The 57,671-nt window shown below is 70.1% G+C and carries 41 protein-coding genes (2 of these 41 only partly in view); 15 read left to right on the forward strand and 26 right to left on the reverse strand.

What is annotated here, in order from left to right; genetic code table 11:
• From AC6JA9_RS24310 to AC6JA9_RS24350, 9 genes are all read right to left on the reverse strand, one after another.
• Positions 1 to 1,267, reverse strand: the 5' portion of a protein-coding gene (locus AC6JA9_RS24310; protein ID WP_497957928.1) for a tetratricopeptide repeat protein. It extends 269 nt beyond the left edge of the window; 1,267 of the gene's 1,536 nt are visible here — the first part of the coding sequence; it begins with the start codon at positions 1,265 to 1,267; its stop codon lies off the left edge, out of view.
• A 25-nt stretch (positions 1,268 to 1,292) separates the two neighbouring features.
• Positions 1,293 to 2,555 carry an outer membrane beta-barrel domain-containing protein gene (locus AC6JA9_RS24315; RefSeq protein WP_497957929.1) on the reverse strand — a complete coding sequence of 421 codons (1,263 nt, stop codon included), beginning with the start codon at positions 2,553 to 2,555 and terminating at the stop codon, positions 1,293 to 1,295.
• Positions 2,556 to 2,569: 14 nt separating this feature from the next.
• Entirely contained in the window at positions 2,570 to 3,391 is an 822-nt protein-coding gene (locus AC6JA9_RS24320) for an outer membrane beta-barrel domain-containing protein (protein ID WP_497957930.1), read from the reverse strand.
• A 368-nt stretch (positions 3,392 to 3,759) separates the two neighbouring features.
• A complete protein-coding gene (gene rplC / locus AC6JA9_RS24325) occupies positions 3,760 to 4,434 on the reverse strand; it encodes a 50S ribosomal protein L3 (RefSeq protein ID WP_074951747.1) in 675 nt (224 codons plus the stop codon).
• A gap of 147 nt (positions 4,435 to 4,581) precedes the next feature.
• Positions 4,582 to 5,352, reverse strand: a complete 771-nt coding sequence (locus AC6JA9_RS24330) for a hypothetical protein (protein ID WP_223747295.1) — start codon at positions 5,350 to 5,352, stop codon at positions 4,582 to 4,584.
• Positions 5,353 to 5,417: 65 nt separating this feature from the next.
• Complete coding sequence (locus AC6JA9_RS24335) at positions 5,418 to 5,891, reverse strand: hypothetical protein (RefSeq protein WP_074951744.1); 474 nt, start codon at positions 5,889 to 5,891, stop codon at positions 5,418 to 5,420.
• A gap of 58 nt (positions 5,892 to 5,949) precedes the next feature.
• On the reverse strand, positions 5,950 to 7,035 hold the full coding sequence (locus tag AC6JA9_RS24340) for a HupE/UreJ family protein (RefSeq protein WP_497957931.1): 1,086 nt from the start codon (positions 7,033 to 7,035) through the stop codon (positions 5,950 to 5,952).
• Positions 7,036 to 7,079: 44 nt separating this feature from the next.
• Positions 7,080 to 7,649, reverse strand: coding sequence for a hypothetical protein (locus AC6JA9_RS24345; RefSeq protein WP_046714240.1), 570 nt, complete (start codon positions 7,647 to 7,649; stop codon positions 7,080 to 7,082).
• Positions 7,646 to 7,804 (reverse strand): lmo0937 family membrane protein, encoded by a 159-nt coding sequence (locus tag AC6JA9_RS24350; RefSeq protein WP_141323900.1) that lies wholly within the window; start codon positions 7,802 to 7,804, stop codon positions 7,646 to 7,648. Before AC6JA9_RS24350 ends, AC6JA9_RS24345 begins: the two co-directional genes overlap by 4 nt.
• A gap of 301 nt (positions 7,805 to 8,105) precedes the next feature.
• Here AC6JA9_RS24350 and AC6JA9_RS24355 point away from each other — a divergent pair, with 301 nt between their 5' ends.
• The 7 genes from AC6JA9_RS24355 (at position 8,106) to AC6JA9_RS24385 (ending at position 17,595) form a co-directional block, all read left to right on the forward strand.
• Complete coding sequence (locus AC6JA9_RS24355) at positions 8,106 to 8,843, forward strand: lytic transglycosylase domain-containing protein (RefSeq protein WP_223783732.1); 738 nt, start codon at positions 8,106 to 8,108, stop codon at positions 8,841 to 8,843.
• 224 nt (positions 8,844 to 9,067) lie between these two features.
• Positions 9,068 to 9,388, forward strand: coding sequence for an STAS domain-containing protein (locus tag AC6JA9_RS24360; RefSeq protein ID WP_223747292.1), 321 nt, complete (start codon positions 9,068 to 9,070; stop codon positions 9,386 to 9,388).
• A gap of 90 nt (positions 9,389 to 9,478) precedes the next feature.
• Entirely contained in the window at positions 9,479 to 10,462 is a 984-nt protein-coding gene (locus AC6JA9_RS24365; protein ID WP_223747291.1) for an AAA family ATPase, read from the forward strand.
• Complete coding sequence (locus tag AC6JA9_RS24370; protein WP_223783733.1) at positions 10,459 to 11,427, forward strand: DUF58 domain-containing protein; 969 nt, start codon at positions 10,459 to 10,461, stop codon at positions 11,425 to 11,427. The genes AC6JA9_RS24365 and AC6JA9_RS24370 overlap by 4 nt, the downstream gene beginning before the upstream one ends.
• The gene (locus tag AC6JA9_RS24375) at positions 11,424 to 13,481 is read left to right on the forward strand and encodes a transglutaminase TgpA family protein (RefSeq protein ID WP_223783734.1); all 2,058 of its coding nucleotides are present in this window, start codon (positions 11,424 to 11,426) and stop codon (positions 13,479 to 13,481) included. Before AC6JA9_RS24370 ends, AC6JA9_RS24375 begins: the two co-directional genes overlap by 4 nt.
• 601 nt (positions 13,482 to 14,082) lie before the next feature.
• Positions 14,083 to 14,970, forward strand: coding sequence for an RNA polymerase factor sigma-32 (locus tag AC6JA9_RS24380; protein ID WP_141329544.1), 888 nt, complete (start codon positions 14,083 to 14,085; stop codon positions 14,968 to 14,970).
• A gap of 162 nt (positions 14,971 to 15,132) precedes the next feature.
• A complete protein-coding gene (locus AC6JA9_RS24385) occupies positions 15,133 to 17,595 on the forward strand; it encodes an OPT family oligopeptide transporter (RefSeq protein WP_267700674.1) in 2,463 nt (820 codons plus the stop codon).
• A 52-nt stretch (positions 17,596 to 17,647) separates the two neighbouring features.
• On the opposite strand, the gene AC6JA9_RS24390 is transcribed toward AC6JA9_RS24385, so the two are convergent.
• From AC6JA9_RS24390 to AC6JA9_RS24400, 3 genes are read right to left on the reverse strand one after another with little or no spacing between them, the layout of a single operon-like run.
• A complete protein-coding gene (locus tag AC6JA9_RS24390) occupies positions 17,648 to 18,073 on the reverse strand; it encodes a hypothetical protein (protein WP_223747287.1) in 426 nt (141 codons plus the stop codon).
• Positions 18,074 to 18,131: 58 nt separating this feature from the next.
• Complete coding sequence (locus tag AC6JA9_RS24395) at positions 18,132 to 18,698, reverse strand: hypothetical protein (RefSeq protein ID WP_223747286.1); 567 nt, start codon at positions 18,696 to 18,698, stop codon at positions 18,132 to 18,134.
• A gap of 8 nt (positions 18,699 to 18,706) precedes the next feature.
• Entirely contained in the window at positions 18,707 to 19,105 is a 399-nt protein-coding gene (locus AC6JA9_RS24400; RefSeq protein ID WP_223747285.1) for a hypothetical protein, read from the reverse strand.
• A gap of 249 nt (positions 19,106 to 19,354) precedes the next feature.
• Between AC6JA9_RS24400 and AC6JA9_RS24405 the strand changes: the two genes are divergently transcribed.
• A complete protein-coding gene (locus tag AC6JA9_RS24405) occupies positions 19,355 to 21,118 on the forward strand; it encodes a HEAT repeat domain-containing protein (protein ID WP_223747284.1) in 1,764 nt (587 codons plus the stop codon).
• A gap of 3 nt (positions 21,119 to 21,121) precedes the next feature.
• The gene (locus AC6JA9_RS24410) at positions 21,122 to 22,432 is read left to right on the forward strand and encodes an HD-GYP domain-containing protein (protein ID WP_223747283.1); all 1,311 of its coding nucleotides are present in this window, start codon (positions 21,122 to 21,124) and stop codon (positions 22,430 to 22,432) included.
• On the opposite strand, the gene AC6JA9_RS24415 is transcribed toward AC6JA9_RS24410, so the two are convergent.
• The 7 genes from AC6JA9_RS24415 to AC6JA9_RS24445 all read right to left on the reverse strand — a co-directional run bounded on the left by AC6JA9_RS24415 (position 22,413) and on the right by AC6JA9_RS24445 (position 29,562).
• Entirely contained in the window at positions 22,413 to 23,447 is a 1,035-nt protein-coding gene (locus AC6JA9_RS24415) for an RluA family pseudouridine synthase (RefSeq protein ID WP_223747282.1), read from the reverse strand. The genes AC6JA9_RS24410 and AC6JA9_RS24415 overlap by 20 nt on opposite strands.
• Before the next feature lie 10 nt (positions 23,448 to 23,457).
• Positions 23,458 to 23,721, reverse strand: a complete 264-nt coding sequence (locus AC6JA9_RS24420; RefSeq protein ID WP_046714254.1) for a hypothetical protein — start codon at positions 23,719 to 23,721, stop codon at positions 23,458 to 23,460.
• 84 nt (positions 23,722 to 23,805) lie between these two features.
• Positions 23,806 to 25,794, reverse strand: a complete 1,989-nt coding sequence (locus AC6JA9_RS24425; RefSeq protein WP_497957932.1) for a helix-turn-helix domain-containing protein — start codon at positions 25,792 to 25,794, stop codon at positions 23,806 to 23,808.
• Entirely contained in the window at positions 25,791 to 26,741 is a 951-nt protein-coding gene (locus tag AC6JA9_RS24430; protein WP_370640343.1) for a P-loop NTPase, read from the reverse strand. The genes AC6JA9_RS24425 and AC6JA9_RS24430 overlap by 4 nt, the downstream gene beginning before the upstream one ends.
• A gap of 217 nt (positions 26,742 to 26,958) precedes the next feature.
• Entirely contained in the window at positions 26,959 to 27,552 is a 594-nt protein-coding gene (locus tag AC6JA9_RS24435) for an HNH endonuclease (RefSeq protein ID WP_015350138.1), read from the reverse strand.
• The gene (gene selA, locus AC6JA9_RS24440) at positions 27,549 to 28,946 is read right to left on the reverse strand and encodes an L-seryl-tRNA(Sec) selenium transferase (protein ID WP_223747279.1); all 1,398 of its coding nucleotides are present in this window, start codon (positions 28,944 to 28,946) and stop codon (positions 27,549 to 27,551) included. Before selA ends, AC6JA9_RS24435 begins: the two co-directional genes overlap by 4 nt.
• Positions 28,947 to 29,052: 106 nt before the next feature.
• A complete protein-coding gene (locus tag AC6JA9_RS24445; RefSeq protein ID WP_223747278.1) occupies positions 29,053 to 29,562 on the reverse strand; it encodes a GNAT family N-acetyltransferase in 510 nt (169 codons plus the stop codon).
• 90 nt (positions 29,563 to 29,652) lie between these two features.
• On the opposite strand from AC6JA9_RS24445, the gene AC6JA9_RS24450 reads away from it, so the two are divergent.
• Positions 29,653 to 29,991: a tellurite resistance TerB family protein gene (locus tag AC6JA9_RS24450; protein WP_223747277.1), complete on the forward strand. Its 339-nt coding sequence runs from the start codon at positions 29,653 to 29,655 to the stop codon at positions 29,989 to 29,991.
• 60 nt (positions 29,992 to 30,051) lie between these two features.
• Here AC6JA9_RS24450 and AC6JA9_RS24455 read toward each other — a convergent pair whose 3' ends face one another.
• The 5 genes from AC6JA9_RS24455 to mltG form a co-directional block, all read right to left on the reverse strand.
• Positions 30,052 to 30,591, reverse strand: a complete 540-nt coding sequence (locus AC6JA9_RS24455) for a hypothetical protein (RefSeq protein ID WP_223747276.1) — start codon at positions 30,589 to 30,591, stop codon at positions 30,052 to 30,054.
• A 173-nt stretch (positions 30,592 to 30,764) separates the two neighbouring features.
• Positions 30,765 to 33,638, reverse strand: coding sequence for a CBM96 family carbohydrate-binding protein (locus AC6JA9_RS24460; RefSeq protein ID WP_408890154.1), 2,874 nt, complete (start codon positions 33,636 to 33,638; stop codon positions 30,765 to 30,767).
• Between the two features lie 301 nt (positions 33,639 to 33,939).
• A complete protein-coding gene (locus AC6JA9_RS24465; protein ID WP_497957933.1) occupies positions 33,940 to 36,915 on the reverse strand; it encodes a CBM96 family carbohydrate-binding protein in 2,976 nt (991 codons plus the stop codon).
• Positions 36,916 to 37,080: 165 nt separating this feature from the next.
• Complete coding sequence (locus AC6JA9_RS24470) at positions 37,081 to 39,984, reverse strand: CBM96 family carbohydrate-binding protein (protein ID WP_497957934.1); 2,904 nt, start codon at positions 39,982 to 39,984, stop codon at positions 37,081 to 37,083.
• A 237-nt stretch (positions 39,985 to 40,221) separates the two neighbouring features.
• Positions 40,222 to 41,238 carry an endolytic transglycosylase MltG gene (mltG, locus tag AC6JA9_RS24475; RefSeq protein ID WP_141330544.1) on the reverse strand — a complete coding sequence of 339 codons (1,017 nt, stop codon included), beginning with the start codon at positions 41,236 to 41,238 and terminating at the stop codon, positions 40,222 to 40,224.
• 212 nt (positions 41,239 to 41,450) lie between these two features.
• Between mltG and AC6JA9_RS24480 the strand changes: the two genes are divergently transcribed.
• The 3 genes from AC6JA9_RS24480 (at position 41,451) to AC6JA9_RS24490 (ending at position 49,991) form a co-directional block, all read left to right on the forward strand.
• Positions 41,451 to 42,317: an alpha/beta fold hydrolase gene (locus AC6JA9_RS24480; RefSeq protein ID WP_223747271.1), complete on the forward strand. Its 867-nt coding sequence runs from the start codon at positions 41,451 to 41,453 to the stop codon at positions 42,315 to 42,317.
• Between the two features lie 263 nt (positions 42,318 to 42,580).
• On the forward strand, positions 42,581 to 46,060 hold the full coding sequence (locus AC6JA9_RS24485; RefSeq protein ID WP_497957935.1) for an Ig-like domain-containing protein: 3,480 nt from the start codon (positions 42,581 to 42,583) through the stop codon (positions 46,058 to 46,060).
• A 415-nt stretch (positions 46,061 to 46,475) separates the two neighbouring features.
• Positions 46,476 to 49,991 (forward strand): Ig-like domain-containing protein, encoded by a 3,516-nt coding sequence (locus AC6JA9_RS24490; protein WP_497957936.1) that lies wholly within the window; start codon positions 46,476 to 46,478, stop codon positions 49,989 to 49,991.
• A 411-nt stretch (positions 49,992 to 50,402) separates the two neighbouring features.
• Here AC6JA9_RS24490 and AC6JA9_RS24495 read toward each other — a convergent pair whose 3' ends face one another.
• Positions 50,403 to 52,799, reverse strand: coding sequence for a transglycosylase SLT domain-containing protein (locus tag AC6JA9_RS24495; protein WP_223783744.1), 2,397 nt, complete (start codon positions 52,797 to 52,799; stop codon positions 50,403 to 50,405).
• A 107-nt stretch (positions 52,800 to 52,906) separates the two neighbouring features.
• Between AC6JA9_RS24495 and AC6JA9_RS24500 the strand changes: the two genes are divergently transcribed.
• On the forward strand, positions 52,907 to 55,150 hold the full coding sequence (locus tag AC6JA9_RS24500) for an ATP-binding protein (protein ID WP_223747267.1): 2,244 nt from the start codon (positions 52,907 to 52,909) through the stop codon (positions 55,148 to 55,150).
• Positions 55,151 to 55,205: 55 nt separating this feature from the next.
• Here the strand turns inward: AC6JA9_RS24500 and AC6JA9_RS24505 are convergent, their stop codons facing one another.
• On the reverse strand, positions 55,206 to 57,173 hold the full coding sequence (locus AC6JA9_RS24505) for an ABC-F family ATP-binding cassette domain-containing protein (protein ID WP_223747266.1): 1,968 nt from the start codon (positions 57,171 to 57,173) through the stop codon (positions 55,206 to 55,208).
• A 255-nt stretch (positions 57,174 to 57,428) separates the two neighbouring features.
• On the opposite strand from AC6JA9_RS24505, the gene AC6JA9_RS24510 reads away from it, so the two are divergent.
• Positions 57,429 to 57,671, forward strand: the start of a protein-coding gene (locus AC6JA9_RS24510) for a serine/threonine protein kinase (RefSeq protein ID WP_497960748.1). The gene runs 1,326 nt beyond the window's last position; only the first 243 of its 1,569 coding nucleotides appear in the window; the start codon lies at positions 57,429 to 57,431; its stop codon lies off the right edge, out of view.

Raw genomic sequence — 57,671 nt, forward strand, 5'->3', positions numbered from 1 at the left:
TGCGGCTTCGGGCCAGCGTCCCGCCCACCTGGAGCAGCGTGCCGCGAATCTCCTCCAGCGACGCCACCGTCTGCGTCGCCAGGGGCGTGCCGCGCCAGGGCCCGGAGGACAGCTCGCGCTTCTCCTGGTCCACGCGGGCCAGCACGCGCATCACCTCGCGGATGCGCTCGTTGTTGCGCAGCCACAGGTACACCGGGCGCGGCAGGCGACGGTTCTCCGCGGCCACCAGGTTGTAGGCCTGGATGAGGTCGCCGTCCTCGGCGGTGAAGGGCTCGAGCTGCCTGGCCATGGGGCCGTACAACTCGTCGAAGGCCGCCAGCGTCGTCTTCACCTCGTCGTAGAGGCACGAGTAGTAATAGACGGTGGACTTGAGGATCCACGACTCGGGCTGGAAGGCCCCGGCGAACTGCGGAGCGTGCAGCGCCTGGAGGCTGCCGAGCGCGCCGCCGAAGTCCTCGTTCTGGAAGCGCGCGAAGCCGTTCTCGAACAGGGCCTGGTCCCAGTAGCGCGTGTAGCGCGGCACCCGCTCGTACGCGGCCGTCGCCTCCGCGTACTCGCCCCGGCGGTAGTGCAGCCGCCCCAGGCCGATGAGCGCCAGGTGCTGCGTCGCCTTGAGCTCCACCTGCGGCTCCTGGGAGGCCAGCGCGACGTTGAAGGCGGCCAGCGCCTCCTTGTCGAGCGCCTCGCCCTCACCGGGACGGCCGGGGAAGCGCGGGTCCGCCAGCACCACGCCCAGCAGGTAGCGCGCCTTGGCGTACACGCGGCTGTCCCTGGGCACCGCCTCCAGCAGCGAGCGCGCCTCCTCGAAGCGCATGCGACGCTGGCTCACCGTGCCCACCAGGTAGTTGATGCGCGCGAGCACCTCCTTGGGCAGCGTCACCCACTGGTCCCTCACCTCGTCCGAGTACGCCTGGTTGAGGATGCTGGGGATGAGGTTCTGCTCGTCCAGTTGCTGCTGCATGTCCACCAGCCCCTCCACCGCCTTCAGGTACGAGGGGTGCGAGGGCCCGGCGTTGACGATGGCCGCGTAGGAGATGAAGGCCGCCACCGGCAGGCCCTTCTTCGCGAGCGACTGGGCGAGGAAGTACTCCGCCTTGCCCTGCGTCTGCGCGTCGCCGCCGGCCTCGGAGGCCTGGAAGAAGAGCGGCGCGGCGGTGTCGATGTCGCCCGCGTTGAAGGCGGCCAGGGCGCGGTTGTAGCCGCCCGGGTCCTGGGCGCTGGCCGCGAGCGGAGCCAGGACGGCGAGGAGAGGAAGCAGTCGTTTCATGGCGAGTCGTGCCTTCATGGCGCAATCAGAAGAGGAACGAGAAGCCTGCGTAGAAGCTGATGTTGTTGAGCACGTCGGAGGACGGCTCGGCCACCAGGTCGCGTCCGAGGATGATGTCGTCGCGGTAGTTCTTCTTCGTCTTCCGGTCGACGCCGTCGAACCTCTGATAGTCACAACTGCTACTCAGTTGCAGAGCAGCAAACGACTGACTGGGGTCACGCGCGGCGGCCTCCATCTTGTCGAAGTCCGCCAGGTTGCAGCCGTCCACCCTATCCACGCGGGCGGTGTAGATGAGGTCGCGGACCTCCAGGCGCAACGCGTAGGACTCACCGAATTGCAGCCGGAAGCCGCCGCCCACCGAGCCCAGGAACTTGGTGCCCGTGTCGCCGAAGCGCGCCGGCACATCGTAGCGCTGGCCGTCCACCTCGTTGGACATCGCGGGGCGGATGAGGTGGCGTGTGGAGCCGATGCCGGCGCCGCCGCTGAACACCAGACTGAACTGCGCCAGCTTGTTGTCCAGGAACGCGAACTTGCCGTACAGCGGCGTCACCTCCACGCCCGCCTGCGCGCCCCACACCAACAGCAGCGACGAGGCCGCCTGCGCCTGCTCACGCACCTTGTCGATGAGCTCCAGGTTGAAGCCGCTCTCGTTGGTGTGCCAGTTGTACTGGCCCGTCATCTGGAGGCCGAAGTTCTCCTGCAGGTGGTAGATGTATTGGAGCGCGGTGCCGGCGTGGTTGGTGTACTTGCCGTTGACCTGCACCACCGCCGGGTACAGCGCCAGCTCGTGCTTGCCCTCGTCCGCGAAGCGCTTCTTCTGGACGATGTGCAGCGACACGTTCGGGTTGTAGAGCGGCGCGCCGTTCACCAGGCGCTGCTGCTGCGCGTCCGTGGTGCGCGGCGCCTCGTCGGACGAGGCCAGCACCGGCGCGTCATCCGGCGTCACCGGCGCGTCCACGTCGTGCTCGCGCGCGGGCTCGGCCACCGCGGGCTCGGTGTCCTCCTGGGCAGGCAGCTCCTCCTGCACCGGCGCGAGCGCGGGCTGCACCGAGGGCTTTTCGGCGGACTGCGTGGGAACGGTGGGCTCCGGACGCGAGGTCGGCGTGCGGGGAGCCTCCAGCTTCGGCTCGGGCGCGGCGGGAGGCGGCGGCACGAAGGTCTCCGCGCCCGGAGCGGGCACGGACGGCGCCTCCTCGGCTTGGGCGAGGAAGGCCGCGGACGTCGGGAAGCGCGGGGCCGCCTGGGCCACCGCGGCGACGAGGAGCGCGAGGGACAGAATCGGTCGCATGGTTCGAAGGTGCCCTAGAAGGAGTAGGTGTAGCCGAGGTCGAACTGCACCAGGTGCGTGAGGCCCGGACTGGACGCGGACTCACCCGTCACGCGGCCCGCCTCCCAGTCCTCACGGACCAGGTTGACGCGGTAGTTGTCGCGGAACACCCAGTCGCGCACCTCCAGCCGCAGCCCGTGCTTGTCGAGGATGAAGAAGCGGAAGCCCACCGCCGCGGACACCATGGGCGCCACGCGCGTCTCGCGCACCCAGTAGTCCTCCGACGCGCTGCCCCGGTCATCCAGCGACGTGCGGTTGTCGCAGACGCCCGCCTGGCGGTTGACGACCTGCGAGCATTGGATGACCGAGTTGCGCTGGAAGCTGCCCAGGCCGCCGCCGGCCCACACATAGGCCTGGAAGTGCGCGGGGAGGTCCGACACCAGGTTCAGCTTCCCGTAGATGGGCGCCCAGCGGATGCCCGCCACGCCGTGGAGGTTCATCTCCCAGAGGTCCTCCAGTTCGTCCGTGACGAGCTTCTCCTCGAGCGCAAGGAAGCTCTCGGAGATGGAGCGCGCCAGGCCCGTGTGGCGGCTGGCCGCGTAGCCCGCGCGCGCCTCCACCGCGAAGGTGTTGAAGAGGTTGTAGGCGACGCCGAGGTTGAAGAAGTAGTGCGCCGTCAGGTGCGTCTGGAGGGGCAGCCCCACCCCCAGGGACACCTCGAGCTTGCCGCCCGGCTCGTACAGCCGGTTGCGGACGACGACGTTGTCGAGGACGGCCTCGTCATCCTGCGCGGCGGCCGCCGAGGCCGCCAGCCAGACCACCAGTGGTGCGAAGACGCGGAGCGTGCGTGCGTTCATGGTTCCTGCCCGGCCCAAGGGGTTGGGCCGACGTGTGCCAGGGCGCCTGCGTCACCGACGGCCAGGCCCCTTCATGGCGCATCCATGTGCACACGCCTTCCACGCCAGACAAGCCACGGAGCCCAGGAGGCGGAATTATTTTCACCCCGAGGCTCCCGCGCCGACCACCTCTCAACGTTTCCGGATGCCCGACAGCCCCCGAGGACGGAAGATGGTCCACCACGCTTCCCACGGCGGGACACACCTGTGCCCACTCACCGCGGGGGAACCAGAGGCGGAAAAGCGAACGCCCCGCCCGGATGCCCGACGAATCGGGCCCGGAGGCGGGGCGTCATGAGGGCTTCAGACGAAGCCGCTCGGACAGCGGATCAGGCGCGGCGCGCGGCCTTGTGCTGCTCGCGCATGGCCACCTTGATGCTCGGGCGGACGTACACGATGGCGTTGTTGTGGCCCGGGACGGCGCCCTTGACCAGGACGAGACCCTTCTCCAGGTCCACGTCGACGACGGTCAGGTTCTGCGTGGTGACCTGCTCCACGCCGTAGTGACCCGGCATCTTCTTGTTGGGGTAGGTGCGGCCCGGCGTCTTACGCTGACCGATGGCGCCCGGGTGACGCTGGTACTCGTGCGTACCGTGCGTCTTCGTCTGCGAACCCTTGAAGCTCCAGCGGCGCATGACGCCGGAGAAGCCGCGGCCCTTCGTCACGCCCGTGACGTCCACGAGCTGGCCCTTGGAGAACAGGTCCGCCTTGACGGCGTCGCCCACGTTGAAGGAGGTCGCCTCCTCCACCGTGACGCGGAACTCCTTCAGGTGCCGGCGGTAGGGGGCGTTGTTCTTCTTGAAGAAGCCCCGCTCGCACTTGTTCAGGATCTTCTCGCGGATCTCACCAAAGCCCAGGGTGACCGCGGAGTACTGATCCTTCTCGGGAGTGCGCTTGCCCACCACCTGGCAGGTGCTCACGTCGATGACCGTCACGGGAACGAGGTTGCCCTCGTCGGTGAACACCTGGGTCATTCCGATCTTCTTGCCAATCAGACCCTTCACGTCGTCCTCACACTGCCAGCGCGCGTAGGCGCGGAAAAACCCAATAAAATCAATGATCTGGCCCGCGAACTAATCTGCGGTCCCCAGGAAGCGGCGCAATGTAGCAGACATACCCCTGACGTCAAGCACTACGGGAGCCAGGGTCCCTCACTGCGCGCGATCGAGCCGGGGGTAGAAAGCGGCCAGCTGTGGATCAGCGATGCGTTGAGCGTACACGTCCTCCCCGAGCAGGAACAGCGCCTGGTCCAGATAATCCTCGGCGGCCTTCACCTGTTCCTCGAGGGTGGCGATGGACTGGTCGATTTCCGCCATGCGCGCCTCGTGCTCCTCCTTGCGGGCCTCGGCCTCGTCCTCCATCTCCAGCAGGCGCTTGTGGGCCAGGATGCCGGGGGCGCCGGGCTGGCCGGGCTCCGGGGTGAGGGCGGTGGCCAGGCGCGCGTCCAGGTCCTCGACCTCCCGGCCGAGCCGCATCTGGGTCAGGCGGTTCTTCTTGAGGTTGGTGCGCGCGGTGTCGATGCGGGCGGGGTCCTGCCGCGTCAGCTCCATGTCCGCGATCTTCTTCTCCAGCTTGATGAGGCCGTCGGCGGCGTAGCGCAGCTCCGCGCGCCGGCTGGCGAGCGTCTTGCGCAGGTCCTTCACCTTGCCGTCGATGGCATCCACCGCCTTCTTCCACTTGCGGACGATGGCCTGGTGGCCGGCCTTCTCCTGCTCCTGTTCGTCGAGGAAGGCCTGGTAGGCGGCATCCTCGTCGTTCATCTCCTGCTCGAACGCGGCCAGCTCCTCGCGGCGCGCCACCACCGCCTCCTCCGCCTTGTAGACGCGGTCCATGGAGCGGGGGCAGGTCGGCTTGCCCGGGAGCCTGTCGCGGGACAGGTCTCCCAACTGGAAGATGAGGTCGTCGTAGCTCTCCTTCGCCATGGGCGGATTTCTACGCCCAAGGCCCCCGGACTGTCACCGGGAGAGCGCGCCCCCGGCGCTCGAATTCAGGAGTCGGCGGGCGCGGCGGCCTGGGCGGGGCTCGCCATGGTGGCGCCGGCCAGGGCGCCCTCGGCCATGGTGAGCAGCTCGCGGGAGCGGTCCTGCTCCTCGGTGCGGTTGAGCTCGCAGACCCAGGCCGAGGACAGGTCCGCCTGCTGGCGCGCCAGCTCCGCGGTGGCCTCGTAGCGGGCGGCGGACGCGCGAGCGAAGGCCCCCTCGCGCCGCAGCTCCAACAGGGTGTCCGGGTCCAGGATGATCTCCTCGGGAGGCACCGGCAGCGGCCCCCGTCCCAGCGCCGCCAGTCGCGCGAGCAACCTGGAGGCATGCGCCCGGCAGAAGGCGGCCAGCACCATCAGCCTCGCGCGCATGCGCGCATCCATGATCCGCTCGGCGAGCATCGTCATCCGCCGCGCGGAGACGACCTCCGCCTCCCACGCGGCCGCCAGTGCCGCGGCCAGCCGGGTATGCCTCGCACCCATCTACGTCCCCCGATCCCTACCCTCTTCGAGGCCAACGTAGGGACGGGGTCCGCGGGATTCAACCGAGTGCGCGCTGGACCATCCAGTACCCACCAGCCGCGAGGATGCCCACGGACAACACGCGGACGGTCCCCAGGTGCGCGCGCGGCCGGCGCTGGAGCATCCGCAGGGGCGGCAGCAGCACGGCGACCACGAGCGCCTGGCCCAGTTCCACGCCCAGGTTGAAGCCGAGCAGCCCCTTCACCACGGAGTCTCCCAGGCCATAGCCCGCCAGCACGCTCGCGAAGCCGAAGCCGTGCACCAGCCCGAAGAGGAACGTGACGAGCGCGCGGTGACGGTGCTCGCGCAGCACCAGGTTCTCCACCGCGACGTAGATGATGGACAGCGCGATGGCGGCCTCCACCCACCGCGCCCGCTCGCCATCCAGCACCACCCAGCCGAGCGCCGTGGCCCCCAGGGTCAGCGAGTGCGCCACGGTGAACGACGTCACCAGCAGCAGCACGCGCTTGAACCCGCCGCCCACCAGCAGCACGGCCAGCAGGAACGCCAGGTGGTCCACGCCCTCGACGATGTGGCGCATGCCCAGCCCCACCCAGCCGAGGAAACCTCCGATGGCGGACGAGGACACCTCCCCGGGGTCGGGGATGTCGAGCGAGGGCTGGCCCGCCTCCGCGAACAGCGCGCCCGGCGCCCCGCCCTCCCCCACGCTGCCCAGGATGACCCGGTAGCCCGAGGGCAGCACGGACAACACCCCGTAGCGCTGGCGCAGCCGTCCCTCGGGACAGGTGAAGGTGGCCGTCAGCTCGACGAACGTGGCCCGCGCCCGCGCCGCCTGGGCCGTGCGCGCGCAAGGAGCGCCGCCCGCGGTGAGCGGCAGCACATCCCACACGCCGCTCGAGAGGACATCGGGGCGCGCGTCCAGCTCCGCCTGCGACAGGGCACCATCCGAGTCCGCGTCCAGGCCCGCCGGGGCCAGCCGCCCGAGCGTCGCGGCCGTCATGGTGAGGACCTGACGCACCTGGGACGCGCGGGCGTCCGGCGTGCGACGCACCTGGGTGTAGAGGATGTCTGCGTCGTGGGCGGAGGCGGAATGCGCGCCGAGGAGCAGGCCCGCCCAAAGCCCCCACCAGGGGAAGCTCTTCATGGCGCGCGAGCCTGCCGCCGGGCGGCGCCCGAGTCCACCCCGCCCTATTCCTGGATGACCTCGAGCTGGATCTGCTGCCGGCCGCTCAGCCCGCCGTGACGGGCGCCGCAGCGGGGGCAGAAGATGAGCTGATCCCACTCCCACAGGAGCTTCACGTCCTCGCCGCAGCAGAGCATGGGGATCACACGCAGGAGCTCATCCGGCTCCGGGTCCATGGGGCCCGGCATCGACTCGGGCTCCACGGCGACGAAGGTGGGCCGGGGGTTGAGCGACAGCGTGCGCGAGACGTGCGCCAGCTGCTCGTAGCGGACGTGGTTGGCCCACGCGCGCGCCACCGACTCCAGATGCGTCTGCTGCGCGGGCGTGAGGAAGCCATCCGCCTCCGCGCGGTGGCCGCAGTAGGGGCAGCGCCACACCGGCAGCCCCTCCTCGCCCTCGTGCGCGTTCTCCAGCGTGAAGAACGCCTGCAGCTTGTGCAAGAGCGCACGGGCGTCATGCGGGCCGGGGCGCGTCTTGAACGCGCGCATGCAGCTGGGACACTCGCGGCGGGTGAAGCCCGCGGTGTCCCGGGGCAGCTCCACCCCGTCCGCCCTGGGACCTCGGACCGCGCTCATGACACCGCCGTCCTCCGGCCCCGCGACACCACGCCCAACACGAACGTGAGCAGCGCGAACAGCAGCAACAGGTGGACCCAGTAGCCCTCCGTGGAGCCCACCGTCAGGCCCGTGCCCCACAGCACGAGCAGGATCATCCCCATGGTCCAGTACACGTCGGCACCTCCCCCGTATCCCCATCCCGGAGCGGCCCAAGGTAGGAACGCGGTTGCCCACCGGCAACCCAGTGCTTTTCACAGGAAGCAAAGTTCCCTGTCCGGGCATTTTTTCCGACGCCCGAGAAGCCCGCGTGCCCACCAGGAACTCGGTGTTCCAAGAGATCTAAAGGAGATACCCGCGCGCAAGGGGCACCCTGGGCCCTGGCACGGCACCTGCTTGGGTGCCTCCTCGTCGGAGTCGGGTGAATGAGCGCGACATCCGTGGGCTTGTGGGCATGGGGTTGCCGGGGAGGGTGGGATGAGGGGCTGGACGGTGGCGGTGACGGCGGCGGCGATGCTGTTGAGCGCGGGGGCGTACGCGTTTCCGGTGCAGGTGCCCACGGGGCCTCAGGGGGAGCCCGCGGAGATGATGTACCTGCGCGCCTCGCTGGAGCAGCGGGAGCGGGAGCTGAAGGCGGCGCTGGCGAAGCTGGAGAAGTACGAGGATGAGGCGATGTTCGCGCAGGCCGAGCGCCTGGGCGTGGTGGAGATGGTGAAGGCGTCGGGGCTGCCGGTGCACCAGCAGCGCCGGCTGGCGGTGGCCATCGTCCGCGAGGCGCAGCGCAACAACGTGGACCCGCTGCTGGTGGTGGCGGTCATCCGCTGCGAGAGCTCCTTCAACAACTACGCGGTGTCCCACGTGGGCGCCATGGGCCTGATGCAGGTGATGCCGGACACGGGCACGTGGCTGGCGGACAAGGCCGGCTTCCGGCTGGGCCGCTCCACCAACCTGTTCGACGCGGAGACGAACGTGACGCTGGGCACGGCCTACCTGGCGGACCTCATCAACCGCTTCGGCTCCGTGGAGAAGGCGCTGGTCGCCTACAACGCGGGCCCGGGGCTGGCCCGGCGCATCCTCGCCAAGAAGGACGCGCGCACGAAGTTCATGGCGGGCTACCCCACCAAGGTGGTGAAGGAGTTCCGCAAGCTGAAGGCCCAGCAGGAGCGCGAGCTGACCCTGCGAGATCAGCAGAAGACGATTGACCGGCAGGGTTGATCGGCAGGCGACAACCAGGACGCCCGCCATCTGACAGTCGTGTAGATGTTGCATCCCGGTGGCTGAAATTCCTTCCCATCTCCAGGCAGTGTTCGCGCCTGGCAGTGCACCCCATGGATATTCCATGGGTTTTCCGGGTGCGACATTGGCCCGGAATGTGCTCCTGCCGCCGTGCCCGAGACTTCGGCACAGCGCGCACACGCATCGATTGGGAGAGCACAGCAATGGCGGGTTTGCAGATCCACCGTGAGGACGTCGCAGGTCGCATCACCCTGCGTCTGGAAGGGGTTCTGGACGGCAAGACGGCGCAGGAGGTGCAGACGTCGCTGGACACGTTGCAGGGCCAGGACGTGGTGGTGGACTTCACCCACCTGCGGGAGTTCAAGGACAGCGCGGTGGGGGTGCTGACGCGCAACCTGGCGAACTCGGTGAAGCTGCGCGGGCTGGCGTCGCACCACGAGCGGATGTTCCGCTACTTCGGCGTGACGACGGGCGTGGTGGTGCAGCGTCCGTACTACACGCCCGAGGACGTGCTCTCCCTCTAGTCGAGGGAGGCCGAGCAGGCGGGCGCCCCTGGAGGGTGCCCTGGAGTTGGCGGTGCCGGCCCCCGGGGGAGTCGGCTAGAGTGACGGCGGATGACCCAGCCCGCCCGCGTCCTCGCCGCCGACGTACCGTCCCCCGCCTCCGCGCGCCCGGCGATGGAGAGAATCGCCGCCGAGCTCGGGCGCGCCGTCGAGGGCAAGGAGGCCCAGGCGCGCCTGGTGACGACGTGCCTGGTCTCCGGTGGGCACCTGTTGCTGGAGGACGTGCCGGGTGTCGGCAAGACGACGCTCGCGGAGGCCCTGGCCCGGGCCTGTGGGCTGAGCTTCGCGCGCGTGCAGTTCACCGCGGACCTGATGCCCGCCGACATCCTCGGCGCCCAGGTCTTCCACGCCCAGACGGCCACCTTCCAGTTCCGTCCCGGTCCCCTCTTCCGTCAGCTGGTGCTCGCGGACGAGCTCAACCGCGCCCCGCCGCGCACGCAGTCCGCGCTGCTGGAGGCCATGGCGCAGGGCCAGGTGTCGCTCGACGGGAGCACGCACGCCCTGCCCTCCCCCTTCACGGTGGTGGCCACGCAGAACCCGGTGGACTTCTCCGGCACCTACCCGCTGCCGGACTCGCAGCTGGACCGCTTCATGGTGCGCCTGTCCCTGGGGCACCCCGCCGCCGACGTGGAGGCGCGGCTGCTGGCCACGCGGGGCCGCACGCCGCCCCTGGAGGCCGTCAAGGGCGTCTCCAGCCCCGAGGAGCTGGCGGCCCTGCGCGCGCTGTCCGCGGAGCAGCGGCTGGACGCGTCCGTGGCGGAGTACGTGGTGCGGCTGGCGCGGGCGACGCGGGAGCACGGCGACATCGAGCGAGGCGCCTCCACGCGCGCGGTGCTGGCGCTGGGCGCGGCGGCCCGCACGCAGGCCCTCTGGGAGGCCCGGGACTTCGTGACGCCCGGGGACGTGCGGGCGGTGCTGGTGCCGTGCTGGGCGCACCGCGTGCTGCTGCGCAGCGCCGTGCAGGGCGTGGCGGCGCGGGACGAGGCGGCGCACCTGTTGGAGGAGCTGGTCCGAAAGGTCCCGGCGCCGCGGTGAAGTCCACGTGGAAGCAGCGCTGGGCGCGGCTTCGCGCCAGGCTCCGTCCGCCGCGCACCCTCCGGGTGACGCGCATCGGCCGCACGTACCTGGTGGTGACGTTCGGCGTGGGGCTGGGCGCGCTCAACACGGGCAACAACCTGCTCTATCTGCTGTTGGGCCTGCTGCTGAGCATGGTGGTGGTGTCCGGCGTGCTGTCGGAGCGGTGCATCCGGGACCTGTCGGTGCGCCGGGTGGGCACGGACGCGGCCTTCGCGGGTGAGCCCTTCGCCTTCCGCTGGGCCGTGTCGCGCAAGCAGGGGCAGGCCTTCGCCCTGGCGCTCGCGGAGGCGGACTCGCCGCTGACGGGCGCGGGCGGCGTGGGCTACCTGCCCTCCGGCGTGGAGCACATCGTCCGCGCGGACCTGGTCGCGCCCCGCCGCGGGCCGGTGCGGCTGACGGGCGTGCAGGTGACGACGACGTGGCCCCTGGGGCTGTTCGCCAAGACGCGCGTGCTCTCCCTCGACGGCCTGCTGCTCGTCTATCCCAAGCGCGGCTATGCCTGCATGGACCCGGGCGACGCCGAGCGAGGGCCGGTGGGGGACGCGGGAAACCCGCGCCGCAACGACGGCAGCGGCGACGTGACGGGCCTGCGCGAGCTGGCCGAGGGCGAGGACGCGCGCCGCATCCACTGGCTCAAGAGCGCGTCGATGGGGAAGCTCCTGCGCGTGGAGCGCGAGCGCGAGGAGCGCCGCACGTGGATGCTGTCCATCGAGCCGGGCCTGGAGGGCGAGGCGCTGGAGCGGCGCTGCGAGGAGGTCGCGGCGCTGGCCCACCGGCTGCTCGAGGAGGGCCATGAGGTGGGCCTCCACACCGCGGAGGAGCGGCTGCGCGCGGGCACGGGCGCGGCGCAGGAGCGGCGCATCCTCAGGGCCCTGGCGTGGCTGGGCTTCGAGCGGCCGCGGGACGAGGAGGCGGCGGCATGACGCGCGGCTCGCGACTGCGACTGGTGCTGCGCGACGTGGCCTCCGGCTGCGCGTTCGGGTCGATGGCCGTGTCCGGCCAGCTGCCGCTGTGGACGCTGGGCCTCTATGGCTTCTCGCTGGTGGCGGCGCTCCTGGGCAAGCGGCTGTTCGCCCGGCGCGCGAAGCTCACCGCGCTGTTGCTGTTGGGCGTGGCGGCGGTGCTGGCCGTCAATGTCACGGCGGGCTCGCTCAACCTGGTGGTGGCCGCGTGTGCCTTCGCGGGCCTCATCTCCGCGCACCGGCTGCTGTCCACGCCGGACCCGGCCACGGATGGGCAGGTGCACCTGTCCGGCCTGTTGATGGTGGCGGGCGGCGCGGCGCTGTCCGGTGAGCTGGTCTACGGCCTGTTCCTGGTCGCCTTCAGCGTGCTGTCCAGCGTCTCGCTGGCGCTGGGCGTGGTGGAGTCGGCGGTGCCCGAGGGTGAGCCCATCCCGGTGCGCCAGGTGCTGCGCCCCCTGAGCACGGGCGTCAGCTTCGCGGTGGCCGGCGCGGTGGCCTTCTTCATCCTCTTCCCCCGCCTCAACTGGAACATGACGGGGCCTCGCGCGTCGCCGGGCATCGGCCCCGCGACGACGGGCTTCTCCAACACGGTGCGGCTGGGCGGCACGGGGACCATCAAGGACAACCCGCGCGTCGTGCTGCGGGCGACGCTGAACCCGGACCCGGGCGTGGATGCGCTCGGCGCGTACTGGGTGGGCCGCACCTACGACATCTTCGACGGGCTGGAGTGGACGAACGCGGGCGGCGTGCGCAAGGAGCGCGAGCCGCTGCTGACGCTGCGTCCGGGCGGCGACAACCTGGTGCACCAGCGCGTGGAGCTGCTGCCGGCCTACGGCGGTCGCACGCTCATCGCGCTCGAGACGCCGTCGCGGCTGGGCAACGCGGTGGCGAACACGAGCACGGGCGGCCGGCGCACCTCGCTCCAGGAGCTGTCCGGCGGCGAGGCGCGCTTCCTGGAGCCGGGCATCTCCTACTCCTATGAGGCGTACAGCCTGCCGCCGGGTGGCAGTGGCGACCGGTTCCGCAAGCTGCCCCCGGTGGAGCAGGACGCGCTGCTGGCGCTGCCCGAGAACATCGACCCACGCGTGGCCCAGACGGCGGCGCGGGTGCTCGACGGCGAGCGCGAGCCGATGGCCGCCGCGCAGAAGCTGGCCGCGTGGCTGCAGCGCGAGCACTCGTACACGTTGGAGCAGGCCGGCGAGAGGGATGACCCGCTGGCGGACTTCCTCTTCGAGCGCAAGGCCGGGCACTGCGAGCACTTCGCCACCGCGCTCACGTTGATGCTGCGCACCCAGGGCATCCGGGCCCGGCTGGCCACGGGCTTCTTCGGCGGCGAGCGGGTGAACGAGGGCTACATCCTGCGCGCCGGTGACGCCCACGCGTGGACGCACGTGCTGGTGCCCGAGCGCGGCTTCGTCACCGTGGACGCGACGCCGCCCGCGAATCGTCCGGGCCAGGGCTCGAAGTGGATGCAGCGGCTGCTGGGGTTGTACGAGGCCATCGAGTCGCGGTGGCGCAACTCCGTCGTCGACTACTCGTTCCGGGACCAGGTGGACGTGGCGCGCGCGCTGGTGCGTCCGCCCAAGGGCTCCGAGAAGAACGAGCGCAGCCAGCTGCCCCCCGCGCGGGCCTGGGGCGCGGCGCTGGTGGTGGGCATGCTCGTCTATGCCGGGTGGCGGCTCGTGGAGCGGCTCTCGGGGCGGCCTCGTCCGCTGGAGGCCACGCGCTTCGTGGACGCGGTGGAGGCACAGCTCGCCTCGGCGGGCATCGCGCGGGGTGACGACGAGACGCTGGAGGAGCTGCACGCGCGGATGGCCTCGGACGGCCACGCGCTGGCGCCCGCGCTCGCGCCCATCACCCGGCGCTACCTGGAGGCCCGCTTCGGCGGGCGTCCGCTGCGCCAGGGCGAAGCAGACACGCTGCTGCGCTCCTTGAAGAGCGCCGTCTCCGACTTCGTCCGCCTGGAGGCCCAGCTTCGGGCCCGTACGGATGAGCGGCGCGCCCGCGCCTCCTGAGGGAGCGCGCACCGGCACGCGCCCGCCTCGAACGGCGAGCCCCGGCACGGCGGCAGACCCCAGGGATTCCCGCCGGGGGGGGCGCGCCCGGCGCGGCTGAGCCTCACCGCCCTGCCCGCCTCGGGCGCCATGGGCTCGCGTGGCGGGTGGCCCTCCGGGCGTCCCCCCGGGCGCGGAAAATCGCGCCGGACAGCGGCCGCCGGAGTCGTTAGCCGTTCATCCACGGGAAGGCGAAAGGCGCCGTGCGCGGCCCTCTCGTCCAAGGGGGCTCACCTGCCAGGCGGGCAAGGGAGCTTCCGCGCTCGCTCGGCACCTCGGCTCCTCGACAGGGCCCAGGTGCTCCTCCCTGGAGGCGTCACGTGCACAGACGGGCACATTCTACAGCCGCGAAGTCCCGGCGAGTTCCCAGGTCGGCCGTAACGGTTACAGCCCTCCTTCTTTGTACATGAGCGACGGTTCCGCCAACCCCCCGCAGACACAGGGGAAGGTGGTGTGGGTGGCGCTGGCATCCGGGTTGCTCATGACAGCCCTCGTTCAGTCGTCAAGCGGTCCGAAAAAACCTAGCGGCCTCCACGAGGCCCCACGTCGGGAGAAACCATCCATGCAGGCGTCCACCGAGCAGTCGTCCAACTCCGGCTCCCTGGCGATGTACCTCTCGGAGATCAACCACTACAACCTCCTCACCGTGGAGGAGGAGCAGGCGCTGGCGCGCAGCTTCATCCAGGGAGACCTGGCCGCGGGCCACCGGCTCGTCACGAGCAACCTGCGCTTCGTGGTCAAGGTCGCCTATGAGTACCGCTCCTACGGCATCAAGATGTCGGACCTCATCCAGGAGGGGAACATCGGCCTGATGAAGGCCGTGCAGAAGTTCGACCCGGACAAGGGCATCCGCCTCATCTCCTACGCGGTGTGGTGGATTCGCGCGTACATCCAGAACTACATCCTCAAGAGCTGGTCGCTGGTGAAGCTCGGCACCACCCAGGCGCAGCGGAAGCTGTTCTTCAGCCTGGCGCGCACGCGCCGTGAGCTGGAGAAGTTCGGCAACGGCGAGGCCGTGGTCAACGTGGAGGAGATTGCCCGCCGGCTGCACGTGAAGCCCGGCGAGGTGCGGGAGATGGAGCAGCGCATGGGCGGGCGGGACCTCTCGCTCGACGCGCCCATGGGCGAGGACGGCGGCAACAGCCACGTGGACTTCGTGGTCAGCGCCGCGGCCCCGCAGGACGACGAGTTCGCCGACAAGGAGGAGGCGGGCCTCATCAACGCCCGCGTCCGCACCGCGCTGATGCGCCTGGACCCGCGCGAGCGCTTCATCATCGAGCAGCGCGTGATGAACGAGCGCCCCATGACGCTCAAGGAGCTGGGCGAGCACTTCGGCTTCTCGCGCGAGCGCGCCCGCCAGCTGGAGATCCGCGCCAAGGACAAGCTCAAGGCGGAGCTGGCCGCGCTGATGGCCGAGGTGGACCCGGACGCGGCGGCGCTGCAGCAGTAGTCCCCGCCTGACGCGGCAGGTCGGCCCCGGTTCCGCGGGGGCCACCCCGAGCGCCTCCATCCCTCCCGGGGTGGGGGCGCTTGCCATTTGAGGGGCATTGCTTCGCGCGCCGGGCGGGGCCCTGCTAGAAGGGGCCCGATTCCCTCGTAAGGAGCCTTTCGCTTGGCCCACGGTACCCCGCCGGTCGTCGACGAGCGTGTTCCGCTCGCGCAATCGCACGCGCCCCACCAACACTCCCCGTACATCCCACCCGACCAGTCCCCCACGGAGATGACGATCCGCGGGTTGGTGCTCGGCTCGGTGCTGGGCATCGTGTTCGCCGCCTCGTCCGTGTACCTGGCCATCAAGGTGGGCCTCACGGTGTCCGCGTCGATTCCGGTGGCGGTGCTCTCCATCGCCATCTTCCGGGCGCTGGGCAAGTCGAACATCCTGGAGAACACCATCGTCCAGACGACGGGCTCGGCGGGAGAGTCGCTGGCCTTCGGCGTGGCGGCGGCGCTCCCGGCGCTGCTCTTGTTGGGCTACGACATCAGCCTGACGCACGCGTTCCTCACGGCGGCGCTGGGCGGTGTGCTCGGCGTGCTGATGATGATTCCGCTGCGCCAGGGCCTCATCGTCCAGGAGCACGGCAAGCTGCCCTACCCGGAGGGCACGGCCAGCGCGGACGTGCTCATCGTCGGTGAGCAGGGCGGCACCAACGCGCGCACGGTCATCATCGGCTTCCTGGTGGGCGGCATCTACAAGTTCGCCTACTCCGGCATGAAGCTGTTCCGCGAGGTGCTGAGCACCCCGCTCAAGGGCCTCAAGAGCGCCACGCTCTCCACCGAGGTGAGCCCGGAGCTGCTCGGCGTGGGCTACATCATCGGTCCCCGGGTGGCGGCCATCACCTTCGCCGGTGGCGTGCTGAGCTACCTCATCCTCATCCCCGCCATCTCCTTCTTCGGCGGCGGGCTGGATCAGCCGCTGCTGGTGCACAACGGGCAGCTCATCCGGGACATGTCCCCGGACCAGATTCGCAACGCGTACGTGCTCTACATCGGCGCGGGCGCGGTGGCGACGGGCGGCCTCATCAGCCTCATCCGCTCGCTGCCCACCATCATCGGCGCGTTCAAGCGCGGCGTGGAGTCGCTCAAGGCCTCGCGCGCGCACGGCGGCGCGCCGCAGCTGCTGCGCACCGAGCAGGACCTCCCCATCACCGTGGTGCTGGTGGGCAGCCTGATGCTGGTGCTGACCATCTGGCTGGCGCCCCCGCTGCACGTCAACTTCATCTCCGCCCTGCTCATCATCGTCTTCGGCTTCTTCTTCGTGACGGTGAGCGCGCGAATCACCGGCGAGATTGGCAGCTCCTCCAACCCCATCTCCGGCATGGTGGTGGCCACGCTGCTCGTCACGTGCCTGGTGTACCTGATGCTGGGCTGGACGAACTCCAATGACCGCTTCATGGCGCTGACCACGGCGGCCATCGTCGGCATCGCCGCGTCCAACGGTGGCACCACCGCGCAGGACCTGAAGACGGCCTTCCTGGTGGGCGGCACGCCCCGGCGGCAGCAGACGGCGCTCTTCGTGGGCGTGCTGACCAGCGCCATGTTCATCGGCCTGGTGCTGGTGACGCTCAACAAGGGCGCCACCGTCACCATCCCGGAGCCGCACCCGAACGTGCAGGTCACCGAGCTGACCGAGGAGACGCGCACCCAGTACGTGTTCCCCTGGAGCGTGTCCGCGGACGCGCTGGCGTCGCGCAACCTGGACGAGGCGGCGCTGCGCAAGGCGGCCTGGGCGCAGGGCTACGAGCTGGCCAACACGAACGGCGCGCTGGAGCTGCGCAGCTGGCGGCAGGTGGGCGCGCAGGACGTGGGCGGCGTGACGCTGAGCCCCACGGGCGGCTCGCAGGTGAAGGTGTCCGACCTGGGCGCCGTCACCGAGGGCCCCCAGCGCACCTTCAAGGAAGGCTACGTGCGCGGCGCGGACACGCCGGTGCCCGCGGGCAAGTACCTGGTCGACGGCGCCGGCACCATCCAGTACGTGGTGGACCCGGGCATCGGCGGCCGCATCAGCACCTACGAGGGCCAGGCCCTCACCCGCTACGCGGCGCCCAAGGCGCAGCTGTTCGCGCTCATCATCGACGGCATCCTCACGCAGCGGCTGCCGTGGGACCTGGTGCTGCTGGGCGTGTTCATCGCGCTGATGCTGGAGCTGTGCGGCGTGTCCTCGCTGCCCTTCGCGGTGGGCGTGTACCTGCCCATCAGCAGCAGCGCGCCGCTCTTCGTGGGCGGCATGGTGCGCTACTTCGTGGACCGCGTGCGCGGCGGTGAGTCCGACTTCTCCCCGGGCACCCTGCTCTCCTCCGGCTACATCGCCGGCGGCTCCATCGCGGGCGTGCTCATCGCCTTCCTGGAAATCGCCACGGACGGCGCCGGCTCGCGCGCCATCAACCTGCCGGCCGTGCTCGGCCACGAGGGCGCCATCGGCGGCTTCCTCAACACGGTGGGCGAGAGCGAGCTGGCGCATCCGCTCTGGTCCAACCTCTGGGGCCTGCTCTTCTTCGGCGGCCTGACGCTGTTCCTGCTGCGCTCGGCCCTGCGTGGCCCCAGCGCCGCGGTGTCTCCGCCGCCCGCCGGCAAGTAGCCCCGTGAGGCGACGGCGCTCCCCTTTGCTGGGAGCGCCGTCCCTCCAGTCATCAGAAGTTCGTGTTCTGCGAGCCGTTCACGAGCCGGAGGTACTTGCAGGTGCCCGTCGCGTCCCACTCCACCCGGAAGAAGCCCCGGGTGCTCAGGGCCTGCTCCCAGAGCTCGCCCACGACCGCGTCGGGCACGCAGCTGTAGATGGTGTGGGTGGTGGCCCCCGCCGGGGTGAAATAGGACTGGAAGAGGCGACCGCCGACCATGTCATCCCGGAAGGACGCGGAGGAGGTCGTCACCGCGTCCTGGCGGAAGCCGACCAGGTTGCCGAAACAATGCCCCGAGCCATCCGTGTTCTTCTGGCAGAAGAGGGTCTGCGACTGGAGTCCTCCCCACGCGACGGGAGCGAGCGCCAGGGCCGCGAGCGCAATACCAGGCAACAGGCCCTTGCGAACAAGGGACCTCGAAGAAGAGAGCTGCTTCATGTGTTGTGACTCCTGAGCCGTGTGACGTTCGACTGCTCGAAGCGAAGTGAAGCGGGCGCTACGGAAGACCATCGGCATCCGGAGCGGGGATGAGCCGGTCCTGGTTGATGGCGACGATGAGCTGCTTGCGGAGCGCGTCGGCCTCGGGACGGCCTCGAAGGTGGGCGAGCTCGCGCCGAATCTCGAGCACGTCCTGCGCAGTCATGCGTCCGCTGGAGACCACCCGGTCCACCATCGTGCCCACCCGCGTTGCCGACTCGCGCTGCTCGGAGGACAGCTCCGGCACGGAAGGCGCGGACGCCTCGGGCTCACCGGCCCCCACGACGGGCCCTCCTGACGCCTTCAGCAACGTGGCCACCCGCAGGGCCATGGCCTCCAGCTCTTCCCCGGAGAGGCGCCCCTGCCCGGAGGCCACTGGGGAGGACGCGCCCACCATCAAGCCAGCCCCCGCGGCGTGAGCACGAGACTCCAGTGCCCGGCGCAGCGCCCCCACCTCATCCGTGAGCTGCTCCACGCGCTGCTCCTGGAACTGCTGCGCCTGGCTCACCGCGAGCCAGCACCCCAATGCGCACCCCACCGCCGTGGTCAGGCTCGGAAGCCAGCCCTGAAACACCTGGGTGTTCATGAGATGGCTCAGAAATTCGAGTACTGGCTGCCGTTGATCAGGAACAACGAATAGCAGCTCCCCCCGGCCGACCAGTAGATGGAGAAGAAGCCCTCGTGGTTCATGGCCTTGTTCCAGTGAGCCCCTGTCACCGCGTCGGGCGTGCAGCTGAAGTACTCCGTCGTCGCGCCCGTGGTGAGCGCCGCGTAGAAGTACGGCGCCGCGTTGCTGGACCGTGAGAAGAGCGCCTGCGTGTTGGCGCCGGCGTGATTGCGGAAGCCGAGGAGGCTGCCCTGGCACCGGCCAGAGCCATCCGCGTTCTTGTAACAATGGGCTGACTCCGTCGTGAAACCAGCGAGGACCGCGGGCGCGGCCAGCAACGTCGCGACACAGCAGGCCGAGGCTCCGCGCTTCAAGAGACGATGCATGTGAACTCCTCCAATGGAGGCCAGTTCCCTGGCCCCTCGAAAGGAAGCCTAGCGAGCACGTCTGACGCACTGCTTCGGAGCAAGGCCACGGAGCCCGGCACCCGGCTCTTACTCGGGAATCCCTGTGCGCGCGTGTCGGGGTAGACCCATCTCCCTCCAAGTCCCCGAAGTTCCTACCGCCGCCGGCTGGGGCTTCGGAGGATTTCGGAGTAGGCTGGTGATACCGCCCGAGCGGAGAGTTGCAGACGCATGGCCCAGCCCCAAAAGACCCAGGACGCGAGCACGGACGCCGAGCAGTCCCCGGAGGTCCGAGAGAAGGTGGAGATGGCGCGCACGTTCGCGTTCCATCTCCTCAAGGGCATCAAGCAGATCGGCATGTACCGCCACAACGAGGCTCGCTTCCCCGAGTTCCTCTCGAAGGCGTTGGAGGCCATCTCCCAGTACACGGAGAAGTTCGGACCGCTGTCGTTGAAGGTGGAGCAGCAGAACCTCACGCTCCACAACGACTCGCTCTTCTCGGAAGACACGCCGCTCCCCTACAAGTTCTACCGCGACGGCATCCGTCAGCTCATCTTCCGCCCCGGCCTCACGGTGGAGGAGCTGACCACCTTCACGCTCATCTCCCTGTCCGAGCCCGAGCGCGGCGCGGACGACGTGCTGGCGCAGCTGTGGCGCGCGGGCATGGAGCACGTGGAGTACGTGGTGGTGGAAGGCTTCTCCATGGAGAACGCCAGCGAGGAGGAGGTGCAGGTCGAGGTGGACAAGGTGGTGGGCTACCTCTACTCGCGCCTGCAGACGAACTCGGATGACTACCTGCGCTTCGCGCGCGTGTCCGCGGAGGACCTGGACGCGAAGATGGACGGCGTGGAGCAGATCCGCGGCCTGGTCGTCGGCGGGCGCCACGCGTCGGACGAGCTGAAGGCGCGGCTGCAGCGCGAGGTGATGGAGGAGGAGGGCTCGCGGCTGTTCCCCAAGCTGGTGAGCGCCGTGTTCCAGGTCGTCGAAGGAGGCGTGGAGGACGGCACGCTGCTCGAGGAGATCTTCGTGCAGCTGCTCGACATGCTCCTGCTCCAGGACGACTTCGGCACCATCAATCAAATCGTCCTCAAGCTGCGCGCGCTGTCGCAGAAGGACGGCGGACAGTCGCTGGAGAAGCTGCTGGAGTCCTTCCTGCACAGGATGGGCGAGGAGCAGCGGCTGATGCGCCTGGGCGAGTCGCTCAAGGGCGCGCGGCCCAAGCAGCCGCAGGACGTGACGCGCTACCTGCAGGCCCTGGGGCGCGACTCCGTCATCCCGCTGCTCACCGTGCTGGAGACGCTGGAGATTCCCGAGAACCGCGCGCTGCTCTGCGACGCGCTGGCCATCGTCGCGCGGGACACGCCGGAGCCCTTCGTGGCGCGGCTCACGTCGGACCGTCCGCAGACGGTGCGCGACATGGTCTACATCCTGGAGAAGAGCAACCACCCCGAGCGCATCAAGATGTTCGGCCAGGTTCTCAAGAGCCCCAACCTGGTGGTGAAGCTGGAGGTGCTCGGCATCATCGGCCGCGGCCGCACCGGCGAGGCGCGCCGGCTGGTGGCCGAGGCCCTGGCGGACCCCGTCTCCCAGGTGCGCATGCTCGCCGCGCGGATGCTGCCGGAGTTCGACCGGGACAAGGCGTACTCGGACCTGATGCGCCTCATCCGCGAGCCGGCCTTCGACAAGAAGACGCCCGACGAGCGCACGGCCTTCTACGCGGCGGTGGGCGCCACGGGCACGCCGGGCGCGCTCTCGCACATGCAGCAGCTGCTCGCCGTGAAGCCGTCCCTGCTCAACAAGAAGCGGGTGCTGGAGGACAAGCTGCTGGCCGTGGCGGGGCTGGCGGGCGCGTGCTCCATCCAGAGCTACAAGATGTTGCAGGCCGTCGTCGAGGACCGCAACCAGCCGGTGGAGCTGCTCACCGCGGGTCGCAAGGCGATGTATCAGACACGCAAGGCGCTGTTCGGGGACTCGGCACTGCCGGAGGAGAACTGAGCGATGGCCGAGAATCTGAAAATCACCCAGAGCCAGGACGAGAACACCAGCGAGTTCGGGCGCGAGCACAACGAGAAGCTCCAGTCGCTCTCGCGCGCCATGGTGGCCGGCCTCTACATGCTCGTGCGCTCGGTGAAGATGTATGACCCCGAGAACGCCGTCTTCCAGAAGCCGCTGCACCAGCTCCAGGACATCATCAATCAAATCATCGGCAAGGAAGGCCGGCTGGAGCTCGCGGGCGTCAAGGACTCGTTCTACCTGAACGGCATGCTGGTGAAGGTGGACCTCAACTCCATCGAGAACCAGCGCTACCTGCTCGCCGAGATGCGCGGCAAGGACGTGGGCGGCTTCACCCTCACCAAGCCGGTGACGGTGCCGGAGCTGAAGAACTTCATCTGGATCTTCAGCAAGGAGCAGACGGCCCAGTCGGAGGAGGACGGACTGTCCGGCCGCAAGCTGCTCAACATGCGCGTGGCCAAGTTCTCCAAGCTCAAGGAGAAGCTGGACAAGGACATGAACAACCCGGGCGACCAGAAGGTCGATCGCAAGAAGTACGCGATGACCGTCTACGCCCGCTCGGTGTTCTTCCTCAGCAAGTACCTGGAGTCGGTGCGCGCCGGAAAGCCCATCAACGCCTCCAAGGCGCTGCGGCTGGTGCAGGACTTCGTGGACATCAGCTACGACCAGCGCACGCACTTTTTGGGCATGACGACGATGCGGCGCGAGGACGAGTACCTCGTGTACCACCAGGTCAACGTGTGCCTGATGAGCATCGTCTTCGGCGCGGAGCTGGGGCTGACGAAGCCGCAGCTGCGTGATTTGGGCTACATCGCGCTGTTCCACGACGCGGGCATGACGACGCTGCCGGAGGAGCTGGCCACCAAGCGCGGGGCGCTCACGCCCGAGGAGCGCGTGGCGGTGCAGCGCGCGCCGCTCATCTCCGTGCGCAACATCCTCATGGAGAAGGGCTTCAGCCGCTCCACGCTGCTGCGCGTGGTGACGACGTTCGAGCACAAGACGGACTTCGGCACCGCGGTGCGCGACTCACGCGGCAACATCCAGATGATCATCCCCAAGACGAACCTGGGGGCATACGCGAAGATCATCGCCATCTGCGACGCGTACGACGCGCTCACGTCCAAGCGCCCGTACCGGGATGCCTACGGACCGGAAGTGGCCTTGATGCTGATGTGGACGGAGATGCGCAACAAGTTCGACCCCGAGCTGCTCGAGGTCTTCATGCGCGTCATGGCCATCCAGCCGGTGAAGGTGCTGAGCAAGCGCCAGCAGTCGCTCAGCGTTTCCGGGCTGTAGCCGCGCGCTTCTTCGTCGCCGCCTTCTTGCGAGCGGGGGCCTTCTGCTTCGCCTCCGCCACCGGGGGCGCTTCCGGGCCTCCGAGCAGCGTGAGCGCCGCGGCGAAGTCCTCCGGAATCGGCGCCTCCAGCGACAGCGCCTTGCCCGTGCGCGGGTGCGCGAAGGCCAGCTTCCACGCGTGCAGGGCCTGACGTCCCAGGCGCTCCTGCGCGGCGGCGGCCTCGCCCTTGGGCTTGCGGCCCGCGCCGTAGAGGGTGTCTCCCAGCAGCGGGTGGCCCGACTCGGCCAGGTGCACGCGGATCTGGTGCGTGCGGCCGGTGAGCAGGTCCACCTCCACCAGGGCCGCGCCGTCGAAGGCCTGGAGCACGCGGAACAGGGTGATGGCGGGCTTGCCCTCGCGCACCTTGCCGGTGAAGCGCTGGCGGTGCACGGGGTGGCGGCCGTAGAGCGTCTCGATGCGGCCTTCCGCCGGGGGGACGCCGTGCACGAGGGCCAGGTACGTCTTGGAGACCTCGCGCCCCTTGAAGGACTTCTGGAGCGCGACGAGGGCCTGCTCGTTCTTGGCCACCACGAGGCAGCCGGTGGTGTCCTTGTCGAGCCGGTGGACGATGCCCGGGCGCAGCTCGCCGCCGACGCCGGCCAGGTCCTTCACGCGGTGCAGGAGCGCGTTGACCAGGGTGCCGGAGGCGTGGCCCGCGCCGGGGTGCACCACCATGCCCGCGGCCTTGTCCACCACCACGAGGTCCTTGTCCTCGTGGAGCAGGGACAGCGGCAGCTCCTCGGCCTCCGGAAGGGCGGCCACGGGCGGCGGGACATGGAGGGTGAGCGTGTCGCCACCGCGCAGCCGCATCGCCGCCTTCACGGGCTTGCCGGCGACGAGCACGTGCCCGTCGTCGATGAGTCCCCGGATGCGGGAGCGGGTCAGGTCGGTGAAGACGCCCGCGAGATACTGGTCGATGCGCTCTCCGCGGGCTTCCGGCGGGGCGCGATGCTCTCGCGTGTCGGGCGCTGCCACGGGGGGCGGACTACCAGATCTTCGACTTCACGTGCGCCTTGGAGCGCAGGACGATGTCGTTGATGGCGCGCTCGAAGAAGTTCGCCGTGGTGAAGACTTCCTGGCTGACGCGGCTCTTGTAGAGCTCTCGGCCCTCCTCCAGCTCCTCCTTGAGGACCTCGAAGAGGTTGTCCTGCTCGATACCCTTGATGATCTTCTGCTCGTTGTAGAGCGAGATATCCGAGGCAATCGCACGGGCGAGCCGCATCGCCTTGATCTTTTCCTCGTCCGTCATCGTCTTTCCTACATAGGCACCGCTCGGAGGGGAGTCAACTTTCCTTGTGGTACGAGCAAAAGTCGGCACCCCTCCAGGGCGGCGTCATTTCTTGCCTGACTTCTCAGAAGCCAAGGCCAGGTAGCTCCTGGACACCCGGAGCGGATCCAACCCCAGCTCGCGGGCGAGGTTCATGAGGATGCCCCGGAGGTAGACCTGCGCGGGCAGCGCCGTGTAGCGGTCCGCCTCCACGTTCTCCAGGTGGCGCGAGGAGATGCGGGTGCGGTCGGCGACCTGCTGGAGCGTGTAGCCCCGCGTCTCGCGGACGCGGCGCAGCAGCTCGCCGTTGAACTCGGCGTCGGCGGGGATGTCCGGCAGACGGGGACGAGGCTCGCGAGTCCTGGCGGCGACCTGCGCCAGCGCGGCCTCCGCCGTGGCGATGGCGGAGTCCTGGGCGAGCACCTGCGCCTCGCTCAACTGCCGCCCCGTCTGAACACGGTTCTGCGAGGGGGCCACGGGCGGCGGCGCCGTCGGTCCGACCGGACGCGTCACGGGGGGCGGCGCGGGCTCCGGAGCCCTGGCGGGCGTTCCAGCCACGACGATGGACGTCCCGGGCTCCGAGGGCTGGGTCGGCACCGACGCGGGGACGTCCGGGCTCGCGGCCACGGCGACGGGGGCCGGAGCGGGGCTCACCGTGGCGACGTGAGCCGGCGACGGTTCGGGCGCTGAGGCAGCGGGCGTCGCGTCCACCTGTGGCGCGACCACGGCCGGAGCCGAGGCGACGGGGGGCGTCGCGTCCACCTGTGGCGCGACCACGGCCGGAGCCGAGGCGACGGGGGGCGTCGACTCCACCGGCGGCGCGACCACGGCCGGAGCCGAGGCGACGGGGGGCGTCGACTCCACCGGCGGCGCGACCACGGCCGGAGCCGAGGCGACGGGGGGCGTCGACTCCACCGGCGGCGCGACCACAGCTGGCGCCGAGGCAACAGGATTCGCCTCCACCTGCGGCGCGACCACGGCCGGTGCCGAGGCAACAGGAGTCGTCTCCACCTGCGGCGCGACCACAACCGGCGCCGAGGCAACAGGAGTCGCCTCCACCTGCGGCGCGACCACGGCCGGTGCTGCGACAACGGGCGCCGGCTCCGCGGGCGGCGTGACCGCGACCGGTGCCGAGGCAACAGGCGTCGCCCCCACCTGCGGCGCAACCACGGCCGGCGCCGAGGCAACCGGAGCCACGACAGGGGCCGCTTCCACGGGAGGGACGTCCCCAACCGGCGCCGAGCTCACAGGCGAGGAGAACGCGACCGGCGGCGCGGCCACAGGGACAGACTCGACCGGTGGCGCCACCACGGCCGGTGCCGAGGCAACAGGCGCGGGGACCGAGGACGAGCCTCCGGTCGAGACCGAGGCAACGGGGACGGACGCCGCCGACGGAGAGGACTCGGTCGGTATCGGGGCGACAGGCGCCGACGGGGCAGCGGGGACAGGAGCGGACCCCACCGACTGCGCGACCCCGGGCGCGGCAACTGGAGCCGACTCCACCGAGGCGCCCCCCTGCTCCATGGCGCCCACGGCCTTCGAGCTGGACGACACGGGCCCCGGCTCCGCCGCCGGGGCCTGCGCCTCCGCGCCCACGCTCAGCGAGGCGGGCACATCCACCAGCCCACCGACGAGCGGCGCGGTCTGCAGGGAGCTCGTCACATACGACAGCGAGTAGCCGCTGACGAAGCTCGCCCGGAACGCCTCGGGCCCGCTCAGGGCCGGGGCCTCGTCCTCGGACGCGCGCTTCTTCTTCCCCTCCGCCACCGCGCTCGCCAGCGCCTCGGCCGCCTTCACCGTGCCCCACGGCGCCGGCAGCCCCAGGTCGCGGTCATACTCACCGCGCAGGTCGCCATCGGTGAGGATCTCCATCGCCTCGGTCATCCGGGCGCGGAGCGCATCCACCTGGTCCGGCTCCACCAGCGCGTACACCGCGATGGAGTCCGGCGCATACAGCTCCATGAGTCGGGAGTACGCGGCGCGAATCTCCTCCATGGGCGCTGTGACCGGGACCTCCAGGAGCTCGTAATAGGTCTGCTGCGCGAAAGGCTTCATGGTGACGAGGAAGGGTCGGGGGTCGCGTCGAGGGCGAGCAGTCGTGAGGCGATACGTTGGATGGCCAGGGCGGCCGGGGCGTCGGGTCGTTCGATGAGCACGGGGCGCCGCTTGCGCACCGCGCGCCAGGCCTCATCGTCATACCGGATGGCGCCCAGGTCATCCATCGCGATGCCGAAGAACTTCTTCCACGCCGAGGCCACCGCCGCACCCACGTTCAGGTCCGCGTCCGTGCGCGCCTGGTTCACCACCAGCCGGATGCGGAACTCGGACAGCTCCCGCTCCAGTCGCTCCGCACCCACCGGGTCCTTGTTGCGCACCTGCGCCAGCACGTCATGCAACGTCCGCAGCGAGCCCTCCCGGGTGGTGAGCGCGCTGTCCACCAGGTCCTGGATGCCGTACTCCGCCTCCATCTGCTGCAGCCGCCGGAAGAACGCCGCCTTCGCGAAGCGGTACGCGTTCTCCACCGACGTCGGCTCCGGCAGCACCACCAACAACCCGTGGTCCGCCAGGATGAAGAAGTCGATGGTGTTGAAGCTGGTCCCCGCGCCCAGGTCCAGGATGAGGTAGTCCGCCGACGCGCCCATCAGCGTCTTGAGCAGCTTCTGCTTCTGCGCGTACTTGAGGTTCGCCGCGTCCAGCGCGTCCTGCGCGCCCGCGATGAGCGACAGCCGGGGCACCCCCGTGGGGACGATGACGTCCTCGAGCCGCGACTTGTTGCGCCTGAGGAAGTCCGACAGCGTCGCCTCCGGCTGCCCCACCCCCAGGCACGTGTGCAGGTTCGCTCCGCCCAGGTCCGCGTCCACCAGCAGCACGTTCAGCCCCGCCTGGGCCAGCGCCACGCCCAGGTTGGCGGACACCATCGACTTGCCGATGCCGCCCTTGCCACCGCCCACGGCGATGATGCGCCGGGGCCGCTGCCGAGCGCCGCCAGGCCCTGGGGCCACCGGCTCGGCGGTCGGGGTCCCCAGGGCACGGGCATCGGCCTGGGGCGCTCGCGTGGATTTGGACATGGGCAGGGGCATCAAAGCCCGTCCTACCGCCCGAGTCGACTCCCCGCCAATCCGTGGCCACTTCGTGGATCAACCCGAGCCATGACTCCCCCCGCGACACCCCATTTTACAGGGTTCGCCGGGCAGGCCGGTGAGCAAGCGCTCGGGCGCCCTACTCGTCCAGCAGCTCCACGTTCCAATACGAGGCATCCGCCAGGTGCAGGAACGGCAGCCACTCCTGATACGTCACCTTGCGCGTGGCGCCCCGGAACAACGGCGTCCAGCGCGGGCGCACCGGCTTCTTCAGGAGCCGCATGTCCGCCTGCTCCGGCGTGCGGCCCCCCTTCTTGAGATTGCAGGGCACACACGAGCACACGACGTTCTCCCACGTCGTCTTGCCACCCTGCGTGCGGGGCATGACGTGGTCCAGGTTCAGCTCGCTGCGCGGCAGGTTCTTGCCGCAGTACTGACAGGTGTCCGCGTCGCGCGCGTAGATGTTGAGCCGGGAGAAGCGCACCCGCCCTCGGGGCAGATGGTCATACGCGCTGAGCACCAGCACCCGGGGGACGCGGATGGTCCGGTTGATGGTGGTGATGCAGTCATTGGTGGCGCTCAGCGCCGCCCAATCATCGAACTCGTAGAGCCGGTACTGCGCGTCGATGGCCTTGGCGACGCCCTGATACAACAGGCTGAAGGCCCGCTTCACCGACGTGACATGCACCGGTTGGTAATACCGGTTGAGTACGAGGACGGCGCTGTTGATCATGGTGGTTTCCCGGGACTTGCGGTCGCCACCGCTTCGGCGACCGACCTGAGCTCCTCCTCCGCGAGACAGCGGACGTCGAGGACCACCTCGCCATCCGCGATCCTGCCAATAACCGGCATCCCGCCGGCGCGCAGGCGCTCGAGGAAAGATTCCGGTGCACCCACGTTGAGGATGCACGCAAAGGAAGGCAACCGGGCCAGCGGCATGGCGCCCCCGCCCACCTGTCCCACCACCCCGTCCACTCGGGCACTCACGCCTTGCTCGGCCAGCAAGTCCTGAAGCCGCAGCGCGCGGGCGCGCAGCTCCTGGGACGACTGGGCGAGCAGTCTGTACGTGGGCACGGCCCCTGGCTTGCCGTCCCGATACAACTCCAGCGTGGCCTCCAACGCGGCCACCGTCAGCTTGTCCACCCTCAACGCCCGGGTGAGCGGATGCGCCTTGATGCGCGCGAGCAACGCCGAGCGTCCCACCACCACGCCCGCCTGCGGCCCGCCCAACAGCTTGTCCCCCGAGAACGCCACCACATCCGCTCCCTCGGCGACCACCTCGGCCACCGTGGGCTCCTGTCCCATCCCCTCTCCCACCATGGGGACCAGCGCCCCCGAACCCAGGTCCTGGAACACGGGCACCCCGCGCTCCCGGCCCAGCGTCGCGAGCGCTCCCACGCTCGCCTCCTCGGTGAAGCCCACCACCGCGAAGTTGGAGCGGTGCACCTTCACCAACAGGCCCGTGTCGTGGCCCACCGCGGCCGCGTAGTCGGACAGCCGCGTGCGGTTGGTGGTGCCCACCTCCACGAGCCGCGCGCCCGACTGCCGCATGACGTCCGGCACCCGGAAGCCTCCGCCAATCTCCACCAGCTCCCCGCGCGACACGACACACTCGCGGCCGGACGCCAGCGCGGCCAGCACGAGCAGCACCGCACCCGCGCAGTTGTTGACGACGAGCGCGTCCTCCGCGCCGGTGAGCTGACGCAAGAGCCCCACCACCGGCGCGTAGCGGCTGCCCCGCTCGCCCTCGTCCAGGTCGTACTCGAGGTTCGAATAGCCCCGCGCCACCTGGGCCACCCGCGCCACCGCCTCCGGCGCGAGCGGCGCGCGCCCCAGGTTGGTGTGCAGCACCACGCCCGTGGCGTTGAGCACCGCGCGCAGCCCCGGCGTGGACAGCGTGCTGAGCGCCTCGCCCACGTCCGCGTCGTCGAAGGGGCGCGGGTCGCCCTGGAGCAGGCGCGCGCGCACGCGGTCCACGGCCAGCCGCAGCGCGGACACGGCCCTGGCGCGGGGAACACCAGACAGCAGCGGTTCCAGCGACGGCCGTCGCAGGAGCTGCTCGATGGAGGGGAGTGCGCGCAGCAGCGCGTTCTTCCCGCCGTCTACGCTGTTCGACGGGGGGCCCACGCTCGCGAGTCTAGGAGACGCACGCCCCGCACGCCAAGCCAGCGGCGGTGTCAGCCAGGTGACGTCCCGCTCACGCGCGGGCGTCTTCCTGGATTCCCCGCTCGACTCACGGCGCCGTCAGATAGAGGCTGATCTCCTCGGTGGCGCCGGGCAGGCGCATGTGCCGCTCGAAGCGCAGGCCCATCCGCTCCAGCAGCTTGATGGAGCTGACGTTGTCCTTGGAGACGATGGCGGCGACGCGCGAAATCTTGTGGTCCTCCCGGGCGTGGCGCAGCACCGCCTCGGCGGCCTCCCGCGCGTAGCCCTGGCTCCAGTAGGCGGGCTTGAACGCGAAGCCGATGTCGGGGTGCTCCAGCGAGTCGCGCTTGAGCAGGCCGCACAACCCCATGGGCACGCCGTCCTGCCGGCCCTCCACCAGGTACAGCCCGTAGCCCAGCTGGGCGTACTGCGTCAGGGGCACGTTGGTGATGTAGTCGTGCGCGCCCTCGATAGTGCGCACGCCACGGTCTCCGATGAAGCGCAGCCACGCGGGCTCGTTCAACATCCCCAGGATGAAGGCGGCGTCCTCGTGCGTCACGCGACGCAGGACGAGCCGCTCCGTCTCCACCACTTTCATGAGAAGCTTTCTCCGCGAAGCCCGTGCACTTGTAGGAGCGATACATGTGTCGCGCCCACTCGCGAGCCCACCTCGGAGGATGTACCAAGGATGTCCACCGCCTCAAGCCCCGACGCCCGCTTCCAGATTGAAGTCCTCAAGCTGCTGCTCCAGGTCGCCAGCGGAGACGAGGGGGTCAGCCGGGAGGAGATCGACCACATCATGGCCACGGCCCGGGGGATGAGCGTTCCCCTGCCGGACCTGGAGCAGCTGGCGAAGTGCCTGCAGAACGGGACGCCGCTGCCCGCGCCCAACCTGGGCATCCTCAAGGCCGACCCGAAGGCCGTCATCGACGCGGCGCATGACCTCATCGCCAGCGACGGGCACATCCACCCGAGCGAAATCGAGATGCTGCGTCAGCTCCGCGAGCTGCTCGGCGTGGCGGCCTGACACCTCGGAGCAGGGCCACCGGGACGCATTGCGCGTCCCGGCGGTCTGCCTGCACGACGACTACGGGTCGACCTCGTCGACCTCCAGCTCACTGCCCGCGCCGCTCAGCAGCTCGAGCAGCTCCGCCGCGCCACCCTCGCTGTCGACCAGCGCCGTCAGCTTGCCGCCACCGAGGAACTGCATGATGAACTGCTTTTGCATCTCCGCCCGGCCACCCTGGACCTCGCCCAGGACGGTGAGCGTGTGCGGCTCGTCGTGTCCGACGACACGCTCGGAGATTTCACAGTTCCCCAGCACGAGCACGTTGGCGTGCAGCTCCGCCGTGCCGACCCGCAGGTCACCGAGGACGAGCATCCCGCCCGGCCCCTTCAACACCAGCGTCTCCACATCCACGTTCCCCGTCACCACCACGCAGTCGTTCGAGGCGAACGTCCGGGAGGTGTCCTTCAGGTTTTCGTGGAGGTCGATGCCATCCCGCAGCATCGAGAAGATATCGACGGGCGCGGCCAACAGGCCGTCCTCGTCCAACGTGGTGAGCTGCTCATCCGCGGCCTCGAGGGCCTCTGCACGATCTTGGAGCTTCTTGGGGAAAGGAGTCATGTACCCCTCCGTCCATATCGCGAATCCCGCTCCCGGGAAGCAGGAAGAGACCATCCCCCGCGAACATGACGAACGCGCGCCAATGGACAGGTGGCTCGCCTCGTCGCACCCCGGGCAGGTGACCGCCCGCCCGGACAAGCACGGACGGTCACAGCCCCGGAGTCACCCGTCGCTCACGGCCTCAGCTTGACGTGCAGCAGGTCCAGCCGGCGGGAGGTCGGCGTGTACCAGGTGCCATCCAGCTCGATGGCCCCCCCCAGGTCCCCCGTCAGCACCACCCCGCCCGTCACCGCCGTCAGCCGGGGGGACTGGAGCGGCTCGAACACCCTCACCCAGCGCGTCTGCAGCGTCGACGAGAAGCTGGCCACGGTGGGTCGCTGTGGCGCCACCGTCTCCGGCAGCCCCACGGAGCCCAGCCCCAACAGGCCGCCGTGCCCCGCCTGGACCGTGAACAGGTTCCCGTTGGCGTCCGCGACCAGCGAGCCCAGGCCATAGGAGCTCGTCGTGCTCAGCGGGAACTGCCGCAGCGTCAGCTCCGCGCCCGTGGAGGTGAGCCTGCCGAGGATCGCCTCGCGGGGACCATCGTAGTTGTCGTCCGGCTCCGCGCTGACATACGGGGTCCCCGCGAAGGTGAAGCGGCCGTCGAAGTCGCCCGTGAAGGCCACGCCCCCATCCGGCAAGACCGCCACCTGGTACAGGTCCGCGAACACCGTGTCGTAGGACGTCGGCAGCAGCCAGTGCCACTGGTGGTCGCCCGTCACGCTCCAGCGCGCCACGAACACTCCACCCCGCGCGAGCGCGCCCGCGCCGAAGTCGGTGCCCGGTCCGGCCCAGCCGCCCACGGTGATGTTCTCCTGCGCGTCCACCGCGACGCTCACCGCCTGGGTGCCCCGCATGGCGCTCGTCTTCAGCACGCGCGCCCACTGGTAGGCGCCGTCCCACTGGAGCTTGAGGACGAAGGAGTTCGGGTACTCGTCGTCGTAGGGGAACGGCTTGCCGGCGTCGACCTCGCCGCCACCGAAGTCCGTCTTCCCCCAGAAGCCGCCCGTCACCACCGCGCTGCCGTGCGCGTCCGTCGCCAGGTCGTGCACGAACATGGGATTGTCGAGCAGCTCGTCGTCCATGCGGAACCACGCCGTGTAGCCCCGCGTCCAGTCCACCGCGCCCGACGGCGTCAGCTTCATCACGAACATGCCCGTGCCCCGGGGCAGCGCGCCCTTGCCCAGGTCCGGCGTGCCCCGGTACTCACCGGCGACGAGCACGTTGCCCAGCGTCGTCACCGTCACCTTGCGGAACTCCACGCCCGGCTGGGCGAACGTCAGTCGCCACGCCACCGAGCCATCCGCCCGGTGCAGCGTCACCACATCCGTCTGCTCGGCCCAGGACTCGCCGTCCCGCGTCTGCTCCTGCGTGCCCACGACGGCGAAGCCACCGTCCGGCGCGGGCGCCGTGTCCCGCGCGCGCTCGGCCGAGGCGTTGTTCGTCTGCTTCACCCACGCCGTCGTCCCCGAGGGCTGCGTGCCCCGGTACGAGCAGAACGGCGCGCTCTCCGTGACGACGACCAGCCGGGGCGCCGCGTCCAGGAGCCCCTTCGCGCTCGCGTCCCCCGTCGCGAAGCTCAATCCCTTGGAGGAGTCGGCGAGCAGCCCGAAGGCGTACCGCCCCGAGGCCGTCACCACGCTCGTCACGTCGTACTCCACCCACTGGTCCTTCTTCACCGCGCCCGCGTCCCCCACCAGGTCCGTCACCGCGGGCGGGTGCTGCCAGGTCGCGGCGGCCGGGTCGAACGGCTGCGCCTGGTAGAGCAGCGGCCCGTTGTCCGTCGCCTCCAGGGCGTAGAGCTGGAGCAGCACGCGGCGCACCGGCGTCGCGTCGAGCTGGACGTCGAACTCCAGGAAGCCGCTCAGCCCCGGCGAGCCATCCACGCGCATCGACGCCTCGCGGTGGAACGTCGTCGTCGGACGCTCCGCGCTCACATAGGTGTCATGCCGGAGCTCGCTCACCTTCGAGAGCAGCTCCCGACGCGTCATGCACGCATCCGTCGGCGCGGCCCTGGGCGCCCCCGTCCACACCAGCAGCCGCGGGCCTCCACCCCCGGACCAGGACTCCTTCGAGTGGAAGAGCATCGCGTCACCCGACGTCCCGTACACGCCGAAGGTGAAGTTGCCGTTGCCACGCACCAGGTCCGTCACCTCGTAGTCCACGTACCCGGATGGCGCCAGGTAGGGCAGCCGGTCGACCTCCGCGCCCACCTTCGTGGGGCGGGTGTTCCAGGAGACGCTCATCTCGCTCCAGGGCCCCTGCGTGGCGTAGACCGCCGGTCCACCCGTCGTCCCATCCAGGCCCACGTGCATCCGCAGCACCGCGCGCTGCACCGACTCCGTCAGGCCCAGCACGTCGAAGCGCAGGTGCACCTCGCGGTCGGGCGACTGCCCCACCCGCAGGTCCGTGGCGAAACCGCCCTCGGTGGACGTCGGCGCGTCGGCGGAGACATACGTGTCGTCGCTCGCGGTGAAGACCACCGGAGGGCTCGACACCGTGATGGGCAGCGCGGGGTGCGGGGGGTGGTCGTCCGCGGACTGGACGGTGAGGACCAGCTGGGGACGCAGTGACGTGTTCGGATGCTCGCTCGACGCAATCGTCACGCCGTCCGTGCTGTCGGCCACCAGGTGGACGTCCGTGAAGGCGCTCGTGGAGATGTGCATCCCGGTGATGTCCAGCTCGATCCACGTGCCACTGGCCACCGCCCCCGCGCTGCTCAACGCGGAGAACCCATCCCGGGTCGGCCGCGTGTTCCAGGTCGTCAGCTCGTTCCAGGCCCGCCCCCCGATGCGAGGGTCATGCGCCGTGGGCCCGTCCGCCGAGCCATCCAAGGCATACACCCGCAACCGGGCCGTGGTGATGGTGCCGTCCACCGGAGCGACATAGAAGCGCAGGTACGCCTCCGACTCGGGTGACTGGTCCACCTCCATCGTCGGCTGCGAGCCGAAGCTCGTCGCCGGCGAGGCCGCCGACACATACGTATCCGCCGCCGCCACGATCGCCACCGTCTGCGTGACGAGCTCCTGCTCGTGGCTCCCCGTCTCCGGGTCAACCCCTGCTCCTGGTTGGGCACCTCCACACCCATTCAGGAAGAAAAGTGCCACTCCCAGACTCCAACCCACTGCGCCAACTGTCCACCGTTTCACGTGACCTCTCCCTCGCGTGCTGCCACTGAATTGGGAAAGCAACAGGTGCGCCAACGCGTGTGAGTCATTGGACCACTCGCAGTGTCTACGATTGACATGAAAATGCGACCGCCCGGTCAGCGGACCGAGCGGTCGCGAACATCACGTCAGGGATTGCGGGTCAGCGCCGGAGCTTGAAGTGCAGCAGGTCCGAGCGCTGGGCCATGGAGGTGTACCAGGTGCCCTCCAGCTCGAAGGCCCCCGCGAAGTCACCGGTGACGATGACGCCCTCGCCCGCGGGCGTCAGGCGCAGGTCCGACTGGAGCACGTCGAGCACGCGGACCCAGCGCGGCTCCAGCGAGGCCGTGAAGCTCGCCACCGTCGGACGCGGCGGCGAGGTGACGCCCGGCGGCCCCACTTCGCCCAGCCCGAGCAGCCCGCCGAAGCCCCCCAGCGACACCACCAGGTTGCCCGCACCGTCCAGTACCAGGTCGTGGAAGAAGCTGGAGTGAGCGGGCGTCTGCTGGAAGTGCCGCAGCGACACCTCCTCGCCCGTGGCGCTCAATCGGCCGAGGACCGCGTCCCAGGGACCTCCCTCGTACTCGTCCGGCTCCTTGCTGAGGTAGGTGCGCCCACCGAAGACGAGGCCTCCCTCGAAGCTCGCGGCGAAGGCCACGCCGCCGTCCGGAAGCACGACGACCCCCGTCATCCTGGAGTGGTTCACGCCCATCCCCCGGGACCACTGATAGGCGCCGCTCGGGCTCCATCGCACGACGAACAGGCCATTGCGGTAGACGGGGCCATCACCGAAGTCGATGCCCTGCCCCGTGGTGCCGCCCACGGTGATGTTCTCCTGCGCGTCCACCGTGAGGGCCGTGGCCTGGGCGCCTCGGATGCCCGGTGACTTGAGGGTCCTGGCCCACGCATAGGCCCCATCCCACTGGAGCTTCACGATGAAGCTGTTCGGGCGGGAGTCGTCGTAGGGGAAGGTCTTGCCGGAGTGCAGCTCCCCGCCACCGAAGTCCGTCTTCCCCCAGAAGCTGCCCGTCACCACCGCGCTGCCATGCGCGTCCGTGGCCAGGTCGAACACCGCCATCGGGTTCTCGTGGCGCACCGTGCCGTCGTCGAACCAGGCGGTGTAGCCGCGCGTCCAGTCCACCGCTCCCGACGGCGTCAGCTTCATCACGAACAGGCCCGTGTTCCCGGCCAGGGGCAGCGGGCCCTTGCCCAGGTCCGGCGCGCCCCGGTACTCACCGGCGACGAGCACGTTGCCCAGCGTCGTCACCGTCACCTTGCGGAGCTCCACACCCGGCTGGGCGAACTCGCGCGACCACGCGACGCCGCCGTCCTCACGGTGCAGCGTGACGACGTCCGTCTGCGAGGACCAGGGCGTGCTGTCCAGCGTCTGCTCCACCGCGCTCAACACGACGAAGCCGCCACCAGGCACGGGCGCCGTGTCCCTCGAACGCTCGGCCTCCGGACGGCCGGCCTGCGTGCCCTCCAGCGTCCCTCCCGCGGGGTTCGTGCCGCGATACGAGCAGAACGGCTCGCTCTCCGTGACGATGACCAGCCGGGGCGCGGCGTGCAGGATATAGCCCCAGTGCGCGTCGACCGAGGCGAAGCTCAGCCCGTCGGACGAGTCCGGCACCAGCCCGAAGGCGTGGCGACCCGGCGCCGTCACCTCGCTCGTCACGTCGTACTCCACCCACTGGTCCTTCTTCACCGGGCCCAGGTCTCCGAAGGGGTAGAGCGTGGTGGGCTGCTGGTGCCAGTTGATGGTGTACGGGTCGAAGGGCCGGGCCTTGAAGATGCGCGGGCCGCTGCCCGTCGCCTCCAGGGCGTAGAGCTGGAGCAGCACACGGCGGACCTGTCCCGGGAACGGCTGCACGTCGAAGTCCAGGTAGCTGACGGCTCCCGGCGATGCGTCCACGCGCAGCGTCGCCTCGCGATGGAACGTCCGGGTGCCGTGGAGCGCGTCGACATAGGTGTCATGCAGCGGGAGCACCGTCGTCGTCTGGAGCTCGCGGCGTGTGAGGCAGGCATCCATCGGCGCCTCGCGGGGAGTCCCCGTCCAGATGAGGAGCTGGGGAGGATTCGCCGACGACAGGTCGGACTCGCGCGAGTGGAACGTCACCGCGTCCGCGGACCTCCCGTAGAGCCCCAGCGTCACGCTCCCATTGCCGCGCACGTGCGCCGTCACGTCGTAGTCGACATAGCCCCAGGGCTCCAGGAACGGCATGCGGTCCAGCTCACGGCCCGTCTTCGTCGGGCGGGTGCTCCAGGTGACGCTCGCCTCATTCCAGGGGCCCTGGGTCGCGAAGACGGACGGGCCGCCCGTCGTGCCGTCGAACCCCAGGTGGAGCCGCAGCACCGCGCGCTGCACGGTCTCCGGCAGCCCCTGGACGTTGAAGCGCAGGTGCACCTCGCGCTCCGGGGCATTGCCCACCACGAGCGTGTCGGCGCTGCCTCCCGCGGACGACGTCGGCGCGTCGGCGGAGACGAACGTGTCGGCGACGGCGACCAGGGTCAGCGGAGGGCTGGCCACCGCGAGGGGCACCAGCGGGTTCGTGGGGTGGTCCGGCGCGCTCTCGACGGTGAGCAGCAGTTGGGGGCGCAGCGCGGGGTCGGGATGCTCACTGGAGGCGATGGTGACGGCGTCGTCCCCATCCGCCTTCAAGAAGAGGTCATTGAAGGCGTTGGGACCGACGTGGACGTTGGTGACGTCGAACTCCATCCACGAGCCATCCGGCACCACCGCCGACGTGGCGAGCCACGAGGTGGCGTGCACGGGCCGCGTGTTCCACGTCGTCTCCTCGTTCCAGCTCCGGTACACGCCCGGCCCATGGGCGGTGGGCCCATCCGAGGAGCCCTCCATCGCATACACCCGCAACCTCGCCGTGGTGATGCGCCCCTCCGGGATGGGGTCGACGAAGAAGCGCAGGTACGCCTCCGACTCGGGAGCGCGCCCCACGACCAGTGTCTGTGATGAGCCGAAGCTCGACGTCGGCTGCGCGGCGGACACATGCGTGTCCGCCATCGCGATGGTGCTCACCGTGCGCGTGACCAGCGCGTCACGCTCCTGCTCGATGACTTCCGTCTGTGAAACCGAAACACCTTCCTGGGCACCCCCGCACCCACCCAGGAAGACCAGTGCCACTCCCAGACCCCCACCCACGGCTCCCACTGTCCACCGATTCACGTCATCTCTCCCTCGCGTGCTGCCATTGCGATGGGAAAGCAACAGGTGCGCCAACGCGTGCGGGCGCGAGCCCCACCGTGGGTGCCCGCGCCCGTCCCCCGCGCAACGAAGATTCGAGCCTCGCTAGGGCCGCAGCAGCAGGTGCAACACGTCCGAGCGGCGTGACGTCGGCGTGTACCAGACGCCATCCACCTCGAACGCGCTGACCAGGTCTCCCGTGAAGAGGATGCCGCCCGGCTGCGGCGTGAGCAGGAGGTTCGACGGGAGCAGGTCGAACACCCGGACCCAGCGCGTCTCCAGCGCGCCCGTGAAGCTGGCCACCGTGGGCCGGTACGGCGCCTCCGACTCCGACGGGCCCACGTCTCCCAGGCCCAGCAGACTCCCGCCGCCCGCCTGCGTCGTCACAAGGTGCCCCTGGGCGTCCACGATGAGGTCCTGGAACGTCAGCTCACGGAACGTGCGCAGCACCACGTCCGCCCCCGTGGCGCCCAGCCGACCGAGCATCGTGTCCCGAGGCCCGCCGTCGTACTCGTCCGGCTCGCGGCTGGCGTAGGGCTGGCCCGCGAAGTCGAAGCGGCCACCGAAGTCTCCGATGAACGCGACACCGCCGTCCGGCATGACGGCCAGGGCACGCAGGCTGCTGAAGTAGACCGGGATGACGCGCACCCAGCCGAGCGCACCGCTCGCGTCCCACCGCGCCACGAACGGACCGATTCGCGCGTCCGGTCCCGCGCCGAAGTCCGTCGCCCTCCCCGCCCAGCCGCCCACGGTGACCTGCCCTCCGGCGTCCACCGCCACGCTCGTCGCCTCCGTGCCGCGCAGCGTGTCCGCCAGGAGCAGCTTCGCCCACTGATAGCCCCCCTGCCCGTCCAGCTTCAGCACGTACGAGTTCGGATACGTGTCGTCATAGGGGAACGGCTTGCCGGAGTAGACGGGCCCGGCGCCGAAGTCCGTGTAGCCCCAGAAGGTGCCCACCAGCACCGCGCCGCCCTGCGCGTCCGTGGCCAGGTCGAGCACCTGCATCGGATTGTCGAGCCGCTCGTCGGCCCGCTGGAACCACGCGGTGTAGCCCCGCGCCCACGCCACCGCGCCCGACGCCGTCAGCTCCAGCACGAACATGCCGGTGCCCTGGGGCAGCGCGCCCGTCCCCAGGTCCGGTGTCCCGGCGTAGGAGCCGGCGGCGAGCACGTGTCCCCGCGCCGTCACCGCCACCCTCGAGAAGGAGACCTGCGCCTGCGTGAAGGCCCGCGTCCACACGACGCTCCCGTCCGCGCGGTGCAGCGTGACGACGTCCGTCCGCTCGGCAGACGGAGGGGCATCCCGCGTCTGCTCCTGGTGGCTGAGGACGACGAAGCCCCCGCCTGGCGCGGGCGCGGTGTGGTGCGAGCGCTCCGCCTCCGCCGCCGTGGACTGCTTCACCCACGCCGTCGTCCCCGAGGGCCGGGTGCCCCGGTACGAGCAGCGCGGCGCCGCGTCCTTGACGACGACGAGCTGGGGCGCGGCGTCGAGGATGCCGCGCTCGCTGGCCTCGGACGAGGCGAAGCGCAACCCATCCGCCGAGTCCGGCACCAACGCGAAGGCATGACGCCCCGACGTCGTCACCACATCGGTCACGTCGATCTCCACCCAGGAGTCCCGCGTCACCGCGCCCAGGTTCGCGAGGGCGCTCCCGCTCACGACGGGGCGATGGGCCCAGTCCGTCGTCGCCTCGTCGAACGGCCGCGCCGAGAACACCTGCGGTCCATTCGCCGACGCATCCAGCGCATACAGGCGCAGCAGCACCCGGCGCACGGGCTGCGTGCCCAGTTGCACGTCGAAGTCCAGGAAGCCCTCCGCTCGAGGTGCCCCATCCACGCGCAGCGAGGCCTCGCGGTGGTACGTCGTCGACGGCGTCTCCGGCGTCGCATACGTGTCATGGAGCGGAGGGATGGTGGTCGCGATGACCTCCTGTCGCGTCATGCAGTCATCGCCCGGCTCGCTCCGAGACGCACCCGCCCACACGAACAGCCGAGGCTCCAGGTCCGCGGCCTCGCGCGAGTGGAACGTCACCTCGTCCCTGGAATTGCCATACAGCCCGAAGGTGACGTCCCCGTTGCCACGCACCTGGTTCGTGACGTCGTACTCCACGAAGCCATAGGGCGCGAGGAACGGCGCCCGGTCCAACGTGCCCCCCACCCGCGCCGGACGCGTGCTCCACGTCAGGCCCGACTCGCTCCACGTGCCCTGGGTCCCGAAGACGGACGGACCGCCCTCCGTACCGTCCGCGGCCACTCGCAAGCGCAACACCGCGCGCTGCACCGTCTCCGTCAACCCCGTCACGGAGAAGCGCAGGTGCGCCTCGCGCCCCGGACTCGTGCCCACGCGCAGCGCCCGCGCCGAGCCACCCTCCGAGGAGCCCGGCGCATCCTCGGAGACGAACGTGTCCGCGCTCGGCGCGAAGGACACCGGCGCACCGGACACCGTCAGCGGCACGGGGCGCGGCGGCGGATGGTCCGACGCGGACTCCAACGTGAGCACCAGCTGGGGACGCAGGGCCGGGTCGGGGTGCTCGCTCGACGCGAGCGTCATGCCGTCCGTGCTGTCCGCGCGCAGGAACACGTCCACGTAGCTGCCCTGGGAGATGGACATGTCGCTGACGTCCAGCTCCATCCAGGTGCCGCTGGCCACGGCGCCCGCGCTGACCACGCCCCAGTACCCGCCCCAGTCCGGGCGGTTGCTCCACGTCGTCAGCTCGTTCCACGAACGCACGCCGGGCGGGTCGTACACCGTGGGGCCATCGACCGAGCCATCCACCGCGAAGACCCGCAGCCGCGCCGTCGTCACCGTGCCGGAGAAGGGCTCGATGAAGAAGCGCAGGTAGGCCTCGGACTCGGGAGCGCGGTCCACCTCCAGCGTGGGCGAGGAGCCGAAGCTCGTCGTCGGCGACGTCGCCACCACGTGCGTGTCCGCGCCCGCGCCGAACGTCACCGTCCGGGTGACCAGCTCCTCGTCACTCGACTCCGGGCGCGTGTCCGGGGACGACTCCACCGGAGGAGTGGCACTCCGTTCCCCTGGTTGGGAAGGCCCGCACCCACCCAGGAGCCCGAGCGCCACACCCAGCCCCCACCCCACCGCCCCGACTGTCTTGCGCCGCACGGCACCTCTCCCTCGTGTTCAACGAGGGAGGTCGCTGAGCAACAGGTGCGCCAGCGATTGGCCACCCGAGGACAGATGGAGCCGAGGCACCGCTCCCCCGCCTCCTCGGCGGGGGGGCGCCATCCAGGCTCAGTACACGTTGTACTTCTTGCGCAGCGCCTCGTGCTCGTCCGCGTTGCGCGAGGGGTGCAGGTTCTTCTGCGCGTCGTGCAGGTAGTACCAGAACTCGCTCGGCTTCGGCGCCATCGCGGCCTGGAGCGACTCCACCGTGGGCGCGCCGATGGGACCCGGCGGCAGGCCCTTGCGGTGCCGCGTGTTGTAGGGGTCCTCGGGGTCTCGCAGGCGCTTGAGGAACTCCTTGCGGTCGTTCCACTGCGCCAGCACGTAACGCGACGTCGCGTCCACGCCGAGCGGGAAGCCCTTGTCCACGCGCTTCCAGAGGATGCCCGCCACCAGGGGACGCTGCGCGGGCACCGGCTCCTCGCGCTCCAGCATGGAGGCCATCACCACCACCTCGTGCAGCGAGCGTCCGCTCCTGGCGATGGCGTCCTTGTTCGGCGTGTAGAAGCGCGCGGCGAAGGCGTCCAGCTGCCGCTGGATGAGGTCCTCCACGTCCACGTCCCCTGGGATGATGCCGTACGTCTCCGGGTAGAGGTAACCCTCCAGCGTGGTGACGGGCAGCGGGAACGGCGCCTTGAAGCGGCTGGGGTTGCTGGCCGCCGCGATGTACTCGCCCGGCTTGATGAGGTTCGCCGCGACGAGCGCCGCGTCCGTGTCGCGAAGCCGCCAGCCCTCCACCACCACGAACGGGATGTCGTCCGGGAGCGGGTTGCCCTCCAGCGCCTTGGCCAGCTCCGCCACCGTCATGGACGGGCTCACCGGATGACGCCCCGCCTTGGGCGAGAACCCACCCCGACGGAACAGGTGGTAGCGCCAGACCCTGGTGTCCGAGAGCAACCCCTGCGTGACGAGCAGGCCGCCCAGGCCCCTGCCCGAGGTTCCCTTTGGGACGGTGAACTCCACCACGGGCGCACCCGGAGCGGCGACGGCCTTGTTGACCGCCCCCTCCATCACCACGAAGGCACCCACACCCGCCACCGCCGCCAACACGATGACCACTGCCAGAGCCGCGAGGACTTTCTTCATCGCGGCGCAGGGTAGCACCGCCGACGCGGCCTGCATCCTTCCGTGTCATCGGATGTCCGCTCCCAGGCGCTCCCCTGCTGGCCAGCCTGGTCGGCTCCCTCCGCCTGGCACCCGAATCGCCGTCCGTCCGCGCGCCCGGGTTCAATGGCGTCCCCTGATTCAGGTCCCCATCTTCGCGACGGTTGCACCCACCCGAAACGCGAGGACATGCCATGGCGACACAAGCGTCCACAGGGGCCGGGAAGATCTCCGGCAGCTACCTCACCACCCGCGACGGCACGCAGATCTACTTCAAGGACTGGGGCCCCCGGGATGGCCAGCCCGTCGTCTTCTCGCACGGCTGGCCGCTGTCGGCCGACGCGTTCGAGGACCAGATGATGTTCCTGTCGGACCGCGGCTATCGGACCATCGCGCATGACCGGCGGGGCAATGGTCGCTCGTCACAGCCGTGGAGCGGGCATGACATGGACCACTTCGCGGACGACCTCGCGGAGCTGACCTCGGCGCTGGGGTTGAGCAAGGCCGTGCACGTGGGCCACTCGACGGGCGGTGGCGAGGTGGCCCGGTACATCGGCCGGCATGGCACCTCGCGCGTGGCGAAGGCGGTGCTCATCGGCGCCGTGCCCCCCATCATGCTCAAGACGGACTGGCACCCCAACGGGCTCCCCATGAAGGTGTTCGACGACATCCGCGCAGGCGTGCGCTCCGACAGGGCGTCGTTCTTCCGCGAGCTGAGCCTGGCGTTCTTCGGCTTCAACCGCCCGAACGCGAAGGTCTCCGAGGGACTTCGTGACACGTTCGTCATGCAGGGGCTGATGGCCTCCATCAAGGCCGAGTACGACACCGTCAAGGCCTTCTCGGAGACGGACTTCCGCGCGGACCTGGCGAAGTTCGACGTGCCCACGCTGGTCATGCACGGTGATGACGACCAGATCGTCCCCTTCGAGGGCGCGGGCAAGCTCACCGCCACCCTGGTCAAGGGCGCGAAGCTCAAGGTCTACCCCGGCTTCAGCCACGGCATGTGCGCGGTCAACAAGGGCATCATCAACGAGGACCTGCTCGCCTTCATCCAGGGCTGACGCCACCACGGGCCGCGCGGACACGCCCCGTTCGCGCGGCCCGTCGTTCTTCTCCAGGTGAGGACAGCCCTCGAGCGGATTCGCGTGCGACGCGGACGTCCGACGTCCGTTCATGACGCAAGCCCCCCCGGCCTCGGCTCCCTTCGAGGTCAACCATGTGGTCGTCACGGATGCGAACGCGAGCCATCGCGGCGTTCGTCCTTTGTCTCGGGGTGTCGGGCGTTCAGGGGCGCGCGTGGGGTGCCACGCCACAGTCGGGGCCCGTGCTCTCCACGGAGCGGCCGGCAGGCGCCACGAGACGGGGCCCGGCGCACCTGAGCCAGACCGAGTCCGCCCTCGCCTGGGGCACCTCGACCTACCTCGCGGCCTGGGTGGACGAGCGCCACGGCATCCATGGGGAAGGCGGAGAAGGGACGCAGGTCTACGCGACCCGGCTGAACGCCTCGGGGGAGGTGCTGGACCCCGCGGGCATCCGGTTGACCCGGGGCTCCCATGTGCCGCTCTATCAGCAGGGCATCTCCATCGCCGGGGACAGCACGGGCTTCCTCGTGGTCTGGCAGGACGCCTCGGTCGACGGCAACACCGTCGCGCCCCTGCGCGGCACACGCGTGGGCGCGGATGGACAGGTCCTGTGGGCCGACCGGGAGTTGCTCCGCCCGAAGCCCGGCACCTCCACGCGGACCAGCCTGGCATTCACCGGTGACGGCTATCTGCTGGTCTGGGACGAGGAGTCGGACATGGGGGTGGAACACGTTCGCGCCACGCGGGTGGAGCTGGATGGAACGGTGCTCGACCCCGACGGCGTGGAGCTGGGCGAGGGCGGCGCCGGGACAGTGACCTGGACACCCCAGGGCGGGTTCATCACCTACGGGTCCCGGGGCGTCTGGGGCGTCCGGGTGAACACACGTGGAGAGGCCCAGGGGAGCGCGTTCCGCATCAGCGCACCTGAAGCCACGCGCGCCAGCCCACCCCACCTCGCGTCCGATGGCACGAACCACCTGGTCGTCTGGACCGAGCCGGAGGCGGAGAACAGCGGGAGACAGAACGTCATGGGCGCGCGGGTCAGCGCCACGCAGGGTGTCCTCGGGGCGCCGTTCTCCCTCCACGACGCCCCCGCCTTCCAGCCCTCTCCGCAGGTCGCCTTCAATGGCACGAACTACGTGGTGACGTGGCAGGACGACCAGAGCCTCAACAGCGCGCGTGTCACCACCGTCTACGCCAAACGCGTGTCTCCGGCCGGCGCGGTGCTGGATGCCAGCGGCTACATCGTGCGGCGCAACCCGGGGAACGTCTTCCTCTTGCAGGAGGCGATGGCGGCCTCCGGCACGGACATCCTCCTCGTCTGGCAGAGCGACTTCGAGGCCCCCGACTCCACCCTCCACGCCTCGCGGCTGGACAGCACGGGAGCGCTCCTGGAGGACCATCTCCTCGTCTCGTCGTCGTCCAACCCCCAGCTCTCGCCCGCGCCGGCCGCGGGTGGCAATCACCACCTGGTGGTCTGGAGCGAGCCGAACGCGCTCCCGCAGGGCTCGGACATCTTCGGCACCTTCCTGGATGACGCGGGCGTCGAGCTGACACCGGGCGGCTTCGCCATCACCCAGTCCGCGAGGGACCAACAGCACCCCGCCGTCGCGTTCGACGGCACGAACTTCCTGGTGACCTGGACGGAGACCGACTCCGACACCGTCGACATCATGGCGCGACGGGTCCCCGCGTTCGGGGCCCCCGTCACCCCCGAGTTCCGCCTCCAGCCCAACGAGAGGCCCTCGGCCCGGCCGAGGCTCGCGTGCGACACGAAGACGTGCTTCGTGGCCTGGTACTCCCAGAGCTCCGACCCATCGTGGGACAGAATCGTCGGCAGCTACGTGGGCCCGGATGAAGGTGCGCCTTCCCAGCTCTCATCCACTCAGATCATCGGGCGCGGCCCCCTGGAGCAGGACCTGTCGGTCTCCTTCGATGGAAGTCACTTCCTGCTGGTCTACAGCTCGGGCTTCAGCACGGGCGCGAACCTGATGCGCGTCGAAGGCAAGCGCGTGGCGGCGTCTCCCAACCAGCCCGCCATGAGCACCTTCCCCATCAGCGGGGAGTCACCGGGCCTGCGCGCTCCATCCGTCGCGTTCGATGGGACGAACCATGTTGTCGCGTGGATGGAGGGCTCGCAGGTCCGCGCCGCCCGCGTGAGCCCCGGTGGCGCCGTGCTGGACACTCCGGCCTGGGAGATGTCTCCCGTGGAGGCCTCGCTCGAGCAGCGTCCGAGGGTCGTCTCCGACGGAATCTCCTCGCTCGTGCTCTGGGCCTCGCGGCCTCCCGAGGGCTCGACGCTCAACACGATTCATGGCACCCGGACGATGGCGTTCGACAGCACCCCGGGCACGCCCCAGGTCCTGGCCGCCGCGCCGTGGAGCGACACCTTCGCCGCGGGCACGTCCGTGAAGCGCGGGCAGTTCCTCGTGGCCTACTCCCGGTTCGAGGGGCCGCCGCATGGCACACACCGGGTCTTCACGCGCGCTGCCCGCTACAACACCGCGCCCCAGGTGACGGACCGTTCGTACGACCTGGTGGAGAGCACGCCGCTCGACCTCACGCTCACCGCGCGCGACGTGGAGGGTGACGACGTCACGTTCAGCGTCAGCGAGAGGCCAGCGCACGGAGCGGTGACGGGCACACCGCCCGACGTCACGTACACGCCCGAGTCCGGGTTCCGGGGCGAGGACCGCTTCCAGTTCACCGCGACCGATGCCCAGGGCATGGCGAGCACCGCCACCGTCCGGGTGAAGGTCCTCCGCGCGCCCGTGGCGCCTCAGGTGGTGCCGCTCGACGTCGAGTTGGACGAGGACACGAGCGTCACCCTCCGCTTGCTGGCCACGGATGAGAACGGCGATGTGCTGACGTATCTGATCGGCCCGCTGCCCATGCACGGCACGCTCATGGGGACACCGCCGGACCTCTCGTACACGCCGCACCCGGACTTCAGCGGCACCGACTTCTTCGAGTACGCCGCGAGCGATGGCGACCTCGAGTCCGCGCGGGTCCGGGTGAGCATCACCGTGCATCCCGTCGATGACGCGCCGGTCGCCGAGGACTCGTCCTATGTCGTGGACCGGGACGCCTCCGTCGCCATCGTGCTGAAGGCCCACGACGTGGATGGAGATGCGCTCACCTACTCCGTGGCGCAGCCGCGGAATGGGACGCTCACCGGCACCGCGCCGGACCTCGTCTACACACCCTTCCCCAATGCCCGGGAGGACGAGTCGCTCGTCTTCACCGTGAGCGACGGGAAGCGTGTGGCCACGGGCACCGTCACCATCGACGTCCGGTTCCTGAACGTGCCGCCCTTCGCCGTGGATCAACAGGTCTCCGTCAACCCCGGCGAGAGCATCGACATCGAGCTCGACGTCGAGAACCTGGACGGTGACGTGTTGACCTACGAGCTCACCGAGCGGCCCGCCTCGGGCACGCTGTCCGGCGAGCCGCCCCACCTGCGGTTCCAGGCGAGCGACTCGTTCACCGGCCAGGTGTCCTTCACCTACGTCGTCAGCGATGGTCTGGAGTCAGCGACCGGCCGCGTGTTCATCCGGTCTCTGGCCAGACCGGTGGATCCGCCCGCCGGGAAGTCAGGAGGATGCTCGTCGTCCGGCGGCGCACCGTCGCTGATGCTGGTGCTCGGCGTCCTCGCTCTGCTCGCGCGGCGACAGCGCGTCCTCGGCCTCGTGAGGGCACGCGCCACGAAGCACCTCGGCTGAAACCGGGAGTCATGCGTGGGCCCGCGTCGCTTCGGGCCCACGCGCGGCATTCGAGCCCACCTCATGGAAGCCTGGCTTCAGCCGTCCCGCGGGCTCGACGGTGCCCCACGCATGCGGAAGTCATGATGATTCCGTGATGAGCGCCTTCTCCCCTTCGGGTTGAAGTGCCACCGACGAAACACCCCCCCGGCCTCGACTCCCAGCGAGGTCAGACATGTCTTCATCGTGGATGCGAGCGCGAGCCATCGCCGCGCTCATGGTGTGTCTTGGGATGTGCATGAGGCCGAGCCCTGCATGGGGCACCACCTCATCGAGGAGTGTGTCCGTCGCGGCTGTATCTCGCGGGCCCGACACCGCGACGCACGACGCCTGGTCCGCAGGGCAGCTCGGGCACTTCCTGGCCCCATCGCACGGATTGGACCTGGTTCCTGCCCAGGGCACCCCGCCCTTCCTCTCATCGGAGCGCGACGTGGGCGCGCGGCAGCTCGGCCCCGCACGCAGGACGCAGTCCACACCGAGGGCCGCGTCGGATGGGACGAACTTCCTGGTCGTGTGGATCGACGACCGGGACGAACGCAACGCGAGCCAGCTTCGCGCGACACGCGTGAGTCCGTCGGGAGAGCTGTTGGACCCGCTCGGGATTGCGCTGCCGGGGAGCGAGACCCGGCATCCGCCCGCCGTGGTTTTCGACGGCACGAACTACCGCGTCGTCTGGGTGGGCCAGGCCCCGACGGGAGGAACGCTCCTCAACAGCGTCCGGGTCCGTCCGGACGGCACTCTTGTCGAGGCCACACCGCAGGTCATCGTCCCCGCCCCCTCCGCGTCCCATCGGGAGTTCGTCGAAGTGACGCTCGTCTCCAACGGGGTGGACCTCCTCCTCGTCTGGGGCGAGCGGGAGGTCGCCTCCTCCGAGACGCCTCAGCTTCGCACGACCCGGGTGAGCCTGGACGGGCTCCCGGCGACCCCTGTCGGCCACGAGCTGTACCACGGGGGTGACGCGAGGGTGGCCTGGAGTGGCTCGGAGTATCTCGTCGTCTCCAATGGGGTCTTCCTCTCCAACAACGCCCTCTGGGGCGCGAGGCTGGACGCGAGCGGCGCGCTCATCGAGCGCATCTTCCTGGAGCGGCCCCAGGGGCGCATCCTGGGGCATCCCGCCATCGACTCAGACGGCGAAGGGTACTTCGTCACCTGGAGCGAGGCCCACGACGTCAACCGCACCGCCGTCGCGGTCATGGGAGCACGCGTGAGCGCCGCGGGCGTGATGGCGACCGCCGTCACACTCTTCTCCGGCGCGGGTGACCGACGGCCCGTGGGCGTGGCGTTCGACGGCACGAACCACGTGGTGGCCTGGACTGACTACGCGGGGGGCGAGCCCTACGACTCGGGTGGCCTGCGCGCCACGCGCATCAGTCGCGCGGGCGCCGTGCTCACCCCGGCCAGCATCGTCCTCCGGAGGAACACCGTGGATGGAGCACGTCAGGCCACCGGGCTGGCGCTGAGCCAGGGCTCCGTGCTCGTCGCGTGGCACGACGCCTCCCCCGCGAGTGATGAGCAGGACACGTGGGCCTCGGTGATGAGCCTGTCGGGAACCGTCCTGAAATCAGAGCAGCGGCTCAGCAGCTCCACGAATACGCAGACCTTCCCCGCCATCGCCACGGATGGCCATGGGTACCTGGTCGTCTGGACGAACCGCACCCAGACGCCCCGGTTCGAGGACATCCATGGAACCTTCCTGAGCGCGGCGGGCACGGAGCTGACGCCTGGAGGCTTCGTCATCAGCGACGCCGTGGGAGTCCAGCGGTCCCCCACAGTCGCGTTCGATGGGACGCAGTACCTGGTGGTCTGGCAGGACGAGCGCGCCACGCCCCAGAAGCCCAAGCTTTACGGTCGGAGGATTCCGCCGCCCGGCCACGGAGCGCGCGGAGCCGAGTTCCCCATCCCGACGGAGTACGAGTACAACATGGACCAGCAGGTCGCCTGCGGCGGTGGCGCATGCCTGGTGACCTGGGGGAGCGGCTACCAGATCCTCGCGACACGCGTGAGCGCGGCGGGCGCGGTCCTGGATCCTCAGCCCATCGTCCTGACGCCGGACGTGTGGAACGTCATGGCCGAGCCCTCCGTCTCGTTCGACGGAGCGGACTTCATGGTGATCTGGAACCGCTACCTCCTCGGAGACGGGGTCCATCAACTGGAGGGAGTTCGCGTCGACAAGGATGGACTCCTCCTGGAACCGGGGCGATTCGTGCTCGGGGAGCCGAACAAGGACCTGGTGAGCCGGCCCGGGCTGGCGTTCGACGGGCAGAACCACCTCATGGTCTGGGGGGAGCAGACGACGGTGCGGAGCCAGCGCGTGAGCAGGTCCGGGACCCTCCTCGACCTGGAGCCGCGGGTGCTCGCCTCCGGGCTCGAGGCGCCGAGCACGCCGAACCTTGCATTCGATGGAGAGGGCTTTCTCGTCAGCATCGTGAGCAGGCTGTCCGGGGAACCGTGGCACCACCCCTGGCGGGTCTGGGCCCGGCGCGTGCTGCCCTCGGGCGAAGCCTTCGGAGACCTGATGGAGGTGGCGCCGGACCAGGACCCACACGCGCCTCAAGGCTCGAGCATCGCCTCGGTGGGCCCGGGGCACTTCATGCTGGTCTCCTCGCGACTCAGGGGCGAGCCCCACGCCGCACCGAGGGTCCACACGCGGGAGGTCGCCTACAACGCGGGCCCCGAGGCCGAATCGGGACACGCCGTGCTGGATGAGGACACGCCTCGGCCCATCACGCTCACGGGCACGGACCCGGAGGGCGATGCGCTCGGATTCTTCATCACGGTGCCTCCCGCGCACGGCACGCTGACAGGCACGCCGCCGCAGGTCGTCTACACGCCGGACGAGAACTTCCATGGGACGGACCAGTTCCGGTTCCTCACGAGGGACCGTGGCGCACCCTCGGATGAGGCCACCGTGTCGCTGACGGTGACATCGCAGGAGGATGTCCCCGTCGCGAAGGCGCTCACGCTCTCACTCCAGGAGGACACGGCGGCGCAGCTCGTGCTCGACGGTTCGGATGGAGATGGAGACCCGCTGATGTTCACCGTCACGGTGCAACCCGCGCACGGCACGCTGACGGGCACACCGCCGAGGCTCACGTACACGCCACACGCGGACTTCCATGGCGTGGATGCCTTCGAGTTCGTCGCGAACGATGGCAGGCAGGCTTCGACGCCCGTCGCCGCGTCGCTCACGGTGACACCCGTCAATGACGCCCCCATCGCCCGGGCCGGCCGCTTCACGGTGTCCGCGGCGGGGAGCGTCGAGGTGATGTTGGAGGGCAGCGACATCGATGGCGATACGCTGGCGTACCGCGTGACCCGGCAGCCCATGAGGGGAGCGCTCTCGGGCACACCGCCTCGCCTCGTCTATCGCGCGGATGAAACGGAGCCGGGGGAGGACTCGTTCGAGTTCTCCGTCAGCGATGGCTCGCTCGGCGCGACGGCGATGGTGACGATGGATGTCACCCAGCGGAGGAACCAGGCCCCTGTCATCCGGGAGCAGACCTTCGTCGTCCCGCAGGGCGCGTCCATCGACATCGTGCTGGATGCGGAGGACCCGGACGGCGATGCATTGACGTATGCCATCACCCAGGCGCCCGCGTCGGGCACGCTCACGGGGGAGGCGCCGACGCTGACCTATCGCGCCAGCTCTTCGTTCGCGGGTGAGGCGTCGTTCACGTACACGGCGTCCGACGGGCTCGAGACCGTCATGGGACGGGTGCGCATCGAAGTGCAGGCGCCCCCGGCTCCGCCCAGGACTCCGTCATCCGGTGGCTGCTCGGCGTCACCGGGCACGTCTTCCGTCCCCGTCCTCTTCGCGTGCTTCGCGCTGACGCTGCTCGCGCGTCGGAACAAAGACACGTCCATCGGGCGCGTCCTGAAGCGACCCGGCTGAATCCGTCCTCTTCGAGTGCTTCGCGCCACGCGGGCTCGCGAGGCGAAGCAAGGGCACGTCCATCGGGCGCGCCCTGAAGCGACTCGACTGAGTATCGGCCTCGGGCCCTCGCGATGGTCCGGCGTGGGGGCGCGTTGACGACGGTCCTGGGATGAGGAGGAGGTCGGCGCGGCGACGTCCGGCCTGGATGCGCCGTGACCCGATGCCGGAGGGACGCAGCCACGCACAGGCAGCCTCCGCTTCGACTGCGCGGACAGACAGGCCGATGCCCACGGCGGAGTCACACTTGCGCCGGAGCATGTACCGGACTGCGAGCAACACGGTCGACGGATGCGCCCCAAGTGCCCTCGCGCCCCTGGCGGCGCGCCATGCTCGCTCACGGCCCTGCAGCGTGAGCGAGCCGCTGTGCCCTCACTCCCGGTTCGCGGTCTTGATGACGGGCAGCTTGGGCGCCCGGCCATAGAGCAACTGGTAGGTGTTGTACGAGCGCAGCACGCGCTTGATGTAGCCGCGCGTCTCGGAGATGGGGATCTCCTCCACCCACGCGTCGAGCGGAAGGTCCGGCTTGTCCGCGCGCCAGCGGTTCACCGCGCCCGGCCCCGCGTTGTAGCTGCCCACCGCGTACGGTGTGTGCCCACCGAACTTCTTGAGCAGCCCGCCCAGGTAGTGCGCGCCGAAGCGGATGTTGAGGTCCGGCTGGAGCAGCTGGTCCACCGTGAAGCGCTTGAGCTTCAGCTCGCGCGCCACGCCCTTCGCGGTGGACGGCATGAGCTGCGTGAGCCCCAGCGCGCCGGCCCACGACAGCGCCTTCGGGTCCAACGCGCTCTCCTCGCGCATCAGCGCCTGGAGCAGGTCCGCCTCCACACCCGACACCGCCGTGTGCTTCTCGATGAGGTCGCGGAACGCGTTGGGATACGCCACCTCCCACACCACGCGCGTCTCGCTCGTGATGCGTCCGCTCAAGTCCTTGCGCAGCGCCAACCGGGCCACCGCGTGCGCGGCGCGCTCATCGCCCGCCTCGTGCAGCACCAGCACCAACAAGCGGATGGCCTCCGCGGGCTGGTTCGTCCGGCTCACCGCGAGCAGCTCCGACGACACCGCCTCCGGGAAGCCCAGGCGCAACAGCTCCACGCCCGCGCGGAAGTGCGGGTCCTCACCCACCGGGCCCGCGAACAGCGGCCAGGGACTGGCCGCCTCCGGCACCGCGAAGATCTCCGGGGAGATCCGCTCCAGTCGCTGCGGATCCAACGCGGCCAGCTGCGAGCGCGCCATCAGCCCGTAGTACGTCGCCGGGTGCTCCACGGAGATCTTCTCGAACAGCTCCGCCGCGCCCTGGATGTTGCCCTGGTCCTGGAACGTGCGGGCCCGCCAGTACCGCGCGCGCTCCACGTCGTAGCTCTCGTCCGCCTGCGCGAAGCGCTGCTCGATGCGGTCCAGGAACGACAGGCCCGCGTCCTCCACCTTGCTCGTGCGCGCGATCCAGTACGCCTTGAAGAGCGCCTCGCCCAGGAAGTCCCCCTGGGGATACAGCCGCGACAGCTCGTCCAGCCGCGCCATCGCCTCCTTGGGGCGGCCCGTCTTCACGTACAGGTCCGCCGCGTAGAAGAGCGCGTCGTCCGCGAAGCTGTGGTCCGGGAACTCGCGCGCCAGCCGCTCGTACGTCTCCGTGCCGCGCGACGAGTCGACGATGGAGCGCGACGAGCCGAGCACGTACAGCGCCCGTGCCAGCAGGTCTCTGTCCGTGCACTTCTCCACCACGGGCGACAGCATCTGGATGGCGCGCGTGTGCTCGCGCTCCTTGCGCAGGCCCTTGCCGTAGGAGAAGTGCGCGCGGCACGCCAGCGCGTCCGGGAGCTTCAGCTGCGTGAGCAGCGGCTCCAGCTGCGCCAGGCCCTGCTTGTTGCGGTGCAGCTCCACCAGCGCCTCGCCGCGAGCCACCCGGGCCTCCACCGGCGCCGTCTGCCCCTTGAGCCGCTTGTCGGCCTGGACCGCCAGCGGTGACAACGGATGCGCGCCCCACAGGCGCCACAGCGCGGCGCGCTCGGCGGCCTTGTCCTTCTTCTCCGCGGCGATGTCGGCGATGGCCATCAGCGCCTCGGCACCCACGTTGCGCCCCCAGCTGGGCGCCGCGCGCGAGGTGAGCGGCTCCAGCGCCGCCATGGCCCCTTCCGCGTCCTTCTTCTTGCGCAGCACCCGGGACAGCGCCAGCCGCGCGTCCACGTACAGCCGGGACTCGGGCGGCACCTGGGCCAGCTGCACCGCGGCCTCGTCGTAGCGGCGCAGCCCCTCCAGCGCCACGCCCGAGTGGGTCAGGCACCGGTCCCTCAGCGCGGGGTAGTCCGGCGCCAGGGCGGCCAGCTCCTTCGCGGCGGTCTCCTCGTCCCCCGAGCGCAGCGCGGCCAGCGCGCGCAGGTAGCGCACCGGCGGGCTGTCACCCTCGTCCTTCAAGAGCTCGCGGGCGCGGGCGAAGTGCCCCTTGTCGAAGGCCGCGCGGGCCTCCTTCTTCTTGCCCTCGCCGAAGTACGGCGACAGGTCCTCCAGCGCGTAGCGGCGGCCCCGGTGGACGACGGGTGCGGGCGGCGCGGCGTTGGGGAAGGCCGGGTTGAACACCTCCACGAAGCCAGGCGGCAGCGGCGACTTCTCGGCGTCCGGCGGCGGTGAGAGCTGCGCCTCCGGAGGCGCGTTCTCGGTGTGGGTCGTGGGGGCCTCGGAGGCCTCCGTCCCGGAGGGGGCCGGGGACGAGGGAGCCTGCGCGGACAGCATGAGCGCGGAGGCGATGACGGCGAGCTTGGGCAGGAAGGGCTTCATACGCGGGGCTGGGGAGCCTGGGAGGTGGGCGCGGGCTCGCCCCAGGACAACCGGGGGTGCATGGAAAATTTCCGGAGGCTGTCACAGGTTAGACTGTCCGCCCGCCCATGGACATCCGGACTCAGAGCGCGCTGCTGGCATCCATCATCGGCCTCGCCCTTGGCGTGTCCATGTTGTTGCGCCCGGCCAGGCCCAAGGTGCTCACCCTGTACTCCGTCTTCGCCCTGACGGTGGCCGGGTACTACCTCTCGTTCTTCTTCCACAGCCTCTTCCCCGAGGTGACGTACCCCTGGGCGCACCGCATCACCCTGGGCATCACCGTCCTGGTCGCCTCGCTCATCCCGGGCGCCGCCGTGGGGTTCTTCCTCGAGTTCTTGGATGTCAGCAAGGGAACACACCTGGTGGGCCGCCGGCTCGCCCTCCTGTCGGTCTTCCTGGGCCTGGCCGTGGCGGTCACCCCCCTGGCCGACAAGCTGTGGGCCCGGGTGGCCATGGGCGTCTGGGTGCACGGCTCCCTGCTCGCTTCGGTGTCGTTGCTACTCCACCGGGTCCGCAGCAACGAGTCGCGCATCGAGCAGCTGCGGCTGATGTACCTGGCCATCGGCGCGGCGGCGGGCATCCTGTTCTCCGCGCTGGACTTCATCGGCAGCTCGGTGCCGTTGCCGACGCTGGGGCCGGTCTTCACCACGCTGTACCTGTTCTTCCTCGCGCAGACGCTGCTGCGGCTGCGGCTGATGGACCTGCACGAGCTGCTGGGGAAGATTGCGTCGCAGACGGTGCTGGCGGTGATCCTCGCGGCCGTCTTCACGGTGTTGACGGCGTGGGTGGACGAGGACACGGGCCTGTTCCTGTTCAACACGGTGGTGGCGGCCTTCGTCATCCTCATCCTGTTGGACCCGCTGCGAACAAAGGTGGAGGAGATGGTGGTGCGCATCTTCTTCCGCGAGCGCTTCGCGCTGCTGGACGCGCTGGGGACCTTGCGCGCGCGGATGGCGAACGTCATCGACATCTCCGAGCTGGCCACGCTGGTGCTGGACACGCTGCACGAGACGGGGCGCGTGACGCACTCGTCGGTGTACCTGCTCGCGGAGGACCGGCCCGGCTACCGGCTGCTCGACTCACGCGGGCCGTTGCCGGTGGCGTTCCTCGACACGGCGGCGGCGCGGGGCCTGTTGTTCGCGGTGGCGAGCGGGCAGAAGGCGGTGCTGCTGGAGAACGTGGAGCGCCGAGGCGCGACGATGCGGCTCCAGTCGGTGGAGGGGCGCCGGTATCGCGACGAGCTCAAGCGGTTGAACGACACGCGCGCGGCGCTGGTGCAGATGCGCGCGGGCATCAGCGTGCCGCTGGTGGGCAACGACAGGGTCATCGGCTTCCTGAACCTGTGGGACGAGCGGGTGCCGGAGGCGTACGCGTCCGACGAGATCGCCCTCATCCTGGAGGTGGCGGAGAAGCTGGCGACGGTGCTGGAGAACTCGAAGCTCTACGAGAAGATCCGGGAGCGGGATCGCCTGGCGGCGCTGGGAGAGATGGCGGCGGGTCTGGCGCACGAGATCCGCAATCCGCTGGGGGCCATCAAGGGCGCGGCGCAGTGCCTGGACCCCAGGCGGCTGCCGGGCGAGGACGGCGAGTTCCTGGAGGTCATCGTCGAGGAGGTCAACCGGCTCAACGGCGTGGTGACGGCGTTCCTCGACTACGCGCGGCCGATGAAGCAGAGCTTCGGGCCCACGGACCTGAACGAGGTGGTGACGCGCACCATGCGCCTCATCCAGAACGACGTGCCGTCGAGCGTCGCGCTGGCGGTGGAGCTGGACCTGCAGCTCCCGCGAGTGGACGGAGACGCGGAGCAGCTCAAGCAGGTGCTCATCAACCTGGTCCAGAACGCGGTGCAGGCGCTGGACACGCGCGAGGGGCGAATCACGGTGCGCACGGAGCGGCCGGAGCGCTTCGGTGAGTTCCGCAACGCGGGCGGCGAGCTGTTGGAGGTGCGGGTCTCCGACACCGGCCCGGGCATCCCCTTGGACCAGCAGCCGCACATCTTCGTGCCGTTCTTCACGACGAAGCAGAAGGGCACGGGGCTGGGGCTCGCCATCTGTCAGCGCATCGTGAAGAACCACGGAGGCAGCATCTCCGTGCAGAGCAAGGCGGGCGAAGGCACCACGTTCATCATCCGCATGCCCGCGCTGCCGGTGGAGAAGCCCGTGGAGGCGCTGCCGGAAGGAACGGGAACGCCGCCTCCGGCCACGCGCATCTCCCAGTCGATTCCCGTGCCCGAGGAGCTGCGCGAGCCCCCCAAGCCGCCCTCCCCCGCCCCGCGCGCCAGCAAGCGCGAGCGGAAGCGCAAGGCGGGCTGAGGCTCACGTCACGGGGTGACGCGGCCCGCGCGCGGACCCGCGTTTCACGGACGGCTCAGCCCAACGACGCCGTCGCCTCCGCCAGCTTCTCCTGCGCCGCCTCCCAGCGCGCGTAGAGGTCCTCCAGCGACTCCTTGCCCGCGCGGTGCGCATCCATCAGCGGCTTGGCGCGCGCGAAGTCGTTGTAGAGCACGGGGTCCGCGAGCTGCGCCTCGCGCTCCTTCTGCTCCGCCTCCACCTTGGCGATCTGCTCTTCGAGCTTCGCGATCTCCTTCTTGAGCGGCCCCTCGACCACGCTGCGACGCTGGCGCGCCTCGGCCTCCAGTCGCTTGCGGTCCTTCTCCGAAACGGGCCCGGAGGACACCTTCTCCCCTCCGCGTGACGCGCCAGCCGCCGCGGCCTCCGCCTCCAGTCGCTGCTGCTCCTGGTGGTACAGGTAGTCGTCCAGGTTGCCCGGGTGCGGGGTCAGCTTGCCCTCCGCCACCTCCCAGACGTGCGACGACAGCCCGTTGATGAAGCTGCGGTTGTGGCTGACGAACAGCAGCGTGCCGCCGTAGCCCTTGAGCGCTTCAATCAGCATCTCGGACGAGTCCAGGTCCAGGTGGTTGGTGGGCTCGTCCATCAAGAGGAAGTTGGAGGGGACCAGCAGCAGCTTGGCCAGCGCCACGCGTGCGCGCTCACCACCGCTGAGCACGCCGATGGGCTTGTCCACGTCGTCACCGCTGAAGAGGAACGCGCCCAGCACGCCGCGCACGTAGCTCTCCGGCTTGTCCGCCGCCAGGGGCCGCACCTCCTCGATGATGGTGTTCTGCCGGTCGAGCTTGTCCGCGTGGTGCTGCGCGTAATAGCCCACCACCACGTTGTGCCCGAGCGTCACCGTGCCCGTGTCCGGCGCCAGCTCCCCCGCCACCATCTTCAGGAGCGTCGTCTTGCCCGCGCCGTTGGCGCCCACCACGGCGATGCGCTGCCCGCGCTCCACCCGGCCCGTGAGGCCGTCGTACACCGTCTGCGCGCCGTACTTCTTGGTGATGCGCTCCAGCGTCACCACGTCCCGACCGCTCCGGTCCACCTCCGGGAAGCGGAAGCGCATCGTCGAGCGCTCCTCCAGGACGTGCACCTTCTCCAGCTTCTCCAGCATCTTCGCGCGGCTCTGCGCCTGCTTCGCCTTGGTGGCCTTGGCGCCGAAGCGGTCGATGAAGCCCTGCAGCTCCGCGCGCCGCGCCTCGACCTTCTCGGCGCGAGCCTTCAGGAGCTCCTTCTCCTCCGCGCGCAGGCGCTTGTAGTCGTCGTAGTTGCCCGCGTACTCGCGCACGCCCTCCAGCTCCAGCGACACCACCCGGTCGATCTGCCGGTTGAGGAAGTCGCGGTCGTGGGAGATGAGCACCAGCGCCTTGTTCGAGCGGCGCAGGAAGCCGTCGAACCAGGCCAGCGTGGGCACGTCCAGGTGGTTGGTGGGCTCGTCGAGGAGCAGCAAGTCGGGGTCCTGGAGCAGCAGGCCCGCCAGCGCCGCGCGCATCCGCCAGCCGCCCGACAGCGCCGACGTGGGCTTGGCCAGGTCCAGGTCCCTGAAGCCCAGGCCCTTGAGGATGCGCTCGGCGTGGTGCTTCCCGAAGCGGTTCTCGAAGTCGTCCAGCTCCGCGTGCAGGTCCGCCAGGGACTGGGCCAGCTCGAGCTGCTCCTCCTCGTCGGTGGCCGCCGCGAGCGCCTCCTCGGTGTCCTTCAGGCGCACCTCCAGCGAGTCGCGCCCGGGGACGGTGCTCATCACCGCCTCCACCACCGTGCCCTCCGGCAGGCCGGCGATCTCCTGGGGCAGATACCCCCACCGCGCGCGGCGCCGGTACGTCAAGGTCCCCGAGTCCGGCTGGAGCACCCCCGCGAGAATCTTCATCAGGGTGCTCTTCCCCGTCCCGTTGGCCCCCACGAGGCCTACACGGTCCTTGGGGCCGAGGGTGAAGTTGTCGCTGTCGAAGAGGACCTTCTTCCCATAGGAGAGGCTGAGGTCCTGGGCGATGACGAGGCTCATGGCGGGCGGGGATGTAACAGCCTCCGGCGCCTCGGGAAATGGCGCAGATGCCTGCCCGGAGGCCCTGCGGCCCAACGCCCCCTTTCCGGACCCGCCCGGGGCCTGCCTATACTCCGGCCCCACATGGCTGCCCCCTGTCCCCATTGCGGAAGCACCGACGGCGTCGACCACCTCTGCGCAGGCCAGAGCCTCCAGCTCATCGGCCAGGTGCTCGATGGCCGCTACAAGATTGAGAGCGTGCTCGGCCAGGGCGGCATGGGCATGGTGTTCCGCGCCACTCAGACGTCGGTGCAGCGCCCCGTCGCCGTCAAGACGCTCAACCCGTCGCTCGCCGCCGCGCCCCAGTTCTTCGAGCGCTTCCGCCGCGAGGCGGAGATCGCCAGCCGCCTGCGCCACCCGAACGTCATCACCATCTTCGACTTCGGCCGCGCCCCCGACGGCACCTGCTACTACGTGATGGAGCTGCTCCAGGGCGAGAGCCTCAAGGAGGTCGTCAAG

It is taken from the genome of Myxococcus sp. MH1 (assembly GCF_059738865.1).

Excerpts from the sequence above, each read along its gene's own strand:
- AC6JA9_RS24315 (WP_497957929.1), bottom strand. The coding sequence starts at position 2,555 with ATGCGACCGATTCTGTCCCTCGCGCTCCTCGTCGCCGCGGTGGCCCAG.
- AC6JA9_RS24320 (WP_497957930.1), bottom strand. The coding sequence starts at position 3,391 with ATGAACGCACGCACGCTCCGCGTCTTCGCACCACTGGTGGTCTGGCTG.
- AC6JA9_RS24330 (WP_223747295.1), bottom strand. The coding sequence starts at position 5,352 with ATGGCGAAGGAGAGCTACGACGACCTCATCTTCCAGTTGGGAGACCTG.
- AC6JA9_RS24335 (WP_074951744.1), bottom strand. The coding sequence starts at position 5,891 with ATGGGTGCGAGGCATACCCGGCTGGCCGCGGCACTGGCGGCCGCGTGG.
- AC6JA9_RS24340 (WP_497957931.1), bottom strand. The coding sequence starts at position 7,035 with ATGAAGAGCTTCCCCTGGTGGGGGCTTTGGGCGGGCCTGCTCCTCGGC.
- AC6JA9_RS24345 (WP_046714240.1), bottom strand. The coding sequence starts at position 7,649 with ATGAGCGCGGTCCGAGGTCCCAGGGCGGACGGGGTGGAGCTGCCCCGG.
- AC6JA9_RS24355 (WP_223783732.1), top strand. The coding sequence starts at position 8,106 with ATGAGGGGCTGGACGGTGGCGGTGACGGCGGCGGCGATGCTGTTGAGC.
- AC6JA9_RS24360 (WP_223747292.1), top strand. The coding sequence starts at position 9,068 with ATGGCGGGTTTGCAGATCCACCGTGAGGACGTCGCAGGTCGCATCACC.
- AC6JA9_RS24365 (WP_223747291.1), top strand. The coding sequence starts at position 9,479 with ATGACCCAGCCCGCCCGCGTCCTCGCCGCCGACGTACCGTCCCCCGCC.
- AC6JA9_RS24375 (WP_223783734.1), top strand. The coding sequence starts at position 11,424 with ATGACGCGCGGCTCGCGACTGCGACTGGTGCTGCGCGACGTGGCCTCC.
- AC6JA9_RS24380 (WP_141329544.1), top strand. The coding sequence starts at position 14,083 with ATGCAGGCGTCCACCGAGCAGTCGTCCAACTCCGGCTCCCTGGCGATG.
- AC6JA9_RS24390 (WP_223747287.1), bottom strand. The coding sequence starts at position 18,073 with ATGAAGCAGCTCTCTTCTTCGAGGTCCCTTGTTCGCAAGGGCCTGTTG.
- AC6JA9_RS24395 (WP_223747286.1), bottom strand. The coding sequence starts at position 18,698 with ATGAACACCCAGGTGTTTCAGGGCTGGCTTCCGAGCCTGACCACGGCG.
- AC6JA9_RS24400 (WP_223747285.1), bottom strand. The coding sequence starts at position 19,105 with ATGCATCGTCTCTTGAAGCGCGGAGCCTCGGCCTGCTGTGTCGCGACG.
- AC6JA9_RS24405 (WP_223747284.1), top strand. The coding sequence starts at position 19,355 with ATGGCCCAGCCCCAAAAGACCCAGGACGCGAGCACGGACGCCGAGCAG.
- AC6JA9_RS24410 (WP_223747283.1), top strand. The coding sequence starts at position 21,122 with ATGGCCGAGAATCTGAAAATCACCCAGAGCCAGGACGAGAACACCAGC.
- AC6JA9_RS24420 (WP_046714254.1), bottom strand. The coding sequence starts at position 23,721 with ATGACGGACGAGGAAAAGATCAAGGCGATGCGGCTCGCCCGTGCGATT.
- AC6JA9_RS24425 (WP_497957932.1), bottom strand. The coding sequence starts at position 25,794 with ATGAAGCCTTTCGCGCAGCAGACCTATTACGAGCTCCTGGAGGTCCCG.
- AC6JA9_RS24435 (WP_015350138.1), bottom strand. The coding sequence starts at position 27,552 with ATGATCAACAGCGCCGTCCTCGTACTCAACCGGTATTACCAACCGGTG.
- AC6JA9_RS24445 (WP_223747278.1), bottom strand. The coding sequence starts at position 29,562 with ATGAAAGTGGTGGAGACGGAGCGGCTCGTCCTGCGTCGCGTGACGCAC.
- AC6JA9_RS24450 (WP_223747277.1), top strand. The coding sequence starts at position 29,653 with ATGTCCACCGCCTCAAGCCCCGACGCCCGCTTCCAGATTGAAGTCCTC.
- AC6JA9_RS24455 (WP_223747276.1), bottom strand. The coding sequence starts at position 30,591 with ATGACTCCTTTCCCCAAGAAGCTCCAAGATCGTGCAGAGGCCCTCGAG.
- mltG (WP_141330544.1), bottom strand. The coding sequence starts at position 41,238 with ATGAAGAAAGTCCTCGCGGCTCTGGCAGTGGTCATCGTGTTGGCGGCG.
- AC6JA9_RS24480 (WP_223747271.1), top strand. The coding sequence starts at position 41,451 with ATGGCGACACAAGCGTCCACAGGGGCCGGGAAGATCTCCGGCAGCTAC.
- AC6JA9_RS24495 (WP_223783744.1), bottom strand. The coding sequence starts at position 52,799 with ATGAAGCCCTTCCTGCCCAAGCTCGCCGTCATCGCCTCCGCGCTCATG.
- AC6JA9_RS24500 (WP_223747267.1), top strand. The coding sequence starts at position 52,907 with ATGGACATCCGGACTCAGAGCGCGCTGCTGGCATCCATCATCGGCCTC.
- AC6JA9_RS24505 (WP_223747266.1), bottom strand. The coding sequence starts at position 57,173 with ATGAGCCTCGTCATCGCCCAGGACCTCAGCCTCTCCTATGGGAAGAAG.